Consider the following 55,454-nt stretch of genomic DNA (forward strand, 5'->3'; position numbering starts at 1 on the left):
ACCTCAAGAAGGGGATGCGGGTCGCGGGCATGCGCCACGACATCGGGCAGGTCCTGGACGGCGAGGCCTCGGTCATCGGCTTCCAGGAGCGGCTCTTCAGCCGCCCGGCACTGCGGGCGGCCCTGCCGAAGTCGTGGACCCTGCTGATGCCGAAGGGCCCGACCGGCACCGACGACAACCCGATCGCCTTCGACAAGGACGTCTGGGAGCTCGAGCGGACCTGGGCCCCCCTCCTGACCGCCACCACGTGGCGGCGCTACTCCGGCCGGATCGCCCACGACCAGTACGGCGTCGCGGCGGTGCTCAGGCACCGGAGGAGCGGGCACGTCATCCGGGCCGTCAGCTTCCACCTGCCCAACCACCTCCACAACCGGCGCACGGGCGGGCCCAACTACGCCAACCGCCGCGGCGTGGAGGCCATGTGGCGGATGGCGAGCAGGATCCGCTCGATCGGGCAGCGCGCGCCGGAGGGTCACCAGCTCGTCGCGATGTGCGACTGCAACGTCACGGCCAACCGCGACACGACCGACCACCTCGTGCGGGGACGGATCACCAGGCCGCTCCGGCTGGAGACCAACTACTCCGCCGACCGGCACCGCCGGGGCTCGGGGATCGACTACGTGATGGGCGAGCGCGACTCGGACTTCCGGATCCACTCCTTCCACTCCTACCGGAACCTGGTCACCGACCACCCGGGCATCGTCGCCACCTTCAGGCGAGCGCGCTGACGCGTCTGCTGTTGCGGTCATCACACTCGGGCTAGGTTGGCGGCGACCGACCGGGAGCCGCCATGAGCATCGATGACCTGCACGCCCGCCGCGTGGACGCCGTGCGCGCCTGGACGCGCTTCGTCTCGGCCAGCGACGACGACTCCGACGCGGTGCGGCCAGAGATCCTCCGGAGCTGGCAGCTGTCGGGAGTCGTCTCGCCCGACGTCACCCAGGCCCCGCTGGCCGACGAGGACGACACCACCGACTTCTGGAACGACTCGCCGCTGCAGACCGCGGTCGAGCGGGTGCAGGACGAGCTGCGCCGCACGGCCGAGGACGGCGACCTCGTCATCGCGATCACCGACGAGCAGACGCGGATCCTCTGGACCTACGGCGGCCGGGTGATGCGGCGCAAGGCCGAGACGGTCAACTTCGTGCCCGGCGGACGCTGGGACGAGAAGAGCGTGGGCACCAACGCCCTCGCCATCGCCGGCCGCACCGGCGCGCCGTCGATGGTCTTCAGCGCCGAGCACTACGCCCAGGTCGTGCACAACTGGGTCTGCTGGGCCGCGCCGGTCTTCGACCCCGCCACCGGTCGCTCGCTCGGCGTCATCGACCTGTCGACCACCTGGGACCGCACGCACCCGATCGGCCTGGCCACCGCCCGGGTGATGGCGCGGCTCATCGAGGGCGCGCTGCCCACCGAGCGGCGTACGTCGGCGGCGGGCGACACCGGGCCCGAGGCCCCGGGCCTGACCCTCACCCTGCTCGGCACGGCCGAGGTGTGGCTCGATGGGCAGCGCCTGCTGCTCAACCGGAGGCAGACCGAGATCCTGGCCCTGCTCGCGCTCCACCCCGGCGGCCTCTCGGTCGAGCACCTGCACTCCCTGCTCTACGGCGACTCGGCCGTCACCACCTCGACCCTCAAGGCGGAGGTCTCGCACCTCCGGGCGGCGCTGGCCGGACAGCTGTCCTCGCGGCCCTACCGCCTCACCATGCCCGTCTCGAGCGACGTCGAGCAGGTGCAGCGGCTCCTGCGGCGCGGCGACGTCCGGGCCGCCGTGCGCGCCTACGGCGGGGACCTGCTCCCCGGCACCGACTCGCCGGCGCTGGTGCAGATGGCCGACTACCTCGCCGTCAGCGTCCGCGAGGCGCTGCTCGCCGACCCCGATCCCGACGCGGTCCTGCGCTACAGCGACCTCGCGCCGTACGACACCGCGGTCGTCGAGGCCTGCCTCGCCGCGCTGCCGGTGCACCACCCCGTCGCCCCGCTGCTGAAGGGCAAGCTCGCCAGCGCGCGGTGACCTCCGAATTGGGGATATCCCTTCACCACACGGCCGGGCCGGGACGTCGTGGCGATCCTGAAATGACGTGCCGCGCCGGGAGGACGTGGCCATGTCCGAGGGAGAACGCATGACCAGAACACGAAGCGGAGCGGCTGCAGCAGCGGTGACCATCCTGGTGGGGAGCGTGCTCGCCACGCCCGCAGCGGGTGCCGTGGCGGCCCCCGAACCCACCACGGTGGCGAAGAAGCTCGTCACACCGCTCAGCATGGTGGTCGCCGGCGACGGCACCGCCTACGTCAGCCAGAACTTCGCCGGACTGCTCACCGCGGTCGTGCCCGGCAAGAAGCCGCAGGTCGTCTTCGCGGCCGAGAAGGGCACCGAGGTCGGCGCCCTGTCCGAGGCGGGCGGCACCGTCCGCTTCGCCACCACCAAGGGCAAGGCGACCAAGCTGTGGTCGATGCGTCCGGGGAGCCGGCCGAGCAAGATCGCCGACCTGTGGAAGCACGAGCGCACGAAGAACCCCGACGGTGACCAGGCCTACGGCTTCGTCGGCCTCGACCCCGCCTGCGCTGCGCAGGTCCCGCCCGACGTGCCCGCCACCTACACGGGCATCCTCGAGTCACACCCCTACGGCTCCACGGTGCACCGCGGCACGACGTACGTCGCCGACGCCGCCGGCAACACCATCGTCGGCGTCAAGGACAACGGCAAGGTCTCGACCGTCGCGGTGCTGCCCCCGGTCCCCGTGGTCGTCACCGCCGAAGCGGCCGCCGCCAACGCGCTGCCGGCGTGCACCGTCGGCAAGACCTACAACTTCGAGCCGGTCCCGACCGACGTCGAGGTCGGCAAGGGCGGCTGGCTCTACGTCACGCTGCTGCCCGGTGGCCCCGAGGACGGCAGCACCGGTGCGCAGGGCCGGCTGGTCAAGGTGAAGGCGAAGAGCGGCAAGGTCCGCGAGGTCGCCTCCGGTTTCGCCGGCGCCACCGGGGTGGCCGTCGCCGACAACGGTGACGTCTACGTCGCCCAGCTCTTCGCCGGCCAGGTCTCGCGCGTCCGCAGCGGAAGCAGCACGGCCAAGCCGTACGCCAGCACGATGATGCCCGCCGCGGTCGAGTGGGCCGACGGGGACCTCTACGTCAGCGCCAACGTGCTGTCGGAGAAGCCGAGGGGCGTGGTGCTGCGCTACTGAGCGCTCCGGCTCCAGCCCGGCTGCTGCCGGGCGTGCGAGGTGGTCTCGACGCGCCACCACTGCCTCGCGCGCTCGGCAGCGCCGCTTGCTCGACCGGGACAGCCTCGACCGCGAGCTCGTGCCTCGCTCGCGGTCGGCCTGCCCCCAACCATCGACCAACCAGGGCGGCCTAGCGTCCGGGGCGAGTGACCCACCTCACACGCCCGGAGGCACGAATGACCAAGATCGAACTCACCGTCGACGGGGCCGCGGTCTCCGACGACGTCGAGCCGCGGATGCTGCTGGTGCAGTACCTGCGGGAGAAGCTCGGCAAGACCGGCACCGTGATCGGGTGCGACACCTCCAACTGCGGGGCGTGCACCGTCCACCTCGACGGCACGAGCGTGAAGTCGTGCAACGTGCTGGCCGTCCAGGCCGCCGGGCGCACCGTCACCACCATCGAGGGCCTCGCCGGCACGGCCGAGGGCGACCTGCACCCGGTGCAGGCGGCCTTCCGCGAGTGCCACGGCCTCCAGTGCGGCTTCTGCACGCCGGGCATGATCATGCAGGCGGTCGACCTCCTCGCGGAGAACCCCGACCCCACCGAGGAGGAGGTCCGGCTCGGCATGGAGGGCAACCTCTGCCGCTGCACGGGCTACCACAACATCGTCCGGAGCGTGCTCCACGCCGCCGACGGAGCGAAGGCATGACCGCCACCCAGGCCCGCCCTGCCGCCGCCGAGATCGGCCGCGACCGCCGGCGCAAGGAGGACCAGCGCCTGATCACCGGACGTACGCGCTGGACCGACAACATCACGCTGCCCGGGATGCTCCACCTGGCGATGGTGCGCAGCCCCTTCGCGCACGCCACCATCACCTCCATCGACACCGAGGCGGCGAGGGCCTCGACCAACGTCGTCGCGGTGCTCACGGGCAAGGACTTCGGCGACGAGCTCGGCGTCTGCATCAACGCCTGGCCGATCACGCCCGACCAGAAGACACCGACCCACTCGCCCATGCCGGCCGACCGGGTCGCCTTCGCCGGTGAGGTCGTCGCCGTCGTGGTCGCGCGCACCGCCGCAGAGGCCCGCGACGCCGCCGAGCTGGTGGACGTCGAGTACGACGAGCTGCCCGCCGTGGTCGGCATCAAGAACGCCCTCCAGGACGTGGTCCTCGCCCACCCGGACCTCGGCACCAACAAGTCCGCGCTGTGGGTGCTCGACTCCGCCGATGCCGGGACGGGGGCGGACGTGGAGGCCGCCATCGAGGCGGCCCGCGCCGACGGCATCCTCATCGAGCGGGAGTACCGCCAGCAGCGCCTCATCCCCGCCTTCATGGAGCCCCGCAGCGTGGTGGTGGACCCCACCGGCGAGCAGCTCACCATGTGGTCGGCCACGCAGATCCCGCACATCCTCCGGTTCGCCCTGGCGGCCACCACCGGCGTGCCCGAGTCCAAGATCCGGGTCATCGCCCCCGACGTCGGTGGTGGCTTCGGCGGCAAGCTGCAGACCACGCCCGAGGAGTGGATCGCCTGGGCGGTCGCCCGGCGGCTGTCGAAGCCGGTGAAGTACACCGAGACCCGCAGCGAGAGCCTGATGGCCGCGCACCACGGTCGCGACCAGGTGCAGACGCTCACGCTGGCGGCGGACCGGGACGGCAAGGTCACCGGCCTCAAGGTGCACCTCGACGCCGACCTCGGCGCCTACATCGCCGTCGTGGGTGGCGGCGTGCCCGTGCTCGGCGCCTTCATGTTCAACGCGATCTACAAGTTCCCGGCCTACCGCTTCGAGTGCCAGACCGTGCTGACCAACACCACGTTCACCGACGCCTACCGCGGCGCCGGCCGGCCCGAGGCGACGTACGCCATCGAGCGGCTGATGGACGAGCTCGCCGCCGAGGTCGGCGTCGACCCCCTGGAGATCCGCGAGCGCAACTGGATCACGCACGAGGAGTTCCCCTTCACGACCGTGGCGGGCCTGGAGTACGACTCGGGCAACTACGAGGCGGCGACGGCGAAGGCCAAGGAGTCGTTCGGCTACGACGAGCTGCGCCGCGAGCAGGCCGAGCGCCGCGAGCGCGGTGACCGGGTGCAGCTGGGGATCGGCGTCTCGACGTTCACCGAGATGTGCGGACTGGCGCCGAGCCGGGTGCTCGGCAGCCTCGACTACGGCGCCGGCGGCTGGGAGAGCGCGAGCGTGCGGATGCTGGCCACCGGCAAGGTGGAGATCGTCACCGGCGCCAGCGCGCACGGCCAGGGCCACGAGACGGCGTTCAGCCAGATCGTCGCCGACCGGCTCGGTGTGCCCTTCGAGGACGTGGAGGTGCTGCACGGCGACACCCAGGTCGCTCCCAAGGGCCTCGACACCTACGGCTCCCGGTCCCTCGTCGTCGGTGGTGAGGCGCTGGTCAAGGCGGTCGACAAGGTCGTCGACAAGGCCAAGCACCTCGCTGCCCACCTGCTCGAGGCCAGCGAGGACGACCTCGACTACGCCGACGGGCGCTTCACCGTCCGCGGCACCGACCAGGGCATCGCCATCCAGGAGCTGGCGACCGCGGCCTTCGCGGCGCACGACTACCCGGAGGACATGGAGCCCAGCCTCGACGCCGACGCGACGTACGACCCGGTGAACTTCAACTACCCCCACGGCACGCACCTGTGCGCGATGGAGGTCGACACCGAGACCGGCGCCGTGACGATGCGCAAGTACACCTGCTGCGACGACATCGGCGTCATCATCAACCCCCTCATCGTCGCCGGACAGGTGCACGGCGGGCTGGTGCAGGGCATCGCGCAGGCCCTGTGGGAGGAGGCGGTGCACGACGAGTCGGGGACGCTGGTCAGCGGCTCGTTCGTCGACTACCTGCTGCCGACGTCGGCCGACACGATCTCCTTCGACGTGGTCCACGTCGACGACCCCAGCGTCTGCACGACCAACACCCTGGGCACGAAGGGAGTCGGCGAGGCCGGCACGATCGCGTCCACGCCGGCGGTGGTCAACGCGGTCGTCGACGCCGTCCGGCACCTCGGCGTGCGCGACATCCAGATGCCCTGCACGCCCGAGCGGGTCTGGCGGGCGATCCAGGGCTCGAAGGCCGGGGGAGCGACCGAGACGCCGCCCGACGCCATGCCGCACTTCGTCGACGGCGAGCCCAACCAGCAGAGCCACGACGGAGCCATCGACCAGGACGGAGCAGGCCAGTGATCCCGGTGAAGTTCGACTACCTCGCGCCCACGTCGGTCGAGGAGGCGCTCGCCGCGCTCGGCCAGCACGGCGACGAGGCGAAGATCCTGGCCGGCGGCCAGAGCCTGCTGCCCGTGCTGCGGATGCGGCTCAACGCGCCCGAGGTGGTGATCGACCTCGGCGGCATCTCCTCGCTCCGCGGTATCCGGGACGACGGGGACGCCATCGTGATCGGAGCGATGACCACCCACCACGACGTCCGCGACCACGACCTGGTCAAGGAGCACGCGCTGCTGATCTCCAAGGCGGCCGCCGAGGTCGCGGACTCCCAGATCCGCCACCGCGGCACCTTCGGCGGCGCCCTGGCGCACGCCGACCCTGCCGGCGACCTCGGGGCCCCCGTGCTCGCGCTCGGCGCCCAGTTCGTCATCGCCGGACCGGGCGGCACGCGGACGGTGGAGGCCACGGACTTCTTCGTGGACCTGTTCGAGACCGCCATCGGCGAGGACGAGATCCTCACCGAGGTGCGCGTGCCCAAGCACACCGGCTGGGGCGCGCACTACGAGAAGTTCGTCCGGGTCGCGCACCAGTGGCCGATCGTCGCGGTCGCCGCCACCGTCAGGGGCTCGATCGACGAGGCGCGGGTGGGCCTGACCAACATGGGCTCGACACCGCTGCGGGCGAGCGCGACCGAGGCGGCGCTCGCCGGCGCGACCGCCACCGAGGACGGCGTGCGGGAGGCCGCGCAGCTGGCGGTCGAGGGCACGAACCCGCCGTCGGACCTCAACGGTGCCGCCGACTACCGCCGCCACCTCGCGCAGGTGCTGACGGCGCGAGCCGTCCTCAGGGCCGCGGGGGCCTGAGGTGGAGCTGTCCCACCGGTTCACCGTCCCGATCGGCGTCGAGGAGACCTGGGCGCACTTCAACGACATCGCCTCGGTCGCGGAGTGCTTCCCGGGGGCGGTGGTGACCGAGGCCGACGAGTCCTCGTTCGCCGGCTCGGTCAAGGTGAAGCTCGGCCCGATCGCCCTGCTCTACACCGGCTCCGGCACGTTCGTCGAGAAGGACCCCGACGCGCACCGCTTCGTCGTGGACGCCAAGGGCAAGGACAAGCGCGGCAACGGCACGGCGGGGGCGAAGGTCACCGTCTCGATGACCGACGCCGCCGGGGCGACCGACGTCTCGGTGGAGACCGACCTGGCCGTCACCGGCAAGCCGGCGCAGTTCGGCCGCGGCGTGATGCAGGACGTTTCCGACAAGCTGCTCGGCCAGTTCGTGGCGTGCCTCGAGCAGCGGCTCGCCGCTCCCGAGCCCGCGTCCGCCCCGGCGCCCGCCGCGCCCGCTGACGCCACGACCGCCGAGCCGCCGCCGGAGCCGGACGCGACGACGGTCGCGCTGGCCACCGGACCGGCCGTCGCCGCCCCGCCGGTCGCCCCGCCGGCGCCACCGCCCCCGGCCGCGGTCAGGTCGCAGCCCGAGGCGCTCGACCTGGGGAGCGCGGTCGTCCCGGTCCTGGCCAAGTCGTACTGGAGGCAGGCGTTCGCCGTCGTGGTCGGTGTCGCCCTCATGCGCCGGTGGCGCCGGAGGCGCCGGCGGTGAGCCTCCGGGCTGCCGGACGCCTGCTCAGAAGACGTTGAGCGGACGGAACTGCACGGAGATGCGGGGGCCCGCGTGGGCCACCTTGGGCACCGCGTGCTCCCAGGTGCGCTGGCACGAGCCACCCATCACGACGAGGTCGCCGTGACCCATCGTCAGCGCGATCGAGGCACCGCCGCCGCGTGGCCGCAGCAGCAGCCGGCGAGGGTCGCCCACGCTCACGATGGCCACCATGGTGTCGGCCGTGCGGCCGCGGCCGATCGTGTCGCCGTGCCAGGCCACCGAGTCGCGCCCGTCGCGGTAGTAGCAGCATCCGGCCGTCACGAACGGCTCCCGCAGCTCGGGCAGGTAGTGCGCGGTGAGGTCGGCGCGGGCCTGCGTGAGGGCGGTGTGGGGGAGCGGGTCGTCGGCGAGGTAGGTGTGGACCAGCCGCGGCACCTCGACCACGCTGTCGTACATCTCGCGGCGCTCGGAGCGCCACGGGACGCGGTCCACCAGGGCGGCGAAGACGGCGTCGGGCTCGGCGAGCCAGTTGCGCTGGACGTCGACCCAGGCTCCGCGGGAGAGCCGGCGGCGCTCGGGCGCCAGCGCCGTGGCACCGGTCGCCGCGTTGGCGAAGAGGGACGTCTGGAAGTCCACGACCATGATCGTAGCCCATCATCGAACATCCGTTCGAGTCAAGAAACGATCAAGGGTTTACCACAGACTTCGTCAATTAGGTGACTCTGGTCCAGCCCAGTCCTAGCCTGACTGCATGGACAACGCGGACCTCGTCGTGCCTCGACAGCGGGCACTCAAGCATGTCCAGGTCCGTGAGCACGTCCGCAGCCTCATCGAGGCCCAGCCCCCGGGCTCGGCCGCCCCGTCCGAGCGCGAGCTGGTCGCTCGCTTCGGCGTGGCACGGATGACCGTACGACAGGCGCTCGACGCGCTCGTCGCCGAGGGTCTCCTGGAGCGCATCCCCGGACGTGGCACGTTCGTCGCTCAGCCGCCCAAGACCGCCGGCCGACTGACCTCCTTCACCGAGGAGATCCGCCGCCGGGGCATGCTGCCGGAGTCCCAGACCCTCCTCGCCCGCGTCGAGCAGGCCGGCCCCGGGGTCGCGCGTGCGCTCGACATCTCCCCGGGCGACCCGGTGCTCCACTGGCGCCGCCTGCGCCGGGCCGACCAGGCCGTCGTCTGCGTGGAGGACGCCTACCTCAACGAGGTGCTGCTGCCGGGCTTCCTGCAGCACGGCACCCCGACGAGCCTCTACGACGCGCTGGCCACCCGCGGCCTGCGCCCCACCGAGGTCGAGGACTCGATCAGCGCCGACCGCGCCAGCGCGGAGGAGGCGTCGGTCCTCGAGATCGCCGAGGGCGACCCGGTGCTGCGCCACGCCCGCCGGGCGGTCTCGCAGGGTCGCATCGTCGAGGTCTCGCGCACCTGCTACCGCCACGACCGGTTCACCGTCTACCTCCAGCTCGCCGACCGCTGAGCCCTCGCCCGACCGGTCGGCCCTCAGCGCAGCTGGGACAGCTCGCGCTCGAGGTTGGCGCGCGCCGGCGACTCCCACAGCTCGCGGGCCTGCGGCGTGTGGAAGAGGTGCGGATTGGCGGCGAGGTCGCCGAGCACCGCCGCCCGCCCGGCCCTGAACTCGTCGTCCGGCAGGTGGGCGAAGTCGGCGCGGACGCCGGCGACGTAGGCGTCGTAGCGCTCGCGCGGCGCGGCGAGGATGGCCAGGTCGGCGTCGCTCAGCGCGCAGCCCGCCGGGTCGTCGTCGGCCGGGCGGTGGTGGACCGTCATCCGCACCAGCCGCGCGACCTCGTCGGCGGAGGCTGCTGGCAGCGCGGACTCGGCCCACTGCGCCGAGCGCTCCTCGTCGTCGTCGGCTCCGTCGTAGACGGCGTCGTGGAACCACGCCGCGAGGCCGACGACGACCTCGTCGAAGGCGGCGCCGGCCGCGGACAGCTCCTCGAGCCGGTCGAGCACCTCGGTGAGGTGGAGCAGGTCGTGGTAGCCGTCGCGGTCCCAGGCGGCCAGCAGCTCGTCGCGCAGGTCGTGCCGGTCGCCGAGCGGCCAGCGGTCGGCCAGGCTCATGCGCCGGCCGTCTGCTGCTGGAGCGTCCGGGCGTGCTCGTGCCCGGACGACATGGCCCAGCGGATGGTGCGGGTCGCGGCGGCGCCGAGCACGCGGTTGGTCACCGGCGGGACCGGCGGCAGCCGCAGCTCGCGGCGCGCGTCGGTGGGCAGCAGGCCGATCGCGGCGGTGGCCAGCGACAGGTAGCCGGGACGCGCTGCCAGCGGGAGGTCCGGGTGCAGCAGCAGGAACCGGATCGCGTCGTGGGCGGCCGGCGTGCCGCGCAGCTCCGAGCCGTAGGCCGCCAGCATCCGGCGCAGCTCGTCCTCGGTCTGCGGCGGGTCGATGACGCCGAGGTGACCGGCCGCGACGCCGGTCTGGGCGACGTACTCGTCGCGCTCGGGCCCCACGAGCCGACGCTGTCCGTAGCGGTCGTGGGCGGCGAGGAAGCTGTCGATCTCCGCGACGTGGACCCAGCCGAGCAGGTGCGGGTCGTTGGCGGCGTACGGCGTCCCGTCGGGCATCGTGCCGGTGACCGACTCGTGGGCGCGCTGCACGGCGCGGATGACCTGCAGCGCGTCGCGCTCGGTGCCGAAGGTCGTCATCGCGAGGTAGGTGGAGACCTGCGCGAGCCGCCCCCACATGTCGCCCTTGTAGCCGGAGTGGTCGGCCACCCCCTGCATCGCGGCGGGGTGCAGCGACTGCAGCATGAGGGCGCGGAGGCCGCCGACGAACATGGAGGCGTCGCCGTGGACCCGGGCGATGGGGGAGTCGGGAGCGAACCACCGCGGTCCGGGCGTCCCGTGCACGCGCTCGCGCGCCCGGTCGCCATCGGGTCCGGCCACCTTGCGGAAGAGCTCTGCGCCGATGCGCTCGCGGAGGGTCACACGATCGAATCTAGCCAAGGCTCCACAAACCTTGGCCGACGAGGCGCCGCCCGTCGACCCCCTGCGCCGGTGTGACCGAGGCGACCTTTGACTTCGAGTACTCGAAGTTCCTACGGTCGATGACATGACCACGAGCGCTGCACCCCGCAGCTGTTCCATCAAGGAGGCGGCCGCCCTCACCGGGCTGCCGGCGAGCACGCTGCGCTACTACGAGCAGATCGGCGTCATCGCGCCGGTCAGCCGGGGCGCCACCAGCGGACACCGCGTCTACGACGAGGACGACCTCGACCAGCTGATGTCCGTCGCCTGCCTGGCCGCCACCGGCATGTCGGTGGGGGACATGCGGGCCTACGTCGCCAACGGCCGGCGCGGGTCCTCCGCGGCGGCCGACCAGCGCGAGCTGCTCGAGCAGCAGCAGCGCCACCTCGCCGTCGAGGCGGAGCGGCTGGTCCTGCGCCGTCGCTACGTCGACCTCAAGATCGCCTACTGGCGCTCGGTGGAGGACGGCGACGTGTCCCGGACCCGGCAGCTCTCGGCCGAGGCGCTCGCGCTCGCCGAGGAGCTGCGCTCGGTCACGCACGACTAGGTCCGGTCCCGGACCACATCCACACATCCCCCGAGGAAACGGAAGACTTCAGCATGCGCGTCAACGCCTACGCAGCACCCTCCGCCGGCGAGCCCCTCGCCGCGACCACCATCGAGCGCCGCGACGTCGGCGCCCGGGACGTGCTCATCGAGATCGAGTACGCCGGCATCTGCCACTCCGACATCCACACCGTCAACGGCGACTGGGGACCGCAGCCCTTCCCCGTCGTGCCGGGCCACGAGATCGTGGGCCGCGTCACCGAGGTCGGCGCCGAGGTGACCCGGCACCGCGTCGGCGACCGCGTCGGCGTCGGCTGCATGGTCGGCTCGTGCGGCGAGTGCGACAGCTGCCGGCGCGGCGACGAGCAGTACTGCGCCCGCGGCATGGTCGGGACGTACGCCGCCACCGACCGCGACGGCACGACCACCCAGGGCGGCTACTCCACCCACGTCGTCGTCGACGCCGACTTCGTGCTGTCGGTCCCCGAGGGGATGGACCCGGCCGCGACGGCACCCCTGCTGTGCGCCGGCATCACGATGTACGCCCCGCTCCGCCGCTGGGGCGCGGGCGCGGGCAAGAAGGTCGCGATCGTCGGTCTCGGTGGCCTCGGCCACATGGGCGTGAAGATCGCCCACGCCCTCGGCGCGGAGGTCACCGTGCTCTCGCAGTCGCTGAAGAAGCAGGAGGACGGCCTCCGGCTCGGTGCCGACCACTACTTCGCGACGTCCGACCCCGGCACGTTCGACGCGCTCGCCGGGAGCTTCGACCTCATCGTCAACACCGTCAGCGCAGCCGTCGACGTCAACGCCTACCTCGGCCTGCTGGCCGTCGACGGCACCCTCGTCAACGTGGGGGCGCCGCCGGAGCCGCTGCCGGTCAACGCCATGGCGCTCATCAGCGGGCGCCGCTCGTTCGCCGGCTCCATGATCGGCGGCATGGCGCTGACCCAGGAGATGCTCGACTTCTGCGCCGAGCACGGCATCGTCTCCGAGGTCGAGGTGATCCGCGCCGACGAGGTCAACGAGGCCTACGAGCGGGTCCTGGCCTCCGACGTGCGCTACCGCTTCGTCATCGACACCAGCACGCTGGGCTGAGGACGGAGCACCGAGGCCGGTCGCCTCAGCGCTCGAGGTGCACCGTGGCCAGTCCCGTGAGGGCCGACAGGGCCAGGGGACGGGCCACGAGCGAGGTGGCGACCGGCCAGCGTCGGCGGGCCAGCGTCAGGGCGGCTCCGGCGTAGATGGACAGGCACCACGGGCAGTTGAGGAGGTAGGTGATCTTCGACTGCTCCGGGGTGCCGTGCCGGGCCTCGACCGCCTCGCGCGCCGGCTCGGTGATGCGGTCGTCGCGCACCAGCTTCACCAGGCGGTACGTCGCCAGCCCGTCGACGAGGAGCGCCATCGGCACCTCGGTCCGGTCCTTCGTCCTCATCGTGCTACCACCTGTCTCGCGTCGGGAGGCTTCCGTACCCCGTCGGCGGGCGCTCACGCGCGCGATCAGGCGTCGGCCGACAGGTCCCCCGCGTCGATGATCCGGTAGGCGTAGCCCTGCTCGGCCAGGAACCGCTGCCGGTTCTGCGCAAAGTCCGCGTCGACGGTGTCGCGCGAGACGATCGTGTAGAAGTGGGCGCTGCGCCCCTCGGTCTTGGGACGCAGGAGGCGGCCCAGTCGCTGCGCCTCCTCCTGGCGCGACCCGAACGAGCCGCTCACCTGGATGGCCACCTCCGCCGAGGGCAGGTCGATCGAGAAGTTGGCCACCTTGCTGACCACCAGCAGGCCGACCTCGCCGGAGCGGAAGGCGTTGAAGAGGCGCTGGCGCTCCTTGACCGGGGTCTCGCCCTTGATCACCGGGGCGTCGAGGAGCTCGGCGATCTCGTCGAGCTGGTCGATGTACTGCCCGATCACCAGCGTCGGCTGGCCGGCGTGCTGGCGCACGAGGTCGCGCACCACGTCGATCTTGGCGTGCGTGCACGAGGCCAGCCGGTAGCGGGTGTCGGGGTCGCTGGTGGCGTAGGCGAGCCGCTCGCCGTCCGGAAGGGTGACGCGCACCTCCACGCAGTCGGCCGGGGCGATGTAGCCCTGCGCCTCGATGTCCTTCCACGGCGCGTCGTAGCGCTTCGGCCCGATGAGCGAGAAGACCTCGCCCTCGCGGCCGTCCTCGCGGACCAAGGTGGCGGTCAGCCCGAGCCGGCGGCGGGCCTGGAGGTCGGCGGTCATCCGGAAGATCGGCGCCGGCAGCAGGTGCACCTCGTCGTAGACGATGAGGCCCCAGTCGCGGGCGTCGAGGAGCTCGAGGTGCGGGTAGACGCCCTTCCGCTTGGTCGTCAGCACCTGGTAGGTCGCGATCGTGACCGGGCGGATCTCCTTGACGGCGCCGGAGTACTCGCCGATCTCGTCGGCGGTCAGCGACGTGCGCGCGACGAGCTCGTCCTTCCACTGCCGGGCGCTGACGGTGTTGGTGACGAGGATGAGGGTCGTGGCCTGCGCGTGGGCCATCGAGGCGGCGCCCACGAGCGTCTTGCCGGCGCCGCACGGCAGCACGACGACGCCGGAGCCGCCGTCCCAGAACGACTCGGCCGCCTCGCGCTGGTAGGGGCGCAGGGTCCAGCCCTCCTCGGCCAGGTCGATCGCGTGGGCCTCGCCGTCGACGTAGCCGGCGAAGTCCTCGGCCGGCCAGCCGAGCTTGAGCAGGGCCTGCTTGAGGTTGCCGCGCTCGCTGGGGTGCACCGCGACGCTGTCGTCGTCGATGCGGGCGCCGACCATGCCGGCGACCTTCTTGGCGCGCAGCACCTCCTCGAGGACCGGGCGGTCGACCGACGACAGCACGAGCCCGTGCACGGGGTGCTTCTCCAGGCGCAGCCTGCCGTAGCGGCCCATGGTCTCGGCGACGTCGACGAGCAGCGCGTGCGGGACGGCGTAGCGCGACCAGGTCAGGAGGGCGTCGACGACCTGCTCGGCGTCGTGGCCGGCGGCACGGGCGTTCCACAGGCCCAGCGGCGTCAGGCGGTAGGTGTGGATGTGCTCGGGCGAGCGCTCGAGCTCGGCGAAGGGCGCGATCGCCTTGCGAGCCTCGGCCGCCGACGGGTGGTCGACCTCGAGCAGGAGCGTCTTGTCCGACTGGACGATGAGGGGACCGTCGTTCACCCGCCAATCCTACGGACGACCCTGTGGCGACGGGCCGGCGTCCGCGCTCAGCTGGCCGAGGCGGCCTTCTGCCGGGCACGGAACGCGGCCACGTTGGCCCGCGACGAGCACCGGTCGGAGCAGTAGCGACGCGACTGGTTGGGGGAGGTGTCGACGAAGACGTGGTCGCAGCGGACCTCCGAGCAGGTGCCGAGCCGGGTCGCGCCGAGGTCGCAGACCAGGTTGGCCAGCCCCATCAGGGCCTCGCCGACGAGCAGCTCGGACACCGACGCCGCCTTGTTGGCCACGTGCATGTGCAGGTTGGCCGGGTCGTGGTCGGAGATCATCGGGGTGACGGGGTGCGCGGCCAGCAGGTCGTTGAGCAGGCTCACCACGAGGGGGACGTCGTCGGCGTCGGAGGCTTCGAAGACCTGTCGCAGCCGGGACTGGAAGTCCTGGAGCGAGGCCACGTCGGCCGGCACCAGCGAGCGGTGCAGCCAGGACCGGTCCGCGAGGTGCTCACGCAGGGCTGCCTCGTCGGGCAGCTCGGCGTTGACGAGCGCGGCGGAGCGCTCGGCGTAGCGGATGAAGTCCATCCCACCACTCTACGGAGCGGGCGGGAGGCGCCGAACGCTCGACCTAGGCGCGACGGACGCCCGTGATGCGGTGCACCGCGAACTCGCGTACGTCGTCCGCGCGGTGGTCGAAGGCCGAGAGCCGGCCGCCGTCGAGACGGCGCGGGTCCACGACGCGCTCGCCCGTCGCGCCGTGGTTGTCGACGTAGCCGATGACCACCGTGCTGCCGGCCTCGATCGCCTCCCGCAGCGCGGCCAGGGCGCCCGACGGCGTGGTGGTCTCGGTGGTGGCGGGGCGCGAGGCCCCGGCCCGGTCGCCGGCGCGGATCGCGGTGGCCACGGCCTGGGCCTGGGCGACCTGCCGCGCGTGGACCGCACCGGCCGGACGCCGACCCCGACGGGTGCGGGCGCGGTGGAGGTCCGGGCGGCTGACCCGGACGGTCCCGTCGGCCGCCTCGACGACCGGGGCGGCACCGAGCTCGCGCAGCCGCGGCAGCAGCACGTCGAGGGGCGAGGTGGCGATCGCGACCGTGGGCGCCAGCAGGCGCAGGCCCAGCGACCGTGCCCGCGCGTCGTGCACGAGGGCGGCCAGCGCCGCCTCGTCGTCGGCGCGCAGGAACGCCTCGGCGTGGCCGACCCGGACGCTGCCGAAGGTGCGGGCGACGTCGTCGACGAGGAAGTCCAGCGGCTGCGGCACCGGCGTCTGGGACACCGACGCCAGGAAGTCGCGGACCTCGAGGGCGGACCAGCCGGCGTCGAAGCCGCGCCGCAGCGACCCGGAGGTGAATCGGTAGACGGTGGCACCGCCGCGCGACTCGACGTCCGCGAGCAGGTGCAGCCGGCGCGCGACCTCCGTCTCGAGCGGCCCGGGCGCCACCGCGGTGAGGTCGGCCTGCAGCAGGACGTGGTCGACGGGCCGTGGCAGGTGGGGCGCGATCGCGGCGGCGGCTCCGGTCAGGTCCCCCTCCGCGACGAGCCGGCCGCTCGGGGGGAGGGCGCCGGCCCCGCTGACGCCGAGGGCCGCCGACTCGGTCAGCGCCGCGGTCACCAGGTCGGTGAACACCGCGGGTCGGCGCGGCCGCAGCCAGCCGACGCGCTGCACGAGCGAGGCGATCCCGGTGCCGGCCGCCAGCACCTCGCCGTCGGGGACCTCGGCGAGGACCCGCAGGGCCAGCCGCCGCGCCTCCTCCGCGAGCCCGCTCGACAGCTCGGGCGCCAGGGCGTTCCACGACTTGCCGGCGGCGTCGCGGGACCCGACCAGGGAGGGGACGCGGCTGCTGTCGAGCCACCCGCCCACCAGCCGCGCCCACCGCTCCGCGATGGGCAGCGTCGACCACACGTCGAACTCGTCGGTGGGCAGCCACGACGGCGTCCCGTCCGCGACGGCGGCCTCGGCCACCAGGCCGGCCGACAGCGCGACCTCCACGAGGAGCGCCGCGCCGGCCTCGTCGACGTGGAGCTCGCGGGCGACCGACTTGAGGTCGCGGACCGCGAGCCCGCCGCTGCGCAGCACGCTCGGCGGCGCGACCCCCCAGCCGTCGAGCAGCAGCTCCACCCGGCGTACGACGTCGAAGGCCGCGCCGGCCGCGCTGCGGGCGACCAGCGCGGCGTCGCGCGTGGAGGTGGCCAGGGCTGGCACGTCGTCGACGGGATCGGCGGTCGTCCGGCCGCCGCGCAGCGCGAGCCCCACCTCGCCGGGCAGCACGACCGTGTCGCCGTCGCGCGGCACCAGCAGCCGCCGGCTGATCAGCTCCTCGGCGGGCGACCGGGCCTCGTCGGGCGACACGGTGCGCCGGGCCGACCCCGTCGTGCCCTCGCCGCCGTGCGCGTCGACGTGGCGCAGCATCGCCGCGGCCGCCGGGCTCAGCTCGGCCAGGCGGGCCTCCACCTCGGCCGGCGGCGCCGGCTCGGGACTCGCCGGCCGGAGCCCGCTGGTGACCCCCGGCATGCCGCGCATCGCGTCGGCCACGGCGGTCAGGGCCCGCACCCCGCCGGAGCCCTCCCAGGCCAGGGCGAGGTCGAGCAGCCGCTGCAGCGCGGCCCTCGTCCGGGCCGGGTCCGCGTGGACGATCGAGATCAGCTGCTCCGAGGTGGTTTGGCCCGCCACGAGGAGGGCATCAAGCACGGAGAGCTCCAGGCGGTCCAGGCCGTCCAGGGCGCGGTGGATCGACGAACGAGTGGCGGCCCGCGAGGCCAGCTGTGAGGAATCCTGAGGGGCGGGTGTGGCGAGATCCGGACGGGCCCTGAGCAGCGCGAGGAGCCGCTCGTCCGACCAGCTGCGGAGCTGGTCGGCGAACGTGCGCGCGGGTGTCGTCGACGCTGGGCTGGACATCCCTCTTACGCTACTCGCCGGGTCGGCACCACCGCCCCCACATCTCGACACGGGCGAAGAGGGCCGGGCATGAAGAACGTCGATCTGCACCACGGGGCCTCGACCGACGTCGGGCTGGTCCGCAAGGTCAACGAGGACTCGTTCCTCGTGGCGCCTCCGGTGTTCGCCGTCGCCGACGGCATGGGCGGCCACTCCGGCGGCGACGTCGCCAGCCAGATGGCGGTCGAGGAGTTCCAGCGCCTCGCCGAGGACTACGACCCCGCGCGGGGCGCGGAGCAGGTCGCCGCCGCCTTCGCCCGCGCCCAGGCGCGCATCGTCGACTACGGCGAGGCCCACCGGGCCCTCCAGCCCGGCTGGCACGCCGGCACCACCGCCGTCGTGGCCGTGCTGGTCGACGACCACGGCGTGGCCAAGTGGCTCCTGGCCAACCTCGGCGACTCACGGATCTACCGGATCACCGAGGGCCGCCTCGAGCAGGTCAGCGTCGACCACTCCGTGGTGCAGGAGCTCGTCGACTCCGGCCGGATCACCCCCGAGGAGGCCGCCACCCACCCCGAGCGGCACGTCATCACCCGCGCCCTCGGCAGTCCCGAGGGCATCGACCCCGACTTCTTCCTGCTGCCGCTCGGCTCGGTCGAGCGGCTCCTGCTGTGCAGCGACGGCGTGACCGGGATGATCGAGGACGAGGAGATCGAGCAGATCCTCGAGTCCGTCGCCGACCCCCGCGACGCGGCCGACCAGCTGGTGCGGGCCGCGGTGGCGGCCGGAGGTCGTGACAACGCCACGGCGGTCGTCGTCGATGTGGTGGGATTGGTGAAGGACGCGACCTACGACTCGCAGCGCCAGCTGGAGAGTCTCGAATCCAAGCTGGGGGGACGACTGTGAGCACAGAGGCCAGGTTCGCGACGGGGGACTGGTACGCCGTCGTGGGCGAGCGCGTCACGGTGATCCTGCCCGGCAGCCGGCGCGACCGCGTCGCCGGGCTGTGGGACCTCGCCGACTCCGGTGCCGACGCCGACGCCGTCCTCGACGCGCTGCTCGCCGGCGGCCTCTCCTCGCTCGACCACTTCGCGCTCGTCGCCCACAGCGACGACTCCACCCGGCTCATCGTGCGGGGCGCCCCCTCCGCCGCCGTCTCGACCACGGCCGGCGACGACGTCGTCACCGCGGCCGCGGGCACGGCCTGGGCCGAGCGGCTGGTCACCGGCGTGACCAGCCTCCGCGTGACGCTCACCGGCGACGGTCCCACGGACCACGTGCTGACGCCCGGCCTCGCCCGCGTCTCCGTGGTCGAGTTCGGTGAGCCGGCCCACCGCGCGCCCGCCGCTCCCGAGTCCCCGGCCGCCCCCGCCGTGTCCGAGGCTCCGGCCGAGCAGTCCGACACTGCCCCGGCCGCCGAGGACGGACCGGCCACCGAGGCCATGCCCGTCCTCGCGCCGGCGCCCGTCGCCGTCCCCGCGCAGGCTCCCGCCCCGGCGCCCTTCGTCGCCGAGGCCGAGCCCGTCGCGGCACCACCGCTCACCTTCGGCCGGCCCGAGGACGACCCGACGCCCACCGGCGAGACGCCGGCCGTCCCGGCCGAGCAGCCGGAGTGGCCCGACCTCGACGGCCAGACCCAGGCCGGACCACCGGCCGCGGCGTTCGACCGTCCGCCCATCCCCGGGCAGGAGATCGCCCCCGAGGTGGTCGCCGACCCGGTGGCGTCGCTGGTCTTCTCCACCGGCGACGTCGTCGCCGTCGACCGCGCGGTGCTCGTCGGGCGTGCCCCCGAGGCGCGACGCTTCGCCTCGCACGACCAGCCCCACGTCGTGACGGTGCCGAGCCCGCACCAGGAGATCTCCTCCACCCACCTCGAGATCCGCCCGGGCGCGGGCGCCGACCACGGGTCGGCCATCGCGACCGACCTCGGCTCGACCAACGGCACGGTGCTGGCCCAGCCGGGCCTCGACGCCGAGGAGCTCAAGCCCGGCATCGCGGTGAGCCTGATCCCCGGCGCGGTCCTCGACCTCGGCGACGGCGTCACGATCCAGGTCACCAACCCCTGAGCGACACCGCCGTGACCCAGCACCCCCACCCCGCGACCTACCCGGTCGCCCAGCTCGAGCGGCGCTTCACCGCGTTCGCCGTCGACCGGCTACTCGCCTGGTCGCTCCTCGCCCTGGTCGGCGTGGTCACCTACCTCGTCGTGTCCGACGAGGTGTGGACCGTGGTCGGCGCGGTCGCCGCCGCCATGGTGCTGCTCTGGCTGGTGCTCGCCGTCGTCCTGGGCGTCAGCGGCACCTCTCCCGGCAAGGCGATGTCCGGGCTCCGCGTGGTCCATCACGGCACCGGGACGCCCATCGGCGTCGGCCCGGCCCTGCTGCGCTCGCTCGTGCTCGGCATCGCCGGCCTGCCCACCTTCGGCCTCGGTCTCGCCACCCTGGCCTGGACGGCGGTCGAGGACCGCGGCCGCCAGCGTCGCGGCTGGCACGACCACCTGGCGCACACCGTCGTGGTCGACGTACGCCCGGTGCCGGAGGTCGCCGACACCGAGGCCGACGAGGGCCCGCGTCACATCGTCAACCTCACCGCGATGCGGCTCGTGCCCGCCCCGCCGGTCGAGGCGGTCCGCACGCCGGAGAGGTCGGAGCACTCCGTGCGCCGCCAGCCGCTCCCCGCCGAGGTGACGACGCCTCCGGCGGGCGCCGTCCCCCCGGCCGCTCCACCCCGCTCGACCCCGCCGCCGGCGCAGCCGCAGCACCAGCCGGGCCCACGCCACGCGGCCCCGCCGCAGGCAGCACCGCCGCAGCAGCGCCCCCCTCAGCAGGCGCCCCCTCAGCAGGCGCCTCCGCAGCACGCCGCGCCGCCGTCCCCCCAGGGCCCGCCCGGCCGGGTGCCTGCCGGCCCGGCGAGGTGGCGGGTGCACTTCGACAACGGCGAGAGCTTCGTCATCGCCGGCCTCGCGCTCGTCGGCCGTCGTCCCGAGGCCCGCAGCGGCGAGCAGGTCGCCCACCTCATCCCGCTCGCGTCCGCGGACATGTCGGTGTCCAAGACCCACGCCCAGTTCGGTCCGGCCGGCGACGGCACGATCGTCGTGATGGACCGCGGCTCGACCAACGGCACGATCCTGGTGCGCCAGGGCATGTCGCGGCAGCTCGCCCCGGGCAAGCCGGCCGCGCTCGTCGACGGCGACAAGGTCGTCTACGGCGACCGCGAGATGGTCATCACCCGCGAGCGCTGACCAGCGCCCGGCCCGCAGGCCTAGCGGGTCAGCGCGACCGGGACCCGGGTGACCCCGCCCCGAGCGCCGAGCCAGACGAGCTGGCCGTCGTCGAGGCGGCCGGGGGAGCGGGGCCCGCTGACCGTGACGGTGAAGCTCGCCGACTGCCCCGGCGCGAGGCGTACGGCGAGGGGCCGGACGCTCACCCGGTGCGAGGTGAAGCCCCGGGCGGTGACCGAGAAGTACTCGGCGCGGCGGCCGATGTTGGTCACCCGGCGGACCGCCGTGGTCTGCCGGGCCGACAGCAGCAGCGAGCTGGTGTTGAGGTCGGCCAGGGTGTGGGTGCGCAGCGCGCGGCGCCACGCGGCGGGGTCGACGTCGAGCGCGAGGTGGGCGGTGGGGGCGCGACCCGGCAGGGCGCCCGAGCCCTGCTCGAGGGAGGACGAGCCCGGGACGGGCCGGGCGGACGTGACGACGAGGGACCGCACGACCGCCGCGGAGCGGTCCGGGTCCTCGCCGAGCACCAGTGCCGCCAGTCCGCTGGCGTGGGCGGTCGCGGCGGAGCTGCCGCTGAAGACGCCCCACCCGCGACCCAGGGAGTCGGGGACCGCGCCGAGGACGGCGTCACCGTCGGCGACGGCGTCGGGCTTGAGCGCCGCACCGCGCGGGTCGCCCGGCGCGCTCCAGGGAGCGGTGCGCCGGGTGCCGGGCTCGCCCTCGACCCGAGCCATCCGCAGCCGGGCGGCCGGGTGTCGCGCCACCCACCGGCTGAGCCGGCGACCGGCGTCGGCGGCGAGGTGGACCGTCGGGACGGTGTGGAAGTCGGCCGTCACGCCGCCGGGGCGCTGGTTGACGAGCACCATGGCTCGTCCGCCGGCCTGGGCGACGGACTCGGACTTGTCGATGCGGCCGATCCCGCCGCGGCGGCAGATGACGATCCGGTCGGCGACCCGCCGGGAGTCGAGCGCCCCCTGCCGGCACTGGGCGGCGACGCGACGGGGGACACCCGGCGCCGCAGCGTCCTGGGCCCGGACGGCCCGGCCGCGCACGCCGACCGGCCGACCACCGCCGGTCCACGACTGCCCGCCGGGCACCGTGATCCGACCTCGCGACATCCGCCCGACGGCGGCACCGACCGTGGTGACCCACGGGCTCGCGTGGGCGGCGTACGACGCGTCGGCGGCGCTGCCGGCGGCACCCATCACCACGACGTCGGCCTCCGCTGCGCCGAGCAGGGCGCGCTGCAGCGTGTCGACGCCCTCGCCACCGGCGAGGGCCAGGGTGAGCACGTCCACACCGTCGGCGACGGCGGCGTCGACGGCGGAGACCACGTCGGCCGTCGAGCAGCCGTCGTCAGCGGGGTCGGGTGCGCCCCAGCACGCCTTGTAGGCGGCGATGCGCGCCTGCGGCGCGACGCCGCCGAACCGGCCCGCGTCACGGCCGTCGACGCGCACGCTCACGCCGGCGTTGCCGGCGGCGACCGACGAGACCTGGGTGCCGTGGCCGAGGACGTCGAGGGGCGACAGCGCCTCCGACGAGCGGACCCGGTCCGCGCCGAAGCCGTCGACGAACCACCGGGCGCCCACGACCTTGCGCGTGCAGTCCTCGGCCGTCCAGCCCTCACCCTCGGCGCACGTGCCCGCGAACCCCTGCGGATCGGCGCCGAGCCCGGGCACCACCGCGAAGGCGGGGGACTGCGGGGCGATCCCGGAGTCGACGACGCCGATGACCACGCCGGCGCCGCCGCGCAGCCTCGGGCTGGCCGCGGCGCCGTCGACGGCGGCCGAGGCCGGGCGGGCCGCCAGCGGGCGCACCGTGTCGGCCTCGATGGCGGCGATGCCCGGCTGGTCGTCGAGGACGGCGACCTGCTCCTCGGTGAGCGGGGCCGCGAACCCGTTGAGGGCCGTCGTCCAGCGGTAGACGGGCTCGCCGGCCCCGATCGCCGCGAGGGCGGCGTCCTGGCGGGCGAGGAGCTCCGGCGCGTCCGCGCGGCCGGCGGCGGTGCCCGCGCCCTGGAGCGTGACGAGGGTCAACGGCTGCGCGGGGGCGGGGCCCGACGGTGCGCCGTCAGCGCGTGCGGTGGTCGCCGCGGCCAGGGTGGGGACACCGAGCGCGAGCGCGAGCGCACCGGTCCCGAGCATCCGTCCCACCCGTCGTGCCGGCACCGCGCCCGTCCTCTCCGCTGGTCTGCTGGTCATCGGTCGTCCCACGAGTCTTCCATGGTCCCAGCAGCCTCGCCCCCCGATCAAACGCGGGACGGCAGAACCCGTTGGTCGAGCGCTGGGAGCGCCGCCTATTCTGTGCCAGCGCGCGTGGATCCACGCCGCGTCCGGCGGAGCTGAGTGGAGTGGACCGTGCCCAGTGGCAAGGTGAAGTGGTTCGACGCGGAGAAGGGCTTCGGCTTCCTGTCCCAGGACGACGGACCGGACGTCTACGTCCACTCCGACGCGCTTCCCGAGGGGATCGCCACGCTCAAGGCGGGCACGAAGGTCGAGTTCGGCATCGCCCAGGGCCGCCGCGGCGACCAGGCGCTGCAGGTGCGCGTGCTCGACGCGCCCGCCTCGGTCAGCCGCAACCAGCGCAACGCCCAGCGCAAGCAGCCCGAGGCGATGGTCACCATCGTCGAGGACCTCATCAAGATGCTCGAGGGCGTCGAGGAGACCTACCGCCGCGGCCGGCACCCCGAGCGCGCGGCCGCGCGGGGCACCGCCAAGGTGCTGCGCGCCCTCGCAGACGAGCTGGAGATCTAGCCCGGTCCCTGGCCCGCGCCCGTCGGTGGGCGTACGCCGTCGTGCCGCACGGGCGTCGGTGCGCTCCGCTGCGGCCGGCGGACCAGGACGAAGGTCGCCCACAGGCCCAGCACGCCGGCGGCGATGCCGAGCCCGAGCTGGGGCATGAGCGGCATGGCGATGCCGATGAATCCGCCTATCACCCACGCCAGCTGCAGCGTGGTGTCGGAGCGGGCGAAGGCGCTGGCCTGGATGCGGCTCGGCACGTCGCGCTGGATCGTGGAGTCGAGCGACAGCTTGGCCAGCGACTGCGCCAGGCCGGCGGTCAGCCCGAGCAGCACGAGGGTGAGCAGTCCGTAGAACAGCGCGGCCAGCAGGGCGACCGCCGCGTCGGCGACCAGGGCCAGCACGACGGTCACCGACGGGTTGAGCCGTTGTAGCAGCGACCCGATGGCGATCCCGAGCGTGTTGCCGAAGCCGGCCGCGCCGATGACCAGCGCGAGCAGGAGCTCGGGGGCGTAGTCGCCGATGGGGTTGTCGCGCAGGAGGAACGCCATGAACATCGTCAGGAAGCCGGACAGCCACCGCGGTCCGCAGTTGGCGCGCAGGGCGAAGGCGACGGCAGAGGGGATGCGGGTGCGGGGTCGCCGGCCGGTGCCGGCGTCCTCGCTGTCGCCCGTCAGCGTGAGCTCGCCCTCGCCCTGGCTGGCGTCGACCTTCTCGGGCAGGCGGATCGCCCAGATGGTGGCGAGCACGAAGACGACGAACGCGTAGCGCAGCGACCACTCGGGACCGAACGTCGAGGCGACGAAGGCCAGCGGCGCCGAGATGCCCGCCCCCACGATGCCGGCGAGCGAGACCCGGGCGTTGGCCTTGACCAGGGTGAGGTCGGGCGGCAGCAGCCGCGGCACGGCGGCCGCGCGCGTGACGCCGTAGGCCTTCGACGCGACCAGCACGCCCAGCGCCGCGGGGAACAGCCAGCCCGACTCGGTCACGACCGCGGTCGCCAGGACCCAGCAGAGGAAGCCGCGCGTGGCCATCGTCGCGCCGACGGCCCAGCGACGACCGTGGCTGAACCGGTCGAGGAACGGGCCGATGAGGGGCGCCACGATCGCGAACGGCAGCATCGTGAGGCCGAGGAAGAGCGCCACCTGGCCGCGTGCCTCGCCGGTCGGCACCTGGAAGAACAGCGTGCCGGCCAGCGAGATCGCCACCGCGGCGTCGCCGGCCGCGTTGAAGGCGTGCAGCTCGATCAGCCGGGACAGCCCGGAGTCACCGGCTCCCTCGGCCCGTGCGGCCCGACGCGCCTGGGACACCGCGAACTGGCCCGCCGTGCCGGCTCCGCGCCCGGCCACCTTCGCGCCCCGGCCGGCGGCCCGCACCCCGCGTGCGGCGCCCGACAGCGAGCGGCGTACGGCTCCCGAGCGGGGCGGCGAGGACTGCTCCCGACGCGGCCCCGGGGCGGGGTCGGGGCGGTCGGAGGTCACGGGCACCATCTTGGCCTACCGACCCGACAGCGCGGAGGAGGACGCGGAGGAGGACGCGGGGGAGGACGCGGACGAGGACGTGAAGGCGGTGATGGGGGAGGACGTCCGCGACGCTCCGGCGCGCGGCCCGGCAGGACAGGAGTGGTGGGCGTTTGCCACAATGCCCACGTGATCGCTCTCCCCACCCGTGCCGGCAAGCCGGACTCGACCCTCGTCAAGGCCGTCGACCTGGCGCGCAGCGTCGTGCTCGAGCTCGCCGACGCGTCCGAGGTGGGCGACCACCTCGGTGCGCACGCCGAGGGCGAGCGCCTCGTCACCCACCACTTCGCGTGCCTCAGCGCCGGCTACCCGGGCTGGCACTGGTCGGTGACCCTGACCCGCGCCAAGCGCGGCAAGGACCTCACGGTCAACGAGGTCGTGCTGCTGCCCGGCGACGACGCGATCGTCGCTCCCGCGTGGCTGCCCTACAAGGAGCGCCTCCAGCCCGGCGACCTGTCGCCCGGCGACCTGCTCCCCGTCGAGGACGAGGACGCGCGGCTGGTGCCGACCTACCTCGTCGGCGACGACCCGCTGGACACCCCGCTCGACGGCGACGCCCGGGCGCAGGTGCGCCGCGTGGCCGAGGACCTCGGCCTCGGTCGGGTCCGCACGCTGAGCCGCGAGGGCATCGACATGGCCGCCGAGCGCTGGTACGCCGGTCCCGGCGGTCCCGAGTCACCCCTGGCCAAGAGCGCCCCGGACACCTGCTGGTCGTGCGGCTTCCTGGTGCGCCTCAACGGCTCGCTCTCCGAGCGGTTCGGCGTCTGCGCCAACGGCAACGCCAACGACGACGGCCGTGTGGTCACCTTCGACCACGGCTGCGGGGCGCACTCCGAGGTCAAGCTCGCGCGCAAGCAGCAGCCGCTGCCCATGCCGGACCACGTCTTCGACACCCTCACCGACGACGAGATCGAGCAGCTCTGAGGCGCGCGGGCTCAGTCCCGCGCCAGCACCCAGACGGCGTACTCGTCGTTGGGCTCGTGCAGCTCGTAGCTGCCGAACCGGTGCACCACCCGGAGCCCGGCCGCGGCCACGTCGGCGACGAACTCGTCCGGCGGGTAGGTCCGGCTCCCGGTCTTCACCGCGCTGAGGTGGAAGCCGGCGAGCACCCGGCCGCCGGGCGCCAGCAGGTCGCGCAGCCGAGCCAGGACCGCACGCTCGGTGCCCTCGCCGAGGTAGATGAACACGTTGCCGACCACGACCACGAGGTCGAAGCCGCCGACCTGCTCGGGGTCGAGCGCCAGCGCCTCGTGGGGGAGCACCTCGAGACCGGCGTACGTCGCCTGTGACTGCGCGCGCAGCTCCGGGTCGGGCTCCGTCGCGACGACGTCGTGCCCGCGCGCGGCCAGGGCGGCGGCGACCCGTCCCATGCCCGAGCCGACGTCGAGGATCCGCGCTCCCCGCGGCACGAGGGCGTCGGCCAGCCGGGCCTCGCCGTCGACGTCGTCGCCGCGCGCCACCCGCTCGGCGAAGTGCTCGCCGTAGCCGCGGTTGCCCTCGCCGGCCAGCTCCCAGCGGGTGGGCGGCAGGCTCATCGGCCGGCCTGCTGGAGCGCGCGCTCCTTGCGGCGGCGGCGGCAGTACTCCAGGCCGCACAGCCCGAGGCCGAAGCCGGCCAGGCAGGTCCAGAGCCACCACGTCCGGCCGTTGTCCTGCAGCGTGCCCCAGAAGGGGAGCAGGCCGAGGAAGGCCAGCAGCCACAGCGCGGTGCCGACCTCGGTGGTGCGGACCCCGTCGACGTCGAGCGGCTCGACCTGCGCGACGACGTAGGTGCGGTTGCCGATCTCGTGCTGCGTCGGCTGCTCGTCGCCCAGGTCCACGCGGTCACGCTACACGCGCGACACGGGCGGAAACACGGGCGTAGCACGCTTCTGCCACACTGCCGTCCCGTGACCGACGAGACCAAGACGGCAGAGCAGTCCCCCAGGGCCACGGGCCTCGACGGGTTCTTCCAGATCACCGAGCGCGGGTCCACCGTGGGCCGGGAGGTGCGCGGCGGTGTCGTGACCTTCCTGACGATGGCCTACATCGTCGTGCTCAACCCGCTCATCCTGGGCTTCGTGCCGGACTCGACCGGCGCCTTCCTCGGCGGCGGCACCGGCGACGGCTCCAACCTGCCGGTGATCGCCGCCGGCACGGCACTGGTCGCGGGCGTGCTCACGATCCTGATGGGGTCGGTCGCCAACTTCCCGCTCGCGCTGGCCACCGGGCTCGGCCTCAACGCGTTCGTGGCCAACGCGATCGCCACCCGGTCCACGTGGGCCGACGCGATGGGGCTCATCGTGCTCGAGGGCATCATCATCCTGGTCCTCGTGCTGACCGGGTTCCGCAAGGCCGTCTTCCACGCCGTCCCGCAGCAGCTCAAGATCGCCATCTCGGTCGGCATCGGCCTCTTCATCGCGCTCATCGGCTTCGTCGACGCGGGCTTCGTCACCCGGATCCCCGACGCCGCCCTCACGACCGTCCCGGTGCAGCTCGGCAGCGGCGGAACGCTCACCGGCTGGCCTGTCCTCGTCTTCGCCGTCGGCGTCGTCCTCATCATCGCGCTGTGGGTGCGCCACGTGCGCGGCGCGATCCTCATCTCCATCGTCGCGACCGCCGTCCTCGCGTTCGTCATCCAGGCCGTGCTCGACCTCGGCTCGGTGGCCGAGGAGGGCCCGGGCAACTGGTCGCTCAACGTCCCCGAGCTCAACGGCGTCGTCGACGTGCCCGACTTCGGCACCCTCGGCGAGTTCTCCCTCTTCGGGGCGTTCTCCTCCGTCGGCGTGCTCGCCGCGCTGCTGCTCGCGTTCACGCTGCTGCTGGCCGACTTCTTCGACACCATGGGCACGATGACCGCCATCGGCGCCGAGGCCGGGCTCAACGACGAGGAGGGGATCCCGCCCCACGCCCAGCGCATCCTCATCGTCGACTCGGTCGCCGCCATGGCCGGTGGCGCCGCGGGCGTCTCGTCCAACACCTCCTACATCGAGTCCGCCTCCGGCGTCGGCGAAGGCGCCCGTACGGGCCTGGCGTCGGTCGTGACCGGGCTGCTGTTCCTGCTGAGCACCTTCTTCGCGCCGATCGTCGAGGCGATCCCCTCCGAGGCCGCGGTCCCTGCGCTGGTGCTGGTCGGCTTCCTGATGATGCAGCAGGTCAAGGGCATCGCGTGGGACGACCTCGAGATCGCCATCCCGGCGTTCCTCACGATCGTGTTGATGCCCTTCACCTACTCCATCTCGGTCGGCATCGGCGCCGGCTTCCTGGCGTACGTCCTCATCAAGGTCGTGGTCGGCAAGGCCCGCGAGGTGCACCCGCTCATGTGGCTCGTCGCGGCGCTCTTCGTCGTCTACTTCGCGATCGACCCGATCACCTCCTGGCTCACCTGAGGGTCCGGTCTGGCCGTCCTCGTCGTGCAGGAGTCCCCGCCCAGGGAGTCGGCGGGCCGGCCCCCGCCACCCCGTGGTTTCCCCGCATATGCGGGGAAACCGGAACTTCCAGGGGTGTACACACCCCCAGAAGTTCGGAACTGCCTCGAGATGTCCACGGCCGGGTGCGGCGGTGACCCGTCAGGCGGCGCCCAGGGTGGCGGCAGATCGTCCCCGTACGTCGCCCGCGCTGCGATGTGCCGCCACCACGAGGCGCGAGCCGAAGAGCCGACGCACCCCCGAGCGGCAGGCCCCGCCTTGCACCACCGCCGGAATAGTTAGCACAGGTAATGAGTTATGCTAACGACATGCCGACCAGAGACCTCCGCTCCGACGCCGGGCTCGCCTCCGAGCTCCGGGCAGGTGTCATGCGCCTGCGCCGCCGACTGGTCTCCGAGCGCCACCCCGACAACGACCTGAGCATCCCGCAGATGGTCGTGCTCGGGCTGCTGGTCCGCCTCGGCGACCAGAGCATCGGCGAGCTGGCCCGCGCCGAGCGCGTGCAGCCGCCGTCGATGACCCGGACGGTCAACTGCCTGGAGGCCGACGGCTACGTCGTGCGCCGGCCCCACGAGAGCGACGGCCGCCAGGTCGTCGTCACCCTCACCGACGCCGGCCGGGCGGCGGTGCTGGCCGACCGCCAGCGTCGTGACGCCTGGCTCTCCCAGCAGCTCGCGCGGCTCACCCCCGCCGAGCGCGCCACCCTCCGCGAGGCTGCCCCGATCCTGGCCCGCCTCGCGATGACCGACTGACCTGCTGACCGCACCACCGACTGAGGAGTCACCACGAGTCCCACCTTCCGCTCCCTGGCCAACGCCAACTACCGCCGCTACGCCGCCGGCGGTGTCGTCTCCAACACCGGCACCTGGATGCAGCGCGTCGCGCAGGACTGGCTGGTGCTCGAGCTCGCCGTCGGGTCCGGCGCCACCGCGCTGGGCATCACGACCGGGCTCCAGTTCCTGCCGTTCCTGCTGCTGACCCCGATCGCCGGCCTCGTCGCCGACCGCATGCCCAAGCAGCGGCTGCTCCAGCTGACCAACCTCGGCATGGCGCTGCCCGCCGCCGTGCTCGGCGTCCTCGCCGTCACCGGCACCGCCGAGGTCTGGCACGTCTACCTGCTCGCCCTCCTGCTCGGCGCCGCGTCGGCCTTCGACGCCCCGGCCCGCCAGTCGTTCGTCTCCGAGCTCGTCGACCCCGGTGACCTCACCAACGCGGTGGGCCTCAACTCCGCCAGCTTCAACGCCGCCCGCCTCGTCGGCCCCGGCCTCGCCGGCGTGCTCATCGCCGCCTTCGGCGGGGGAGCGGCAGCGACCGGCTGGGTCATCCTCTTCAACGCGGTGTCGTACGCCGCCCCGATCTGGTCGCTGCGCCACCTCGACGTCAGCCGCATCGACGCCGCGGCGCCCGCCGACCGGGGGCCCGGCGCCATCGAGGAGGGCGTCGCCTACGTCCGGGCCCGCCCCGACCTGCTCCTCGTCCTGAGCATGGTGTTCTTCGCCGGCACGTTCGGCCTCAACTTCCAGATCACCTCCGCGCTCATGGCCACCGAGGTCTTCGGCAAGGGGCCCGAGGAGTTCGGCCTGCTCGGCACCTTCCTGGCCGTCGGCTCGCTGACGGGGGCGCTGCTGGCCGCCCGCCGCGCCCAGGTCCGGCACCGGCTGGTCGTCGGCTCCGCCCTGGCCTTCGGCACGACCGTGGTGCTGGCCGGGCTGATGCCGTCCTACCTGACCTTCGCGCTGCTCGCGCCGGTCACCGGCCTCACGGCGCTCACCTTCATCACCGCGGCCAACACCTACATGCAGCTGCACACCGACGCCGGCGTGCGCGGGCGGGTGATGGCGCTCTACCTGATGATCTTCATGGGCGGCACCCCGGTGGGCGCGCCCATCATCGGCTGGATCGGCCAGGAGTACGGCGCGCGCTGGACGCTGATCGGCGGCGGGCTCATGACGATCGCCGGGGTTGCGTTGTCTGCGATCATGTACCTGAGGCTCGAACGGGCGCGTCGGGAGCGGGTCGTCGAGGCCGGCCGACCGGCCGCGGAGAGGGCGTCCGCGGCGTTTTGACCCTGCCGTGGCGCCCGAGTAGCCTCGTTCCTTGTGTGTCTGGCTCGTCCAGACCCATGCGCATGCACGGACGGCGCCCATTCGCAGGGCGCAGGCCCGGGGCGCAGCACCCCCAGCACTCGCAACAGGCACACCGCAGCAACGCACGACCCCGAGTCCGGCACCGCGCCGGGCCGTGACGAGACGACAGAGAGAGGGAACCACCCGGTGCCCACCATCAACCAGCTGGTCCGCAAGGGCCGCCAGGACAAGGTGTCGAAGAACAAGACGCCTGCCCTGAAGGGATCCCCGCAGCGCCGTGGCGTCTGCACCCGCGTCTACACCACCACCCCGAAGAAGCCGAACTCCGCCCTCCGCAAGGTCGCCCGCGTGCGCCTGAGCAGTGGCGTCGAGGTCACCGCCTACATCCCGGGTGTCGGTCACAACCTGCAGGAGCACTCGATCGTGCTCGTCCGCGGCGGCCGTGTGAAGGACCTTCCCGGCGTCCGCTACAAGATCATCCGCGGCTCGCTCGACACCCAGGGTGTCAAGAACCGCAAGCAGGCCCGCAGCCGCTACGGCGCGAAGAAGGAGAAGTAATGCCTCGCAAGGGTCCCGCTCCCAAGCGCCCCCTCGTCGTCGACCCGGTCTACGGCTCGCAGCTGGTCACCCAGCTCGTCAGCAAGGTCCTCCAGGACGGCAAGAAGGCCGTGGCGCAGCGCATCGTCTACACCGCCCTCGAGGGTTGCCGCGACAAGACCGGCACCGACCCCGTCGTCACGCTCAAGCGCGCGATGGACAACGTCAAGCCGGCCATCGAGGTCAAGTCCCGCCGCGTCGGCGGCGCGACCTACCAGGTCCCCGTCGAGGTCAAGGCCAACCGCTCCACCACGCTGGCCCTGCGCTGGCTCGTGGGCTACGCCGCCGACCGCCGCGAGAAGACCATGGCCGAGCGCCTCATGAACGAGATCCTCGACGCGAGCAACGGCCTCGGTGCCGCTGTGAAGAAGCGCGAGGACACCCACAAGATGGCCGAGTCCAACAAGGCCTTCGCCCACTACCGCTGGTGATCGCGGGGGGCCGTACGACCCGCACTGCGCGGCGTACGGCCCTCCACCCCACCACCCCACCAACTCCGAGGGACTGAGACACAGACGTGGCCGTCGACATCACCACCGACCTCAACCAGGTCCGCAACATCGGCATCATGGCGCACATTGACGCCGGCAAGACCACCACCACCGAGCGCATCCTCTTCTACACCGGCATCACCTACAAGATCGGTGAGGTCCACGAGGGCGCGGCCACCATGGACTGGATGGAGCAGGAGCAGGAGCGCGGCATCACGATCACGTCCGCCGCGACGACCTGCTGGTGGAAGAAGCACCAGATCAACATCATCGACACCCCCGGTCACGTCGACTTCACCGTCGAGGTCGAGCGCTCGCTGCGCGTCCTCGACGGGGCCGTCGCGGTGTTCGACGGCGTCGCCGGTGTCGAGCCCCAGTCCCAGACCGTGTGGCGCCAGGCCAACAAGTACGCCGTGCCGCGCATGTGCTTCGTCAACAAGCTCGACCGCACCGGTGCCGACTTCTACAAGGTCGTCGACTCCATCGTCGAGCGCCTGCACGCGACCCCGCTCGTGCTGCAGCTGCCCATCGGTGCCGAGTCCGACTTCATCGGCGTCGTCGACCTCGTCGAGATGCACGCCAAGGTGTGGCGCGGCGAGACCGAGATGGGTGAGGACTACACGGTCGAGGAGATCCCGGCCGACCTCGCCGACAAGGCCGCCGAGTACCGCGAGAAGCTCGTCGAGACCCTCGCCGAGGCCGACGACGACATCATGGAGGTCTACCTCGAGGACGGCGACGTCTTCGACGTGCCGACCCTCAAGGCCGCCATCCGCCGCGCGACGCTGGCCGACAAGCTCAACCCGATCCTCACCGGCACCGCCTTCAAGAACAAGGGCGTGCAGCCCCTGCTCGACGCGGTCGTCGACTACCTCCCCTCGCCGCTGGACGTCGACGCCATCGTCGGCCACAAGCCCAACGACGAGGACACCGAGATCCTGCGCCAGCCGAGCGACGCGGAGCCCTTCTCGGGCCTGGCGTTCAAGATCGCCTCGGACCCGCACCTCGGCAAGCTGATCTACGTCCGCGTCTACTCCGGCAAGCTGGAGGCCGGCTCGACCGTGGTCAACTCGGTCAACGGCCGCAAGGAGCGGATCGGCAAGGTCTACCAGATGCACGCCAACAAGCGTGAGGAGATCGCGTCGGTCGGCGCCGGCCAGATCGTGGCGGTCATGGGCCTCAAGGACACCAAGACCGGCCACACGCTGTCCGACCCGCAGAACCAGGTCGTGCTCGAGTCGATGACGTTCCCGGCCCCGGTGATCGAGGTCGCGATCGAGCCCAAGACCAAGAGCGACCAGGAGAAGCTCGGCACCGCGATCCAGCGGCTCACCGAGGAGGACCCGACCTTCACCGTCAAGACCGACGAGGAGACCGGCCAGACCATCATCGCCGGCATGGGCGAGCTCCACCTCGAGGTCTTCGTCGACCGGATGAAGCGCGAGTTCAAGGTCGAGGCCACCGTCGGCAAGCCGCAGGTCGCCTACCGCGAGACCATCCGCCGCAAGGTGGAGAACCACTCCTACACGCACAAGAAGCAGACCGGTGGTTCGGGTCAGTTCGCGAAGGTCGTCATCACGATCGAGCCCAACATCAACCCCGAGACCGGCACCGGTGCGGGCTACGAGTTCGTCAACGCCGTCACCGGTGGTCGCATCCCGCGGGAGTACATCCCCTCGGTCGACCAGGGCGCCCAGGAGGCGCTGCAGTTCGGTGTGCGCGCCGGCTTCCCGATGGTCGACGTCAAGGTCACCCTCGAGGACGGCGCCTACCACGACGTGGACTCCTCCGAGCTCGCGTTCAAGATCGCCGGCATCCAGGCCTTCAAGGAGGCTGCGCAGCGCGCGCAGGCCGTCCTCCTCGAGCCGATGTTCGCCGTCGAGGTCACCACGCCGGAGAGCTTCCTCGGCACCGTGATCGGCGACATCAACTCCCGCCGGGGCCAGATCCAGGCACAGGAGGAGCGTCACGGCGACCTGGTCGTCAACGCCCTCGTGCCGCTGTCAGAGATGTTCGGGTACGTTGGCGACCTGAGGTCCAAGACCTCTGGTCAGGCGTCGTACTCGATGGAGTTCGACTCGTACGCCGAGGTTCCGACGAACATCGCCGACGAGATCGTGAAGAAGGTCCGCGGCGAGTAGTTCGCCCCGGATCCTCGGCACCAGCACCACCCCACACCCACGAGTCAAGTAACAACAATCAGGAGGAGCCCCAGTGGCTAAGGCGAAGTTCGAGCGGACCAAGCCGCACGTCAACATCGGCACCATCGGTCACATCGACCACGGCAAGACGACGCTGACCGCGGCGATCACCAAGGTGCTGCACGACAAGTACCCGGACCTCAACGAGGCTTCGGCGTTCGACCAGATCGACAAGGCTCCCGAGGAGCGTCAGCGCGGCATCACGATCTCGATCGCGCACGTCGAGTACCAGACCGAGGTGCGCCACTACGCGCACGTCGACTGCCCCGGTCACGCCGACTACATCAAGAACATGATCACCGGCGCGGCGCAGATGGACGGCGCGATCCTCGTGGTCGCCGCCACCGACGGCCCCATGCCGCAGACCCGCGAGCACGTGCTGCTCGCCCGCCAGGTCGGCGTCCCCGCCCTGGTCGTGGCGCTCAACAAGTGCGACATGGTCGACGACGAGGAGCTCATCGAGCTCGTCGAGATGGAGGTGCGCGAGCTCCTCTCCGAGTACGAGTTCCCGGGCGACGACATCCCCGTGGTCCGCGTTGCCGCCTTCCCGGCGCTGCAGGGCGACGCCAAGTGGGGCGACTCGGTCGCCGAGCTCATGCAGGCCGTGGACGACTACATCCCGACCCCGGAGCGCGAGACTGACAAGCCCTTCCTCATGCCCGTCGAGGACGTCTTCACGATCACCGGTCGTGGCACCGTCATCACCGGTCGCATCGAGCGCGGCATCGTCAAGGTCAACGAGGAGGTCGAGATCATCGGCATCCGCGAGGGCTCGCAGAAGAGCACCGTCACCGGTGTCGAGATGTTCCGCAAGCTCCTCGACGAGGGCCAGGCCGGTGAGAACGTCGGTCTGCTCCTCCGTGGCACGAAGCGCGAGGACGTCGAGCGCGGCATGGTCGTGATCAAGCCGGGCACGACCACCCCGCACACGAACTTCGAGGCTTCGGTCTACATCCTCAGCAAGGACGAGGGCGGCCGTCACACGCCGTTCTTCAACAACTACCGCCCGCAGTTCTACTTCCGTACGACTGACGTGACCGGTGTTGTGACCCTGCCCGAGGGCACCGAGATGGTCATGCCGGGTGACAACACCGAGATGTCGGTGGAGCTCATCCAGCCCATCGCGATGGACGAGGGCCTGCGCTTCGCCATCCGCGAGGGTGGCCGCACGGTCGGCGCCGGCCGCGTCGTCAAGATCACCAAGTGATCACCGCCGGTCGCTGACCGGCACCCGCAGCACACCGAGACCCCGTCTCCCGTGAGGGAGGCGGGGTCTCGTGCGTCCGGCACCGTCGGCCACGGCAGGATGGGGCCATGGGGTTCACGAGGGCGGAGCTGGAGTCGTTCCGCGACGTCGAGGTGCCCGACCTGCTCCCCGCCCCCGGTGAGCCGCTGCGACTGCTCTTCGTCGGCATCAACCCGGGACTGTGGACGGCCGCCACGCAGACGCACTTCGCCCACCCGGGCAACCGCTTCTACCCGGCGCTGCTGCGCGCCGGCATCCTCGACGTGGCGGTCGACCAGGCCGCGGGCATGACCGAGGACGACCGTGACGCGCTCCGCCGACGCGGGATCGGGATCACGAACCTCGTCGCGCGCGCCACCGCCCGCGCCGACGAGCTCACCGCCGAGGAGCTGCGCGTCGGCGGCGAGCGGCTGCGGTCCCTCGTGGCGGAGCGGAGCCCACGGGTCGTGGCGGTCGCCGGGGTCACCGCCTACCGCACCGCCTTCGGCGAGCGCCGGGCGCAGGTCGGCGAGCAGCCGCGCTGGGGCACGTCGCAGGTCTTCGTGCTGCCCAACCCGTCGGGCCTCAACGCGCACGAGACGGTCGAGACGCTGGCGACGGCGTACGCCGTGGCGGCGCGCGCCGCCGGCGTGATCGCGACCCCGGCGCCGTGACGCGGCGGACCGATCAGCCCATGTCGACGCCCTCGAAGTCCTCGGGCGTGTAGTCGCGTCGCTCGACCAGCACCATCCAGTTGCCGGAGTTGTCGCGCATCAGCGCCTCGACGCCGTACGGGCGCTCCTCGGGCTCCTGGAGGAACTCCACGCCCTTGGCCCGGAGGTCCTCGTACGTCGCGCGGCAGTCGTCGACGTCCATGCCGATGCCGGGCAGCCCGCCCTCGTCCTGGGCGCGGTTCATCGCCTCGATGAGGTAGTCGGGGAGGGGGCCGCTCGGGGTGGTGAGGTGGAGGTGCACCTCGGGCTGCTTGGGGTGGTGGACGGTGCACCACCGGAAGTCGGGGCCGAGCTGGAGGTCGTCGCCGACCTCGAAGCCGAGGACGTCGGTGTAGAAGGCGAGGGACTCGTCGATGTCCTTCACCCAGACGGACAGGAGGGAGATGTTGGTGATCATGCCCCGAGCCTAGGAAGCGTCGGCGTCGTCCGGCTTCTCCTGCGTTGCGGAGCGCTCGACGAGCCCGGCCATGAACACGTAGCACCCGGGGATGCGGGGGTTGCCGCTGGCGGCGTACCTGCGCTGGAACGCGCTGGGGCTCTCGCCGACGATCTCGCGGAAGGTCGAGCTGAACGACCCGAGGCTGCTGTAGCCGACGGCGTGGCACACCTCGGTCACGGTGAGGTTCGCGGCGCGGAGCAGGTCCTGGGCGCGCTCGACGCGGCGCTGGGCCAGGTAGGCGGCCGGGGTGGTCCGGTAGGTCAGGGCGAACGAGCGCAGGAAGTGGAACCGGCTCATGCCCGCGAGGCTCGCGAGGTGGTCGAGGTCGAACGGCTCCGCGAAGTGCCGGTCGAGGTGGTCCCGCGCGCGGCGCAGGTGGATCAGCACGTCACCGGGGACGCGGCGCACCTCGCTCATCCGAGGAGCGCCTCCACGGCCCCGCGGAACACCGAGGTGTGGACGTCCACGTCGGCCTCGGTGTGGAAGGGGGAGAAGAGCGACATGTTGTGGAAGGGCGCGAGCAGCACCCCGCGGTTGACCGTCCAGAGGTGGAAGAACGCGTCGAGCTCCTCGTCGACCGCGGCGGCCGCCTCGGCGCCGGCCCTCGGCGGCGGGCAGAACCAGTACTCCGCGCGGCACCCGAGGCGCTGGACGTGCCAGGGCAGGTCGTGGGTGTCGATGACCTGCCGGATGCCGTCGGTGAAGCGCTCCGCGAGCGGGATGGCGACGTCGAAGTCCTCCTGGCGCAGCGCCGTGGACAGCGTCGCCCGCACGGCCGCCATGGCCAGCGCCGAGCCCGACAGCGTCCCGCCCACGCCGGCCACGTCGATGTCGTGGCCCAGCATCGGCCCCTCGAGGCGCTCGGCGACCTCGGCGCTCATGCCGTAGGCCGCGACCGGGATCCCGCCGCCGATCGGCTTGCCGATGACGACGAGGTCGGGCTCGAGGTCCCACGCCGCCGTGGCGCCGCCGGGACCGGCGCAGATGGTGTGGGTCTCGTCGTTGACGAGCAGGACGCCGTGCCGGCGGGTCACCTCCCGCACGCCGGCCAGGTAGCCCTCCTCGGGCAGGACGATGCCGATGTTGGTGAGCGCCGGCTCCATCAGCAGGCAGGCGACGTCGCCCTCGGCCAGTCGCGCGTCGAGCGCGTCGAGGTCGTTGAACGGCACCACCGCGGTGGTCACCGCGACGTCGACCTGCGGTCCCAGGGCGCCGGGCCGGGCGACGACCCGGTCGCCCGCGCGGCCGTGCGCCAGGACGGCCAGCGTCTCGTCGACGGTGCCGTGGTAGCACCAGTCCATCACCGCGATGCGCGGCCGGCCGGTGAGGTGCCGCGCGAAGCGTAGGACGAAGCGGTTGGCGTCGGTGGCCGTCATCGCCATCTGCCAGCGGGGCAGCCCGAATCGCCGGCTCAGCTCGGCGGCGACCCAGGCGGCGTCCGCGGAGGGCAGCATCGTGGTGATGCCGCGCTCGGTGCGCTCACGCACGGCCTCGGCGACGGCGGGCAGGCAGTGCCCGGTCATCGACCCGGTGTCACCGAGGCAGAGGTCGACGTGGTCGATGCCGTCCACGTCGGTGAAGCGGCCGCCGCCGGCCGACTCGACGAACAGCGGGAACGACCCGGGCCACCGGGTCATCCACGGCATCGGCACCCCGGCGAGCAGGTGCTCGCCCGCCTCGGCGGCCAGTCGCGCCGAGGTGGGGTGGAGCTCGACGAACCGCTCCTTCTCCTCGGCGTGCAGGGCGGCGAGCCGGGTCCGGTCGATGCCGGTCACAGGGCGCTGCCGACGTACTTGGTCTCGAGGTACTCCTCGATCCCCTCGAAGCCGCCCTCGCGCCCGAAGCCGGAGTGCTTCACGCCGCCGAACGGCGCGGCGGGGTTGGAGACGATGCCGGTGTTGACGCCGACCATGCCGAACTCCAGCGCCTCGCTGACCCGCAGCACCCGCGCGTGGTCGCGGGTGAAGACGTAGGCCACGAGGCCGTACTCGGTGTCGTTGGCGCGGCGCAGGGCCTCCTCCTCGTCGCGGAACGTCGACACGGGCGCCACGGGACCGAAGATCTCCTCGCGGAAGACGCGCGCCGAGGCGGGGACGTCGACCAGCACCGTGGGCGGGTAGAACCAGCCGGGACCCTCGGGGACGGCGCCGCCGACCAGCGCCCGGGCGCCGGTGGTCACCGCCTCGTCGACGAGCTCGTGGACGCCGGCGCGGGCCTTCTCGGTGATGAGCGGCCCGACGTCGACCCCGGCCTCGGTGCCGTCGCCGACCGTGAGGGCGCCCATCCGCTCGGCCAGCCGGCGGGAGAACTCCTCTGCCACCGACTCGTGCACCAGGAATCGGTTGGCCGACGTGCACGCCTCGCCGATGTTGCGCATCTTCGCGAGCATGGCGCCGTCGACGGCGGCGTCGAGGTCGGCGTCCTCGAAGACCACGAACGGGGCGTTGCCGCCCAGCTCCATGGAGACGCGGAGCAGCTGCTCGGAGGCCTGGCCGACGAGCACCTTGCCGACACCGGTCGAGCCGGTGAAGGTGAGCTTGCGCAGCCGCGGGTCGCGGATGATCGGCTCGCACACGCCGCCGGAGTCGGTGGTGGTGACGACGTTGAGGACGCCGGCCGGCAGGCCGACCTCCTCCAGCAGCGCCGCCAGGGCGAGCATCGTCAGTGGCGTCTCACCGGCCGGCTTGACGACCATCGTGCAGCCGGCGGCGATGGCGGGGCCGATCTTGCGGGTGCCCATCGCCAGCGGGAAGTTCCACGGCGTGATCATCAGCGTGGGACCGACCGGTGCCTTCATGGTGATGAGGCGGGTGCCGCCCGACGGCGCCTCGGAGTAGCGCCCGTGGATGCGCACCGCCTCCTCCGAGAACCACCGGAAGAACTCGGCGCCGTAGGTCACCTCGCCGCGCGCCTCGGCGAGGGTCTTGCCCATCTCGAGCGTCATCAACCGGGCGAAGTCGTCGGCGCGCTCGGTGAGCAGCTCGAAGGCGCTGCGCAGGACCTCGCCCCGGGCGCGGGGCTCGGTGGCCCGCCACTCCCGCTGGGCGTCGGCCGCTGCTGCGAGCGCCCGCCCGCCGTCGGCCGGCGTGGCGTCCGCGACGCGCGCCAGCACCCGCTCGTCGGCGGGGTTGGTCACCTCGAAGGTGCCACCTCCGGTGGCGTCGACCCACGCGCCGCCGATGAGCAGCTGGGTGGGCACCTTCTCGACCACGGTCTCGTCGTGGTCAGGGCGGTCAGTCACGGAAGCCATCCCTCCACCCTGCCACCGTCCGTCCCACCGCGCCCCGGCCCCTCACCGTGCGTCCTGCTCGAGGGACGCCTCGAAGGCGGCCTCGAAGATGTCGAGGCCCTCGGCGAGCAGGTCGTCGCCGATCGCGAGGGGCGGCAGGAAGCGGAAGACGTTGCCGAAGGTGCCGCAGGTCAGAGTGACCAGGCCCTCGGCGGAGCAGGCCCGGTGCACGGCGCCGGCCAGCGCCGCGTCGGGCGTACGACCGGGGCCGTCGGCGACCAGCTCGACCGCCAGCATGGCGCCGCGACCGCGGATGTCGCCGACCCGGTCGGGGTGCCGCTCGGCCAGCGCGCGCAGGCGCGGCAGGAAGGCCGCCTCGACCTCGCGTGCCCGACCGGGCAGGTCGGAGGCCTCCATCGTCTCGATGGCCGCGAGGGCGGCGGCGCACGCCACCGGGTTGCCGCCGTAGGTCCCGCCGAGGCCGCCGACGTGGACGGAGTCCATCACCTCGGCCCGGCCGGTGACGGCGGCGAGGGGGAGCCCGCCGGCCATGCCCTTGGCCGTCGTGAGGAGGTCCGGCACGACGTCCTCGTGGTCGCAGGCGAACCAGTCGCCGGTGCGCGCGAAGCCGGTCTGGATCTCGTCGGCGATGAGCAGGACGTCGTGCTCGCGGCACCAGTCGGCGACCCGGCGCAGCCAGCCCGGCGGCGGGACGATGAACCCGCCCTCGCCCTGGATCGGCTCGATGAGGACGGCCGCGCAGTTGTCCTCGCCCACCTGCGCGTGCACGGTCGACACGAAGGCGTCGAACGCCTCGTCGGCGCACGCCTCGGCGCCGCCCGGCCAGCGGTAGGGGTAGGCCATGGGGGCGCGGTAGATCTCGCCGGCGAACGGCCCGAAGCCGTGCTTGTAGGGCATGTTCTTCGCCGTCAGCGCCATCGTGAGGTTCGTCCGGCCGTGGTAGGCGTGGTCGAAGACGACGATCGCGTCGCGACCGGTGTGGTGGCGCGCGACCTTCACCGCGTTCTCCACCGCCTCGGCGCCGGAGTTGAACAGGGCGGAGCGCTTCTCGTACCCGCCGGGGGTGAGCTCGGCGAGCTTCTCGCAGACCGCGACGTACTCCTCGTAGGGAGTCACCATGAAGCAGGTGTGCGTGAAGTCGGCGACCTGGCGCTGGACGGCCTCGACCACCCGCGGGGCGGCGTTGCCGACCGTGGTGACCGCGATGCCGGAGCCGAAGTCGATCAGCTGGTTGCCGTCGACGTCGCGGAGGATGCCGCCGCCCGCCTGCTCGACGTAGACCGGGAGCGTGGTGCCGACGCCGGCGGAGACGCTCGCCAGCTTGCGGGCCTGCAGCGCCTGCGAGCGGGGGCCGGGGATCTCGGTGGCGAGGATGCGTTCCTGCGAGAGCGTCATGCCCGCTCCTCCATCGCCCACGCGGACCCGTAGCCCTCGGGCTTCGGGGCGGACAGCAGGTCGAGGAAGGGCTGGGGTGCCAGCGCCTCGGGACCGAGGACCCCGGTGCCCTTCCACGTGCCGTCGGACAGCAGCTCGAGGGCGACCACCGGGTTGATCGCGGTCTGCCAGACCACGCACTGGGCGCCGTAGTCGCGCATCGAGTCGGCGTTGTCGACCACGTGGTAGAGGTAGGTCGAGCGCGGCGCGCCGTCCTTGCCGGTGCCGGTGACGAGCACCCCGGCGCAGGTCTTGCCCTCCATGCGGGGACCGATCGTCGCCGGGTCGGGCAGGCACGCGGCGACCACGTCGCGCGGCGAGACCTGGACGCCCTTGACCGTCACCGGCTCGGTGGAGTCGAGGCCCAGCGTGTGGAGCGTGCGCAGGATGGCGATCATCTCCTCGCCCAGGCCGTACTTGAACGTCACGCGGTCGGCCTCGAGCCACCGCGGCATGAGGAGCACCTCCTCGTGCTCGACGTGCACGCACTCCACGGGGCCGATCCCCTCGGGGAAGTCGAAGACCTCCGGCTCGGAGAAGGGCGGCAGCACCGAGAATCCGGCCTCGAGGTCGCCGCCGCCCCGGGCCCGCTCCCACACCACGGGAGGGTTGAGGCACTCCTCGATGATCGTCCACATCGAGAAGCCCGGGGCGAAGACCTCGTTGCCGTCGTCGTCGCGGATCACCAGGTTGGCGCCGTCGCGCGTGCCGAGCTCGTCGATGTGGTCGAACAGCTCGTCGGCGGCGTAGCGGGCCAGCACGTCGGACAGGCCGGGCTCGACCCCGATCCCGAGCAGGGCCAGCCTCCCGGCCGACTCCCACTCGCCCGCGCGCGCGAACTGCTCGTCGCCGAGCTTGACCCCGACCTTCTCGAAGGGCGCGTCGGGGTCGCGCACGGACAGGCTCATCGCCATGTCGAGGTAGTCGGCGTCCGCGGCGAGGGCGCCGGTGAAGATCGGCATCACGAAGCGCGGGTCGACGGCGTTGAGGACGTGCGTGGCACCGACCTCCCGGGCCAGCGCGGTGACCGCCCCGGCGTCGGAGGCGTCCACCTGCGCCGCGGTGAAGCGCTGCTCGCCCTTACGCCGCTCGCGGGCCGCCGCGACCGTGCGCTCGGCGCGCGACGGGTCGTGGTCGGCGACCACCCACGCCTCGAAGAAGTCGCGCTCGACCGCGATCCGGGCGGCGGCGTCACCGACACCACCCGCTCCGATCATCAGCACCCGCATCGGCTCCGGCATCTCACTCCTCGACTCGGTTCTTGTACCTGGACGCCCGCACGGATCCCACGGCCTGCGCGCCAACGACGAGCAGGACGGCGAGCACGAACATGGAGAAGCCGATGACGTTGGCCTCGGCCGGGATGCCGCGACGGGAGGCGACGTAGACGAACTTGGGGAAGGTGTTCTCGTTGCCCGAGACGAAGTTCGTGATGATGAAGTCGTCGAACGACAGGGAGAACGCGAGCATGGCCGCGCCCAGGATCCCGGGCAGGATCAGCGGGAAGGTGATCTTCCAGAAGGTCTGCATCGGGCTGGCGTAGAGGTCCTGGGCGGCCTCCTCGATGCGCGGGTCCAGCGACTGGATCCGGGCCTTCACCGTGACCACCACGAAGCTCAGGCAGAACATGATGTGGGCGAACACGATCGTGCCGAAGCCCAGGTCGACGCCGATGTTGGCGAAGCCCTGCACGAAGATCGTCAGCAGGGCGGCGCCCATCACGATCTCGGGGGTGGCCATCGGCACGAAGATCAGCACGTTGCTGGCCGCCTTGCCGCGGAACCGGTAGCGGACCATCGCCAGCGCCATCAGCGTCCCGAGGACCGTGGCCACGAACGTGGAGATCGCACCGACCTGCAGCGAGGTCACCAGCGACTCGCAGGCCCCGGGCACCCCGCACGGGTCCTTCCAGTGCTCGAGCGTGAAGCCCTGCCACACGATGTTGGTCTTTCCGTGGTCGTTGAAGGAGAACGCGAACGTGTAGGCCACCGGCAGGAACAGGTAGAGCAGCACCAGGACCGCCGCGATGACCGCGAAGTGGTTGGCCAGCCACAGCTGCGCGCGCTTCGCCGCCGACGGGCGGTAGGCGGGGGAGTCCGCCGGAGGTGTGGGGGTCGTCCGGGACGTCGTCATCGTCGCCACCTCACACCAGCTCCTCGGTGCCGAAGCGGCGGACGTAGAGGAAGACCATGACGAGGATCGCCGCCATCAACGTGAACGACAGCGCCGCCGCGACGGGATAGCCGCCCGGGATGGCGAGGAACTGGTCGTTGATGACGTTGCCCACCATCTTCCCGCGCTGGGGGCCGAGGAGCTCCATGTTGACGAAGTCGCCGGCCGCCGGGATGAAGGTCAGCAGCGTCCCGGCCAGCACGCCCGGCATCGACATCGGCAGCGTCACGGTGCGGAAGGTCGTGAAGCCGTTGGCGTAGAGGTCCCCGCCGGCCTCGATGACGCGCGGGTCCGCGCGCTCCAGGGAGGCGTAGATCGGCAGCACCATGAACGGGAGGAAGTTGTAGGTCAGGCCGGCCACCACCGCGAACGGGGTGTTGATGATGTTGCCGCCGGGCAGCAGGTGCAGGAAGTTGAGGATCCCGGCCACCCAGCCCTCGTCGGCGAGGATCTGCGACCACGCGAAGGTGCGCAGGATGAACGAGGTGAAGAACGGCGCGATGACGCAGATCATCATCAGGTTGCGCCAGCGGCCGGCCTTGAACGCCATGGCGTAGGCGAGCGGGTAGGCGACCACGAACGCGAGCAGGGTCGCCAGCCCGGCGTAGAGGAACGACCGGGCGAAGTGCGGGGCGTAGTCGGTCAGCGCCCTGAGGTAGTTCTCGAAGTTCAGGTCGCGGTAGTAGTAGCCCGGGAAGCCGGGGTAGCGGCTCTGCAGGCTCACGGAGGCCAGCTGCACCAGCGGCAGCACGAAGAAGACGCCGAGCCACAGCGCCCCCGGCAGCAGGAGGAGGTACGCCGTCCAGCTGCGCCGGGTCGTCTCCGGCGCCGGCGCGGCCGGGTCCGGCGACCGGTCGACCGACGGGTCGCCCGCGACGTGGGCCAGCGCGCTCACGCGAGCTCCCGGGCGGTGCTCATGCGTCCTCCACCGGGACGCCGAACGCGTGGCCCGGGTTCCAGGTCAGCCAGACCTCGTCGCCCGGCCGGAGGTCGATCGGGTCGACGTCGAGGTTCTGCTCGTAGCAGCTCCAGGTGGTGCCGCTGGGCATGTCGACGAGGTAGCTGGTCGCCACGCCGAGGAAGGACACGTCGCGCACGACGCCCTTGACGTCGTTGCCGACGCCCTCGGGCTGCTTGCGTGAGACGGTCACCTTCTCCGGACGCACCCCGAAGAGCACGTCGCCGCCCTGCACCTGCGAGCGCGACGCGAGGATCTTGACCTTGGTGCCGAGGACGTCGGCGACGAGGTGGTCGCCGTCGGTGTCCTCCACGGTCCCCACCCCGGTGTTGGCCTGGCCGAGGAAGTTGGCGACGAAGCGGGTGCGCGGCAGGTCGTACAGCTGCTCCGGCGGGCCGAGCTGCTCGATGTGGCCCCGGTTCATCACCGCGACCGTGTCGGCCATGGTCATGGCCTCCTCCTGGTCGTGGGTGACGTGGATGAAGGTGAGCCCGACCTCGGTCTGGATGCGCTTGAGCTCCACCTGCATCTCGCGGCGCAGCTTGAGGTCGAGCGCGCCGAGGGGCTCGTCGAGCAGCAGCACCTCGGGGTGGTTCACCAGCGCCCGGGCCAGCGCGACCCGCTGCTGCTGGCCGCCGGACAGCTGCGCCGGCTTGCGCCCGGCGAACTGCGTCATCTGCACGAGCTCGAGCGCCTCGGCCGCGCGCGTGGTGGCGTCCTTGTCCTTGCGCCGCTTGGGGCCGAAGGCGACGTTGTCGCGGATGGTCAGGTGCGGGAAGAGCGCGTAGGACTGGAACACCGTGTTGACCGGACGCTCGTAGGGTCGCGAGCCGGTGAGGTCCGTGTCGCCGATCAGCACCCGGCCGGCGGTGGGCTGCTCGAGCCCGGCGACCATCCGCAGGGTGGTCGTCTTGCCGCAGCCCGAGGGGCCGAGCAACGCGAAGAAGGACCCCCGGGGGACCTGTAGGTCGATGTCGTCGACGGCGGTGAAGTCGCCGAAGCTCTTGGTGACGCTCTCGAGGCGGAGGTCGCCGCGCGCCTCCCGGAATCCGGCCATGTCAGTTCCCCATCACCTTCGTGGACCACAGGTCGGCGAACTCGATGTCCTCGTCGGCGTCGAGCACCCGGAACGACTGGACGTTGTTGTCGGCGATGAACTCGGCCGTGGGGAAGATCCACGGGCTCTCGGCGAGCTCGGGGTCGATCTTCTCCATCTCGGCCTGCGCGCCGTCGACGGGACAGACGTAGTTGACCCAGGCGGCGACCTGGGCCGCGACGGCCGGGTCGTAGTAGTAGTCCATCAGCCGCTGGGCGTTGCGCCGGTGCGTGGACGTGATCGGCACCATCATGTTGTCCGACCACAGCGTCCCGCCCGACTCGGGGATGGTGAAGGTCCAGCTCGGGTCGCCGGTGTCGAACGCGAGCACGAAGATGTCGCCGCTCCAGGTGATGCCTGCGACGGCGTTGCCGCTGGTGAGGTCCTCCATGTAGGAGTTGCCCTTCACCTTGCGGATGTAGCCCTCCTCGATCTTCTGCTCGATGAAGTCCAGCGCGCTCTCGAACTCGGCGCGGCCCCAGTCGCTCTCGATGTCGACGCCCTGCGACTGCATCACCAGCCCGGCGGTGTCGCGGAACTCCGAGAGCACGACGATGCGGCCCTTGAGGTCGTCGGTCCAGAGGTCGTCGAGCGTCTTGAGCTCGCGCCCGATCTTGTCGCGGTTGTAGCCGATGCCGGCGAAGCCGCTCTGCCAGGTGATGGAGTGCTGGCGGCCCGGGTCGAAGGACACGTCCTTCAAGGGCTGCAGCAGGTTGTTGACCACGTTGGGCATCTGGATGAGCTCCAGCGGCTGGCACAGCTGGTCACGGATGATGCGGGCCGCCATCCAGTCGGTCATCGTGATGATGTCGCGGTCGATGCTCTGGTCGGCGCGCAGCTGCGGGCCGATCTTGGCGTAGTAGGAGTCGTTGTCGTCGATGTCCTCGCTGTAGCTGACCTCGATGCCGGTCTTCTCGATGAAGGCCTCGAGCGTCGGCGACCGGGTCTCCTTGCCGTTCATGTCCAGGTAGGCCGTCCAGTTGGCCCACTTGAGGATCTTCTCCTCGTCGGAGACGTCCTGGGGGAGGTCGAGGCTGGCCGGGCCGCCGGACGGCGGGGCGGGCGGCGCGCAGGCGGTGAGAGCCAGCCCGCTACCGGCGGCCAGGCCGGTGCCGAGCAGCGCCCGGCGGCTCAGGCCCCCGCCGGTCGCCCGGGTGAGGGCGGCCGCAGGGGGTGACAGCTGGCGCCGTGCCCGGCGCGGGATGGGTGTCATGGTCTCAAGTCCTCCGCTCGGCCCCGAGTGGCTGTGGTCTGCGATGGTGCGGCGCGCTCAGCTCTCGATGTTGGCCATCACGTGCTTGATCCGGGTGTAGTCCTCGAAGCCGTACATCGACAGGTCCTTGCCGTAGCCGGACTTCTTGTAGCCGCCGTGCGGCATCTCGGCGACGAGCGGGATGTGGGTGTTGATCCACACGCAGCCGAAGTCGAGGGCCTTCGACATCCGCATCGCCCGGCCGAAGTCCCTGGTCCACACCGACGACGCCAGGCCGTAGTCGACGCCGTTGGCCCAGCGGACCGCCTCGTCCTCGTCGCTGAACCGCTGGACGGTGATGACGGGTCCGAAGATCTCGTGCTGGATCGCGTCGTCGTCCTGCCGCAGCCCGGAGAGCACGGTGGGCTCGAGGAAGTAGCCGTCGCCGAGGTCCGTACGCCGGTTGCCGCCGGCCGACACGGTCGCGTGCGAGGGGAGGTTCTCGATGAACCCGCTGACGCGCGCCAGCTGCGTGGCGTTGTTGACCGGCCCGAACAGCGCGTCCGCGTCGTCGGGGAGGCCGACCGGCGCGGAGGCGCGTGCGTAGTCGGACAGCGCGGCGACGAAGTCGTCGTGGATCCCCGGCGCCACCAGCACGCGGGTGGCGGCGGTGCAGTCCTGGCCGGCGTTGAAGTAGCCGGCGATCGCGATGCCCTCGACGGCGGCCTCGATGTCGGCGTCGTCGAAGACCACGACCGGTGCCTTGCCGCCCAGCTCGAGGTGGACGCGCGTGAGGTTGGGGGCGGCGCTGGCCGCGACCTCCGCACCCGCGCGCACCGAGCCCGTGATCGCCACCATGCCCGGGGTGGGGTGCTCGACGAGGAGGCGGCCGGTCTCGCGGTCGCCGGTGACCACGTTGAGCGTGCCGGCGGGGAGGAACTCCGAGGCGAGCTCGGCGAGGCGCAGCGTGCTCTCCGGCGTGGTGTCGCTCGGCTTGAGCACGACGGTGTTGCCGGCTGCCAGTGCGGGACCGATCTTCCACACCGCCATGAGCAGGGGGTAGTTCCACGGCGTGACCTGGCCGACGACGCCGATGGGCTCGCGCCGGATCCACGACGTGTGGCCGGCCATGTACTCGCCGGCGGCCTTGCCCTCGAGGACGCGCGCGGCGCCGGCGAAGAACCGCAGCTGGTCCACCATCGGCGGGATCTCCTCGCTCGCGGTGAGCGCCTTGATCTTGCCGGTGTTGGCCGACTCGAGGTCGATGAGCTCCTCGGCGTGCGACTCGACCGCGTCGGCGAGCTGGAGGAGCGCCTGCTGCCGCTCGCCGGGCGTCGTACGCCCCCACTCGCCGAAGGCCTTCCCGGCCGCCTCGTAGGCGGCGTCGACCTCCTCCGTCCCGCTGATCGGCGCCTGCGCCACGACCTGTCCCGTGGTGGGGTCCACGACGTCGCTCGTGGCTCCGGCCGTGCTGTCGACGAAGGTGCCGCCGATGAAGTTGCGCAACGTGCGTGGGCTGGTCACAGGATCCTCCCGGTCGGGTGCGGTGAGGGGAGACTAGGACGGGTGACGGGCCAATCTCCATAGCTGCGGGCAAAGAAACTGTCGGAAGCGCAGAATCAACGGCCACGAAATGCGGATTCCGCGTCGGTCGGCTTGCATCTCGGTCCCGCGGCACAGCACGATGTGGGCATGAGTGAGGGTCCTGTGCGGCTGGATGCGACGGCGAAGCGCATCATCGAGCTCCTCCAGGAGGACGGCCGGATCTCCTACGCGGCGATCGCGAAGGCCGTCGGCCTCTCCGAGGCCGCCGCCCGGGCCCGCGTGCAGAAGCTCCTCGACTCCGAGGTGATGCAGGTCGTCGCCGTCACCGACCCGACCCAGGTGGGGTTCACCCGCCAGGCGATGATCGGCGTCCGCACCGAGGGCGACCCGATGAAGGTGGGCGACCGTCTCGCGGAGGTCCGCGAGGTCGACTACGTCGTCACCACCGCCGGCAGCTTCGACCTCCTCGTCGAGGTGGTGTGCGAGGACGACCCGCACCTGCTCGAGGTCATCCGAACCGTCCGCGAGCTCGAGGGAGTCGTCTCCTCGGAGACCTTCGTCTACCTCAAGCTCAACAAGCAGCACTACAACTGGGGAACGCGATGAGCCAGCCGTCCAGCGACCACGAGTCCTTCGACTACCAGGCCGCCGGCCGCGACCACCTGTGGTTGCACTTCACCCGGCACTCGACCTACGAGAAGGGCGGCGAGATGCCGCTCATCGTCAAGGGCGAGGGGCACAAGATCTGGGACAGCCACGGCCGCGAGTACATCGACGGCCTGGCCGGCCTCTTCGTCGTGCAGGTCGGCCACGGCCGCGACGAGCTGGCCGAGGCGGCGGCGAAGCAGGCCAAGGAGCTTGCGTTCTTCCCGCTCTGGTCCTTCGCCCACCCCCGCGCCGTCGAGCTCGCCGACCGGATCGCCGCGATGGCGCCGGGCGACCTCAACCGCGTCTTCTTCACCACCGGCGGCGGCGAGGCCGTCGAGTCCGCCTGGAAGCTCGCCAAGCAGTACTACAAGCTCACCGGCAAGCCCAACAAGCACAAGGTCATCTCCCGCGCGGTGGCCTACCACGGCACCCCGCAGGGCGCGCTCTCCATCACCGGCATCCCGCCGCTGAAGGAGATGTTCGAGCCGCTCGTCCCCGGTGCCCACAAGGTGCCCAACACCAACTTCTACCGTCGGCCCGAGTTCGTGGGCGACGACGAGAAGGCGTTCGGCCGGTGGGCCGCCGACCGCATCGCGGAGGCCATCGAGTTCGAGGGCCCCGACACCGTCGCCGCCGTCTTCCTCGAGCCGGTGCAGAACGCCGGCGGCTGCTTCCCGCCGCCGCCCGGCTACTTCGAGCGGGTGCGCGAGATCTGCGACCAGTACGACGTCCTGCTCGTCTCCGACGAGGTCATCTGCGCGTTCGGCCGGGTCGGGGAGATGTTCGGCGCGTCCGAGTTCGGCTACCAGCCCGACATCATCACGTGCGCGAAGGGCATGACGTCCGGCTACTCGCCGATCGGCGCCATGATCGCCAGCGACCGGCTCTTCGAGCCGTTCCGCACCGGCACCACCGCCTACGCCCACGGCTACACCTTCGGCGGCCACCCCGTGTCGTCCGCGGTCGCCATGGCCAACCTCGACATCTTCGAGCGCGAGGGCCTCACCGAGCACGTCCAGCGCAACGCCCCGGCGTTCCGCTCCACGCTGGAGAAGCTGCTCGACATCCCCATCGTCGGCGACGTCCGCGGCCACGGCTACTTCTACGGCATCGAGCTGGTCAAGGACCGCGAGACCAAGGAGACCTTCGACGACGCCGAGTCCGAGCGGCTGCTGCGCGGCTACCTCTCCGGGGCGCTGTGGGAGGCCGGCCTCTACTGCCGCGCCGACGACCGGGGCGACCCGGTCATCCAGCTCGCGCCGCCCCTCATCATCGGCCAGCCGGAGTTCGACGACATCGAGCAGCGGCTGCGCTCGGTGCTGACGGGGGCGCTGGCGCACCTCTAGATGGCGCTCGCTTCGCTCGCGCGTGCTGTGCTGGATGGCTCGCTCCGCTCGCGTGCTCGGCGCCCCTGGGGGCGCTGTCTTCCCTCCTCGGCTTGCTCGCTGCGCTCGCGTCGCTCGTCAGTCCAGACATCGCCGGGCGCCGAGCCTCCAGATCGTCTGACCTCGGGGCTCGCCACGCTCGCTGCGCCACGGGTGAGGTCGTGCGCGATCGCCTCAGCCCACGCGCTCGGCGCCCGACGTCGTCTGGACTGACGAGCGAGCAAGCGTGACGAGCGCAGCGAGGCAGCGCCGCCGAGCGAGGAGGGAAGACGACGTCTTCCAGGGCGCCGAGCACGACGAGCGAAGCGAGCCAATCAGCACCGTCCCCCGCACGAGGCGGCCGGGTCGCGAGCCGGACGAGCAACCCGTCTCCCGATGTGCGCAGCGCCGAGCGTGCGGCGACAATGGTCCCGTGACCGACGTACGCCCCGCCCGACCGCACCTCAAGCTCACCGAGGACGGGCGGCGGATGCGGGAGGTGCTGACCTACTCGCGCCGCGGCAACCGGTTCACCCCGCGGCAGGCCGAGGCGTGGGCGGCGCACCAGGCGGACTGGGTGATCCCCGACGAGGCCGTCGACCGGCCGGACTTCTCGCTGGTGGAGTACTTCGGCCGCGAGGCGCCCCTGATCGTGGAGATCGGCCCGGGAGTCGGGGAGGCGACCGCCGTGCTGGCCGCGGCGCGCCCCGACCACAACGTCCTGGCGCTGGAGGTGTGGCGTCCCGGCGTAGCCGACTCGCTGTGGCGGGTCGCGGAGGCGGGCGCCGACAACGTGCGGTTCTGCTCGGTGGATGCCGTGTGGACCCTGGAGCAGCTGATCCCGCCCGCCGGCCTCGCCGAGCTGTGGACGTTCTTCCCCGACCCGTGGCGCAAGACCAAGCACCGCAAGCGGCGCCTGGTCAACCCGGCCAACGCGGCCCTCGCCTCCTCGCGGCTCGTGCCGGGCGGTGCCTGGCGGCTGGCCACCGACTGGGGGGACTACGCCGAGCAGATGCAGGACGTCCTCGACGCCGAGCCGACCCTCGAGGGCGGCCGGGTCGAGCGCTGGGCCGAGCGGCCGGTGACCCGGTTCGAGCGCAAGGGGGTCGAGGTGGGACGCGAGATCAGCGACTTCCTCTACCGGCGCACCACCGACGGATCAGTCGAGGGACAGCCCGGCCTCGCGGAGCAGGTGCTCGAGGCGTAGCCGCTCCGCCTCCCGGTCGGTGCCCTCCGGCACCTCGCTGAGGGTGTCGGGCACGCCGAGGCACGCGGCCGCCTGCAGGAGCAGGTCCTCGTACGCCGCCCGGGTGCCGCGCCGGCGCGCCATCGTCGTGCCGGGGGCGGGCGCGAGGACCTCGGCGCGGACCCGGCGCAGCGACCGGGCCAGGTCCTCGATCGCGGGACCGGCCGGGGTCGGCGGGGGAGGGGACACCCGGTCCTGCACGCGTCGCCAGGCGCTGCGGACGCGGTCGCACCAGACCACGGCCGCCCCGGCGCCCAGCAGCACGGCGAGGAGGAGGGCGTCGACCGGCCCGGTCATCCCTCGACGGTAGGTCGGCCCCGACACCGGCACAAGAGGTCCCGCCCGGACGTGTCGACGAGGTCCCGAGGAGGTGCGGCGGGAGTCGCGACGTACGCTTTCCACAGGCGCCCGCCACCGCGGGGAGGGTGCGGGTCGGCCTCCCGCCACTGCGATTTGGCGTGGGCAGGCGGAGTCTGTCAAGATGTTCCGGTTGCTCCGGCGGGTCGCCGGGGTGCGGCACACCTTGACTTCTGAATCGCGTCTCCTTTGATCGAGCCAGTCGTCTGTGTGCGCCGCACCGGATCGAGAACTCTTGATCGGAGACCCGACCAGATCCGACGACCGTCGGGTGCCACCCAGAGCAGTACCGCTTCCCCACGGGGTCGTGTCACGAGTAACCAGCGCGACACGCCCGACCGCGGGGGTCGGAGGGTGGAGGAGAGACAGGCGGTGCTCGCCCAACGGGGGCTGAGCGCCGAGAGACCAGGCGTACGAGATCGAAGAGGACGAGAGAGACCTATGGCGGGACAGAAGATCCGCATCAGGCTCAAGGCCTATGACCACGAGGTGATCGACACCTCGGCGCGGAAGATCGTGGACACCGTCACCCGTACGGGTGCCAAGGTCGCCGGCCCTGTGCCGCTGCCGACCGAGAAGAACGTGTACTGCGTGATCCGCTCGCCCCACAAGTACAAGGACTCCCGCGAGCACTTCGAGATGCGCACCCACAAGCGCCTGATCGACATCATCGACCCGACGCCGAAGACCGTCGACTCGCTGATGCGTCTCGACCTGCCTGCCGGTGTCGACATCGAGATCAAGCTCTGAGGCGCGACATGGCAAAGACTTTCGAACGCAACGTCAAGGGACTGCTGGGCACCAAGCTCGGCATGACCCAGCTCTGGGACGAGAACAACCGCGTCGTCCCCGTGACCGTCATCGCGGCGAGCACCAACGTGGTGACCCAGGTCCGCCAGCCCGAGGTGGACGGCTACAACGCCATCCAGGTCGGCTACGGCGAGATCGAGGCCCGCAAGGTCAACTCGCCCGAGGCCGGTCACTTCACCAAGGCCGGTGTCACCCCGCGTCGTCACGTGGCGGAGATCCGCACCGCTGACGCCTCCGCCTACACCGTGGGCCAGGAGATCGGCGTCGACACCTTCGCCGCCGGCGAGGAGATCGACGTCACCGCCACCAGCAAGGGCAAGGGCTTCGCCGGTGTCATGAAGCGTCACGGCTTCCACGGCGTCTCCGCCTCGCACGGTGCCCACCGCAACCACCGCAAGCCCGGCTCGATCGGCGCCTGCGCCACCCCGGGTCGCGTGTTTAAGGGAACCCGCATGGCGGGCCGCATGGGCAACGACACGGTCACCACCCAGAACCTGACGGTGCACGCCGTCGACGCCGACAAGGGCCTCATCCTGCTCAAGGGCGCCGTTCCCGGCCCCAAGGGTGGCCTCGTGGTCCTCCGCTCGGCCGCCAAGAGCTCCGCTGTCACTGGCAAGGAGGCCTGAGCATGGCTGTCCAGACCGTCCAGGTCGACCTCCCCGCCGAGATCTTCGACGTCGAGGTCAACATCCCCCTGATCCACCAGGTCGTCGTGGCCCAGCAGGCCGCCGCGCGCCAGGGCACGCACGCCACCAAGACCCGCGGCGAGGTCCGCGGCGGTGGCCGCAAGCCCTACAAGCAGAAGGGCACCGGCCGTGCCCGTCAGGGCTCGACCCGCGCTCCGCAGTTCGCCGGCGGTGGCACCGTCCACGGCCCGCAGCCGCGCAGCTACGACCAGCGCACCCCCAAGAAGATGAAGGCCGCCGCCCTGCGCGGTGCCCTCTCCGACCGGGCCCGCAACGGCCGTGTGCACGTGGTCGACGGTCTCGTGCAGGGCGAGAAGCCCTCCACCAAGGCCGCGCTCGCCTCGCTGGTCTCGCTGACCGACCGCGTGGGCTACCTCGTGGTGCTCGAGCGCTCGGACGCGATCACCTGGCTCTCGCTGCGCAACGCGCCCGAGGTCCACATCGTCGCGGTCGACCAGCTCAACACCTACGACGTGCTCAACTCCGACGACGTGGTGTTCACCAAGGGCGCCTACGACGTCTTCGTGGGTGGCGCCTCCGCCGCCACGGCCACCACGGCCGAGGTCACCGAGGAGACCGCCGCTGCCGAGCAGGCCACCGACGAGCCGGCCGTGCCGGCCGGCGCCAAGGCCCCGCTCAAGAGCGGCAAGAACCCCAAGGGCTACGACGTGCTCGGCCAGGAGTCGGGCGTCTACCTCCTCGAGGGCGACGCCGGCTACGACACCGGGGCCGGTGACTTCTGGTTCAAGTCCGCCGAGGACGCCGAGGCCGCCGGGCTGACCCGCTCCGACGAGAAGGAGACCGACCAGTGAGCACCCTGCACAAGGACCACCGCGACGTCCTGATCGCACCGGTCGTGTCCGAGAAGAGCTACGGCCTGCTCGACGCCAACAAGTACACCTTCATCGTCCGCCCGGACGCCAACAAGACCGAGATCAAGATCGCGGTGGAGAAGGTCTTCGACGTCAAGGTCACCTCCGTCAACACGATCAACCGCCAGGGCAAGACGCGTCGTACCCGCTACGGGATGGGCAAGCGTCCCAACACCAAGCGGGCGATCGTCAGCCTCGCCGAGGGTCACCGCATCGACATCTTCGGAGGTCCGGTCTCCTGACCGGGCTGGTGAATAGGAACTGATATGGCTATCCGCAAGTACAAGCCGACCACCCCGGGCCGTCGTGGCTCGTCCGTGGCCGACTTCGTCGAGATCACCCGCACCACGCCGGAGAAGTCGCTGACGCGTCCGCTGCCCAAGAAGGGCGGTCGCAACAACCAGGGGCGCATCACCACGCGTCACCAGGGTGGCGGCCACAAGCGCGCCTACCGCGTCATCGACTTCCGTCGCTACGACAAGGACGGCGTGCCGGCCAAGGTCGCTCACATCGAGTACGACCCCAACCGCACCGCCCGCATCGCGCTGCTGCACTACGCCGACGGCGAGAAGCGCTACATCGTCGCGCCGAAGGACCTGACCCAGGGCACCGCCGTGGAGTCCGGCCCCAACGCCGACATCAAGCCCGGCAACAACCTGCCGCTGCGCAACATCCCGGTCGGCACGACCATCCACTGCGTGGAGCTGCGTCCCGGCGGCGGTGCGAAGATCGCCCGCTCCGCCGGCAACTCCGCCCAGCTGGTCGCCCGCGAGGGCTCGCGCGCCACGCTGCGCATGCCGTCGGGCGAGATGCGCTTCGTCGACGTGCGCTGCCGCGCCACCGTCGGCGAGGTCGGCAACGCCGAGCAGTCGAACATCAACTGGGGCAAGGCCGGCCGCATGCGCTGGAAGGGCAAGCGCCCGACCGTCCGTGGTGTCGTCATGAACCCGGTCGACCACCCGCACGGTGGTGGCGAGGGCAAGACCTCCGGTGGTCGCCACCCGGTCTCCCCGTGGGGCAAGCCCGAGGGCCGGACGCGCAAGCGCAAGGCCAGCGACTCCCAGATCATCCGTCGTCGCAAGTCCGGCAAGGGTAGGAAGTAACCGACATGCCTCGTAGCCTCAAGAAGGGCCCCTTCGTGGACGGCCACCTGCAGAAGAAGGTGGACGCCGAGAACGAGAAGGGCTCGCACAACGTCATCAAGACCTGGTCGCGCCGGTCGATGATCGTGCCCGACATGATCGGTCACACCATCGCCGTCCACGACGGCCGCAAGCACGTCCCCGTCTTCGTGACCGACTCGATGGTCGGCCACAAGCTCGGGGAGTTCGCCCCCACCCGCACCTACCGCGGGCACGTCAAGGAAGACCGGAAGGGACGCCGTCGATGAGCACCACCGAGCGCAGCCGCACCAGTGCGCGCCGCGAGTCGCTGCTCGGCGACCAGCCGGGCGCGTTCGCCAGCGCACGCTACGTACGGATCACTCCGATGAAGGCCCGCCGTGTCGTCGACATGGTCCGCGGCCTCCAGGTCGACGAGGCCCTGACCCTGCTGCAGTTCGCGCCGCAGGCCGCCTCCGAGACCGTCTACAAGGTGCTGGAGAGCGCCGTCGCCAACGCCGAGACGACCGAGGGCCTCAACCGGGCCGACCTGGTCCTCTCCGTCGCGATGGTCGACGAGGGCCCGACG

General features: G+C 72.1%; 57 protein-coding genes (2 of these 57 only partly in view). 34 read left to right on the forward strand and 23 right to left on the reverse strand.

The window, feature by feature from the left end:
• The 7 genes from SHK17_RS03675 to SHK17_RS03705 form a co-directional block, all read left to right on the forward strand.
• Positions 1-728: the 3' portion of an exonuclease/endonuclease/phosphatase family protein gene (locus tag SHK17_RS03675; protein ID WP_322921113.1), read on the forward strand. The gene continues 181 nt to the left of window position 1, outside the view; the window shows 728 of its 909 coding nt (coding positions 182-909); its start codon lies beyond the left edge, outside the window; its stop codon occupies positions 726-728.
• A 62-nt stretch (positions 729-790) separates the two neighbouring features.
• Positions 791-2,014, forward strand: a complete 1,224-nt coding sequence (locus tag SHK17_RS03680; RefSeq protein WP_322424924.1) for a transcriptional regulator — start codon at positions 791-793, stop codon at positions 2,012-2,014.
• A gap of 109 nt (positions 2,015-2,123) precedes the next feature.
• The gene (locus tag SHK17_RS03685) at positions 2,124-3,185 is read left to right on the forward strand and encodes a ScyD/ScyE family protein (protein WP_322921114.1); all 1,062 of its coding nucleotides are present in this window, start codon (positions 2,124-2,126) and stop codon (positions 3,183-3,185) included.
• A 215-nt stretch (positions 3,186-3,400) separates the two neighbouring features.
• Positions 3,401-3,874 carry a (2Fe-2S)-binding protein gene (locus SHK17_RS03690; protein WP_322921115.1) on the forward strand — a complete coding sequence of 158 codons (474 nt, stop codon included), beginning with the start codon at positions 3,401-3,403 and terminating at the stop codon, positions 3,872-3,874.
• Positions 3,871-6,366 (forward strand): xanthine dehydrogenase family protein molybdopterin-binding subunit, encoded by a 2,496-nt coding sequence (locus SHK17_RS03695; protein ID WP_322921116.1) that lies wholly within the window; start codon positions 3,871-3,873, stop codon positions 6,364-6,366. Before SHK17_RS03690 ends, SHK17_RS03695 begins: the two co-directional genes overlap by 4 nt.
• Before the next feature lie 5 nt (positions 6,367-6,371).
• Entirely contained in the window at positions 6,372-7,208 is an 837-nt protein-coding gene (locus tag SHK17_RS03700; protein WP_216652485.1) for an FAD binding domain-containing protein, read from the forward strand.
• 1 nt (position 7,209) lies between these two features.
• Positions 7,210-7,944: an SRPBCC domain-containing protein gene (locus tag SHK17_RS03705; protein WP_172269799.1), complete on the forward strand. Its 735-nt coding sequence runs from the start codon at positions 7,210-7,212 to the stop codon at positions 7,942-7,944.
• Positions 7,945-7,968: 24 nt separating this feature from the next.
• Here SHK17_RS03705 and SHK17_RS03710 read toward each other — a convergent pair whose 3' ends face one another.
• Positions 7,969-8,586 carry an alpha-ketoglutarate-dependent dioxygenase AlkB gene (locus SHK17_RS03710; protein WP_405030395.1) on the reverse strand — a complete coding sequence of 206 codons (618 nt, stop codon included), beginning with the start codon at positions 8,584-8,586 and terminating at the stop codon, positions 7,969-7,971.
• Between the two features lie 109 nt (positions 8,587-8,695).
• On the opposite strand from SHK17_RS03710, the gene SHK17_RS03715 reads away from it, so the two are divergent.
• Complete coding sequence (locus SHK17_RS03715; RefSeq protein WP_172269803.1) at positions 8,696-9,418, forward strand: GntR family transcriptional regulator; 723 nt, start codon at positions 8,696-8,698, stop codon at positions 9,416-9,418.
• A gap of 23 nt (positions 9,419-9,441) precedes the next feature.
• Here SHK17_RS03715 and SHK17_RS03720 read toward each other — a convergent pair whose 3' ends face one another.
• Both SHK17_RS03720 and SHK17_RS03725 read right to left on the reverse strand, forming a co-directional pair.
• Positions 9,442-10,020, reverse strand: a complete 579-nt coding sequence (locus SHK17_RS03720) for an HD domain-containing protein (RefSeq protein ID WP_172269805.1) — start codon at positions 10,018-10,020, stop codon at positions 9,442-9,444.
• On the reverse strand, positions 10,017-10,886 hold the full coding sequence (locus tag SHK17_RS03725) for an oxygenase MpaB family protein (RefSeq protein ID WP_322921118.1): 870 nt from the start codon (positions 10,884-10,886) through the stop codon (positions 10,017-10,019). The genes SHK17_RS03720 and SHK17_RS03725 overlap by 4 nt, the downstream gene beginning before the upstream one ends.
• 124 nt (positions 10,887-11,010) lie before the next feature.
• On the opposite strand from SHK17_RS03725, the gene SHK17_RS03730 reads away from it, so the two are divergent.
• Together SHK17_RS03730 and SHK17_RS03735 are read left to right on the forward strand one after the other, a co-directional pair.
• Complete coding sequence (locus SHK17_RS03730; protein WP_172269809.1) at positions 11,011-11,472, forward strand: MerR family transcriptional regulator; 462 nt, start codon at positions 11,011-11,013, stop codon at positions 11,470-11,472.
• Positions 11,473-11,525: 53 nt separating this feature from the next.
• Positions 11,526-12,566 carry an NAD(P)-dependent alcohol dehydrogenase gene (locus SHK17_RS03735; RefSeq protein WP_322921119.1) on the forward strand — a complete coding sequence of 347 codons (1,041 nt, stop codon included), beginning with the start codon at positions 11,526-11,528 and terminating at the stop codon, positions 12,564-12,566.
• A 25-nt stretch (positions 12,567-12,591) separates the two neighbouring features.
• Here the strand turns inward: SHK17_RS03735 and SHK17_RS03740 are convergent, their stop codons facing one another.
• From SHK17_RS03740 to SHK17_RS03755, 4 genes are all read right to left on the reverse strand, one after another.
• Positions 12,592-12,903 (reverse strand): DUF1360 domain-containing protein, encoded by a 312-nt coding sequence (locus tag SHK17_RS03740; RefSeq protein WP_322424913.1) that lies wholly within the window; start codon positions 12,901-12,903, stop codon positions 12,592-12,594.
• A gap of 65 nt (positions 12,904-12,968) precedes the next feature.
• Positions 12,969-14,615, reverse strand: coding sequence for a DNA repair helicase XPB (locus SHK17_RS03745; RefSeq protein ID WP_172269814.1), 1,647 nt, complete (start codon positions 14,613-14,615; stop codon positions 12,969-12,971).
• A 47-nt stretch (positions 14,616-14,662) separates the two neighbouring features.
• A complete protein-coding gene (locus SHK17_RS03750; RefSeq protein ID WP_172269816.1) occupies positions 14,663-15,190 on the reverse strand; it encodes a CGNR zinc finger domain-containing protein in 528 nt (175 codons plus the stop codon).
• Positions 15,191-15,233: 43 nt separating this feature from the next.
• Positions 15,234-17,501 (reverse strand): helicase C-terminal domain-containing protein, encoded by a 2,268-nt coding sequence (locus tag SHK17_RS03755; protein ID WP_322921120.1) that lies wholly within the window; start codon positions 17,499-17,501, stop codon positions 15,234-15,236.
• Between the two features lie 69 nt (positions 17,502-17,570).
• Here SHK17_RS03755 and SHK17_RS03760 point away from each other — a divergent pair, with 69 nt between their 5' ends.
• From SHK17_RS03760 to SHK17_RS03770, 3 genes are read left to right on the forward strand one after another with little or no spacing between them, the layout of a single operon-like run.
• Positions 17,571-18,386: a protein phosphatase 2C domain-containing protein gene (locus tag SHK17_RS03760; RefSeq protein ID WP_172269821.1), complete on the forward strand. Its 816-nt coding sequence runs from the start codon at positions 17,571-17,573 to the stop codon at positions 18,384-18,386.
• Entirely contained in the window at positions 18,383-19,546 is a 1,164-nt protein-coding gene (locus SHK17_RS03765; RefSeq protein ID WP_322921121.1) for an FHA domain-containing protein, read from the forward strand. Before SHK17_RS03760 ends, SHK17_RS03765 begins: the two co-directional genes overlap by 4 nt.
• Positions 19,547-19,557: 11 nt before the next feature.
• The gene (locus SHK17_RS03770; protein ID WP_322921122.1) at positions 19,558-20,721 is read left to right on the forward strand and encodes an RDD family protein; all 1,164 of its coding nucleotides are present in this window, start codon (positions 19,558-19,560) and stop codon (positions 20,719-20,721) included.
• 20 nt (positions 20,722-20,741) lie between these two features.
• Here SHK17_RS03770 and SHK17_RS03775 read toward each other — a convergent pair whose 3' ends face one another.
• Positions 20,742-22,898, reverse strand: a complete 2,157-nt coding sequence (locus SHK17_RS03775; RefSeq protein WP_322921123.1) for a S8 family serine peptidase — start codon at positions 22,896-22,898, stop codon at positions 20,742-20,744.
• A gap of 156 nt (positions 22,899-23,054) precedes the next feature.
• Here SHK17_RS03775 and SHK17_RS03780 point away from each other — a divergent pair, with 156 nt between their 5' ends.
• Positions 23,055-23,450: a cold-shock protein gene (locus tag SHK17_RS03780; RefSeq protein ID WP_322921124.1), complete on the forward strand. Its 396-nt coding sequence runs from the start codon at positions 23,055-23,057 to the stop codon at positions 23,448-23,450.
• Here the strand turns inward: SHK17_RS03780 and SHK17_RS03785 are convergent.
• Positions 23,447-24,916 carry an MFS transporter gene (locus SHK17_RS03785; protein WP_322921125.1) on the reverse strand — a complete coding sequence of 490 codons (1,470 nt, stop codon included), beginning with the start codon at positions 24,914-24,916 and terminating at the stop codon, positions 23,447-23,449. The genes SHK17_RS03780 and SHK17_RS03785 overlap by 4 nt on opposite strands.
• A gap of 10 nt (positions 24,917-24,926) precedes the next feature.
• On the opposite strand from SHK17_RS03785, the gene SHK17_RS03790 reads away from it, so the two are divergent.
• A complete protein-coding gene (locus SHK17_RS03790; protein WP_322921126.1) occupies positions 24,927-25,088 on the forward strand; it encodes a hypothetical protein in 162 nt (53 codons plus the stop codon).
• On the forward strand, positions 25,085-25,879 hold the full coding sequence (locus SHK17_RS03795) for a DUF3027 domain-containing protein (RefSeq protein ID WP_322921127.1): 795 nt from the start codon (positions 25,085-25,087) through the stop codon (positions 25,877-25,879). The genes SHK17_RS03790 and SHK17_RS03795 overlap by 4 nt, the downstream gene beginning before the upstream one ends.
• An 11-nt stretch (positions 25,880-25,890) precedes the next feature.
• Here SHK17_RS03795 and SHK17_RS03800 read toward each other — a convergent pair whose 3' ends face one another.
• Entirely contained in the window at positions 25,891-26,490 is a 600-nt protein-coding gene (locus SHK17_RS03800; RefSeq protein ID WP_322424905.1) for a class I SAM-dependent methyltransferase, read from the reverse strand.
• Positions 26,487-26,774 (reverse strand): DUF2530 domain-containing protein, encoded by a 288-nt coding sequence (locus SHK17_RS03805; RefSeq protein WP_322424904.1) that lies wholly within the window; start codon positions 26,772-26,774, stop codon positions 26,487-26,489. Before SHK17_RS03805 ends, SHK17_RS03800 begins: the two co-directional genes overlap by 4 nt.
• Positions 26,775-26,843: 69 nt before the next feature.
• On the opposite strand from SHK17_RS03805, the gene SHK17_RS03810 reads away from it, so the two are divergent.
• The 8 genes from SHK17_RS03810 to SHK17_RS03845 all read left to right on the forward strand — a co-directional run bounded on the left by SHK17_RS03810 (position 26,844) and on the right by SHK17_RS03845 (position 35,636).
• Positions 26,844-28,322: an NCS2 family permease gene (locus SHK17_RS03810; RefSeq protein ID WP_322424903.1), complete on the forward strand. Its 1,479-nt coding sequence runs from the start codon at positions 26,844-26,846 to the stop codon at positions 28,320-28,322.
• Between the two features lie 347 nt (positions 28,323-28,669).
• The gene (locus SHK17_RS03815; RefSeq protein WP_253943052.1) at positions 28,670-29,113 is read left to right on the forward strand and encodes a MarR family winged helix-turn-helix transcriptional regulator; all 444 of its coding nucleotides are present in this window, start codon (positions 28,670-28,672) and stop codon (positions 29,111-29,113) included.
• 54 nt (positions 29,114-29,167) lie between these two features.
• Positions 29,168-30,427, forward strand: a complete 1,260-nt coding sequence (locus tag SHK17_RS03820) for an MFS transporter (RefSeq protein ID WP_322922009.1) — start codon at positions 29,168-29,170, stop codon at positions 30,425-30,427.
• 207 nt (positions 30,428-30,634) lie between these two features.
• Positions 30,635-31,006 carry a 30S ribosomal protein S12 gene (gene rpsL, locus SHK17_RS03825; RefSeq protein ID WP_056906817.1) on the forward strand — a complete coding sequence of 124 codons (372 nt, stop codon included), beginning with the start codon at positions 30,635-30,637 and terminating at the stop codon, positions 31,004-31,006.
• Positions 31,006-31,476, forward strand: a complete 471-nt coding sequence (rpsG, locus tag SHK17_RS03830; RefSeq protein ID WP_172269837.1) for a 30S ribosomal protein S7 — start codon at positions 31,006-31,008, stop codon at positions 31,474-31,476. The genes rpsL and rpsG overlap by 1 nt, the downstream gene beginning before the upstream one ends.
• Positions 31,477-31,613: 137 nt before the next feature.
• On the forward strand, positions 31,614-33,677 hold the full coding sequence (fusA, locus tag SHK17_RS03835) for an elongation factor G (protein WP_216652377.1): 2,064 nt from the start codon (positions 31,614-31,616) through the stop codon (positions 33,675-33,677).
• Positions 33,678-33,750: 73 nt separating this feature from the next.
• Positions 33,751-34,944 carry an elongation factor Tu gene (tuf, locus tag SHK17_RS03840; protein ID WP_172269841.1) on the forward strand — a complete coding sequence of 398 codons (1,194 nt, stop codon included), beginning with the start codon at positions 33,751-33,753 and terminating at the stop codon, positions 34,942-34,944.
• Between the two features lie 107 nt (positions 34,945-35,051).
• Positions 35,052-35,636, forward strand: a complete 585-nt coding sequence (locus SHK17_RS03845; protein WP_322921129.1) for a mismatch-specific DNA-glycosylase — start codon at positions 35,052-35,054, stop codon at positions 35,634-35,636.
• 13 nt (positions 35,637-35,649) lie between these two features.
• Here SHK17_RS03845 and SHK17_RS03850 read toward each other — a convergent pair whose 3' ends face one another.
• The 11 genes from SHK17_RS03850 to SHK17_RS03900 are packed head-to-tail and all read right to left on the reverse strand — an operon-like array spanning position 35,650 to position 47,761.
• Positions 35,650-36,093 (reverse strand): VOC family protein, encoded by a 444-nt coding sequence (locus SHK17_RS03850; protein WP_172269845.1) that lies wholly within the window; start codon positions 36,091-36,093, stop codon positions 35,650-35,652.
• Between the two features lie 9 nt (positions 36,094-36,102).
• Positions 36,103-36,552, reverse strand: a complete 450-nt coding sequence (locus tag SHK17_RS03855; protein ID WP_322921130.1) for an AraC family transcriptional regulator — start codon at positions 36,550-36,552, stop codon at positions 36,103-36,105.
• Positions 36,549-37,910, reverse strand: coding sequence for a transaminase (locus tag SHK17_RS03860; RefSeq protein WP_322921131.1), 1,362 nt, complete (start codon positions 37,908-37,910; stop codon positions 36,549-36,551). Before SHK17_RS03860 ends, SHK17_RS03855 begins: the two co-directional genes overlap by 4 nt.
• Entirely contained in the window at positions 37,907-39,376 is a 1,470-nt protein-coding gene (locus SHK17_RS03865) for an NAD-dependent succinate-semialdehyde dehydrogenase (RefSeq protein WP_405030396.1), read from the reverse strand. The genes SHK17_RS03860 and SHK17_RS03865 overlap by 4 nt, the downstream gene beginning before the upstream one ends.
• A 51-nt stretch (positions 39,377-39,427) precedes the next feature.
• A complete protein-coding gene (gabT, locus tag SHK17_RS03870) occupies positions 39,428-40,780 on the reverse strand; it encodes a 4-aminobutyrate--2-oxoglutarate transaminase (protein ID WP_322921133.1) in 1,353 nt (450 codons plus the stop codon).
• The gene (locus tag SHK17_RS03875) at positions 40,777-42,060 is read right to left on the reverse strand and encodes a saccharopine dehydrogenase family protein (protein WP_322921134.1); all 1,284 of its coding nucleotides are present in this window, start codon (positions 42,058-42,060) and stop codon (positions 40,777-40,779) included. The genes gabT and SHK17_RS03875 overlap by 4 nt, the downstream gene beginning before the upstream one ends.
• A gap of 1 nt (position 42,061) precedes the next feature.
• A complete protein-coding gene (locus SHK17_RS03880; protein WP_172269855.1) occupies positions 42,062-42,952 on the reverse strand; it encodes an ABC transporter permease in 891 nt (296 codons plus the stop codon).
• A gap of 10 nt (positions 42,953-42,962) precedes the next feature.
• Positions 42,963-43,886: an ABC transporter permease gene (locus SHK17_RS03885; protein ID WP_322424896.1), complete on the reverse strand. Its 924-nt coding sequence runs from the start codon at positions 43,884-43,886 to the stop codon at positions 42,963-42,965.
• Between the two features lie 19 nt (positions 43,887-43,905).
• The gene (locus SHK17_RS03890) at positions 43,906-45,006 is read right to left on the reverse strand and encodes an ABC transporter ATP-binding protein (RefSeq protein ID WP_172269857.1); all 1,101 of its coding nucleotides are present in this window, start codon (positions 45,004-45,006) and stop codon (positions 43,906-43,908) included.
• Position 45,007: 1 nt separating this feature from the next.
• Positions 45,008-46,258, reverse strand: a complete 1,251-nt coding sequence (locus SHK17_RS03895) for an ABC transporter substrate-binding protein (RefSeq protein WP_322424895.1) — start codon at positions 46,256-46,258, stop codon at positions 45,008-45,010.
• A gap of 57 nt (positions 46,259-46,315) precedes the next feature.
• Complete coding sequence (locus SHK17_RS03900; protein ID WP_172269861.1) at positions 46,316-47,761, reverse strand: aminobutyraldehyde dehydrogenase; 1,446 nt, start codon at positions 47,759-47,761, stop codon at positions 46,316-46,318.
• A gap of 168 nt (positions 47,762-47,929) precedes the next feature.
• Between SHK17_RS03900 and SHK17_RS03905 the strand changes: the two genes are divergently transcribed.
• From SHK17_RS03905 to trmB, 3 genes are all read left to right on the forward strand, one after another.
• Positions 47,930-48,388 carry an Lrp/AsnC family transcriptional regulator gene (locus SHK17_RS03905; RefSeq protein ID WP_172269863.1) on the forward strand — a complete coding sequence of 153 codons (459 nt, stop codon included), beginning with the start codon at positions 47,930-47,932 and terminating at the stop codon, positions 48,386-48,388.
• Positions 48,385-49,776 carry an aspartate aminotransferase family protein gene (locus SHK17_RS03910; RefSeq protein WP_322921135.1) on the forward strand — a complete coding sequence of 464 codons (1,392 nt, stop codon included), beginning with the start codon at positions 48,385-48,387 and terminating at the stop codon, positions 49,774-49,776. The genes SHK17_RS03905 and SHK17_RS03910 overlap by 4 nt, the downstream gene beginning before the upstream one ends.
• A gap of 451 nt (positions 49,777-50,227) precedes the next feature.
• Positions 50,228-51,001: a tRNA (guanine(46)-N(7))-methyltransferase TrmB gene (gene trmB / locus SHK17_RS03915; protein WP_322921136.1), complete on the forward strand. Its 774-nt coding sequence runs from the start codon at positions 50,228-50,230 to the stop codon at positions 50,999-51,001.
• Here trmB and SHK17_RS03920 read toward each other — a convergent pair.
• The gene (locus SHK17_RS03920) at positions 50,954-51,337 is read right to left on the reverse strand and encodes a hypothetical protein (protein ID WP_322921137.1); all 384 of its coding nucleotides are present in this window, start codon (positions 51,335-51,337) and stop codon (positions 50,954-50,956) included. The two genes, trmB and SHK17_RS03920, sit on opposite strands and share 48 nt — an antisense overlap.
• Positions 51,338-51,838: 501 nt before the next feature.
• On the opposite strand from SHK17_RS03920, the gene rpsJ reads away from it, so the two are divergent.
• The 7 genes in view from rpsJ to rplV are tightly spaced (at most 24 nt apart) and all read left to right on the forward strand, a layout consistent with a single transcriptional unit that may run on beyond the window.
• On the forward strand, positions 51,839-52,147 hold the full coding sequence (rpsJ, locus tag SHK17_RS03925) for a 30S ribosomal protein S10 (protein ID WP_008360994.1): 309 nt from the start codon (positions 51,839-51,841) through the stop codon (positions 52,145-52,147).
• 8 nt (positions 52,148-52,155) lie between these two features.
• Entirely contained in the window at positions 52,156-52,833 is a 678-nt protein-coding gene (gene rplC / locus SHK17_RS03930) for a 50S ribosomal protein L3 (protein WP_172269869.1), read from the forward strand.
• A gap of 2 nt (positions 52,834-52,835) precedes the next feature.
• The gene (gene rplD / locus SHK17_RS03935) at positions 52,836-53,705 is read left to right on the forward strand and encodes a 50S ribosomal protein L4, sunset domain variant (RefSeq protein WP_322921138.1); all 870 of its coding nucleotides are present in this window, start codon (positions 52,836-52,838) and stop codon (positions 53,703-53,705) included.
• On the forward strand, positions 53,702-54,007 hold the full coding sequence (rplW, locus tag SHK17_RS03940) for a 50S ribosomal protein L23 (protein WP_172269873.1): 306 nt from the start codon (positions 53,702-53,704) through the stop codon (positions 54,005-54,007). Before rplD ends, rplW begins: the two co-directional genes overlap by 4 nt.
• 24 nt (positions 54,008-54,031) lie before the next feature.
• The gene (rplB, locus tag SHK17_RS03945; RefSeq protein ID WP_172269875.1) at positions 54,032-54,868 is read left to right on the forward strand and encodes a 50S ribosomal protein L2; all 837 of its coding nucleotides are present in this window, start codon (positions 54,032-54,034) and stop codon (positions 54,866-54,868) included.
• Between the two features lie 5 nt (positions 54,869-54,873).
• Entirely contained in the window at positions 54,874-55,155 is a 282-nt protein-coding gene (rpsS, locus tag SHK17_RS03950; RefSeq protein WP_056906592.1) for a 30S ribosomal protein S19, read from the forward strand.
• Positions 55,152-55,454, forward strand: the 5' portion of a protein-coding gene (rplV, locus tag SHK17_RS03955) for a 50S ribosomal protein L22 (RefSeq protein WP_172269877.1). Its footprint extends 141 nt past the window's final position; only the first 303 of its 444 coding nucleotides appear in the window; it begins with the start codon at positions 55,152-55,154; its stop codon lies beyond the right edge, outside the window. Before rpsS ends, rplV begins: the two co-directional genes overlap by 4 nt.

This window comes from Nocardioides renjunii (assembly GCF_034661175.1).
Taxonomy (GTDB): domain Bacteria; phylum Actinomycetota; class Actinomycetes; order Propionibacteriales; family Nocardioidaceae; genus Nocardioides; species Nocardioides renjunii.

Coding starts and splice junctions, on each gene's coding strand:
- SHK17_RS03680 (WP_322424924.1), top strand. CDS start 791: ATGAGCATCGATGACCTGCACGCCCGCCGCGTGGACGCCGTGCGCGCC.
- SHK17_RS03685 (WP_322921114.1), top strand. CDS start 2,124: ATGACCAGAACACGAAGCGGAGCGGCTGCAGCAGCGGTGACCATCCTG.
- SHK17_RS03690 (WP_322921115.1), top strand. CDS start 3,401: ATGACCAAGATCGAACTCACCGTCGACGGGGCCGCGGTCTCCGACGAC.
- SHK17_RS03695 (WP_322921116.1), top strand. CDS start 3,871: ATGACCGCCACCCAGGCCCGCCCTGCCGCCGCCGAGATCGGCCGCGAC.
- SHK17_RS03710 (WP_405030395.1), bottom strand. CDS start 8,586: ATGGTCGTGGACTTCCAGACGTCCCTCTTCGCCAACGCGGCGACCGGT.
- SHK17_RS03715 (WP_172269803.1), top strand. CDS start 8,696: ATGGACAACGCGGACCTCGTCGTGCCTCGACAGCGGGCACTCAAGCAT.
- SHK17_RS03720 (WP_172269805.1), bottom strand. CDS start 10,020: ATGAGCCTGGCCGACCGCTGGCCGCTCGGCGACCGGCACGACCTGCGC.
- SHK17_RS03730 (WP_172269809.1), top strand. CDS start 11,011: ATGACCACGAGCGCTGCACCCCGCAGCTGTTCCATCAAGGAGGCGGCC.
- SHK17_RS03735 (WP_322921119.1), top strand. CDS start 11,526: ATGCGCGTCAACGCCTACGCAGCACCCTCCGCCGGCGAGCCCCTCGCC.
- SHK17_RS03740 (WP_322424913.1), bottom strand. CDS start 12,903: ATGAGGACGAAGGACCGGACCGAGGTGCCGATGGCGCTCCTCGTCGAC.
- SHK17_RS03750 (WP_172269816.1), bottom strand. CDS start 15,190: ATGGACTTCATCCGCTACGCCGAGCGCTCCGCCGCGCTCGTCAACGCC.
- SHK17_RS03755 (WP_322921120.1), bottom strand. CDS start 17,501: ATGTCCAGCCCAGCGTCGACGACACCCGCGCGCACGTTCGCCGACCAG.
- SHK17_RS03760 (WP_172269821.1), top strand. CDS start 17,571: ATGAAGAACGTCGATCTGCACCACGGGGCCTCGACCGACGTCGGGCTG.
- SHK17_RS03775 (WP_322921123.1), bottom strand. CDS start 22,898: ATGACCAGCAGACCAGCGGAGAGGACGGGCGCGGTGCCGGCACGACGG.
- SHK17_RS03800 (WP_322424905.1), bottom strand. CDS start 26,490: ATGAGCCTGCCGCCCACCCGCTGGGAGCTGGCCGGCGAGGGCAACCGC.
- SHK17_RS03815 (WP_253943052.1), top strand. CDS start 28,670: ATGCCGACCAGAGACCTCCGCTCCGACGCCGGGCTCGCCTCCGAGCTC.
- rpsG (WP_172269837.1), top strand. CDS start 31,006: ATGCCTCGCAAGGGTCCCGCTCCCAAGCGCCCCCTCGTCGTCGACCCG.
- fusA (WP_216652377.1), top strand. CDS start 31,614: ATGGCGCACATTGACGCCGGCAAGACCACCACCACCGAGCGCATCCTC.
- SHK17_RS03845 (WP_322921129.1), top strand. CDS start 35,052: ATGGGGTTCACGAGGGCGGAGCTGGAGTCGTTCCGCGACGTCGAGGTG.
- SHK17_RS03850 (WP_172269845.1), bottom strand. CDS start 36,093: ATGATCACCAACATCTCCCTCCTGTCCGTCTGGGTGAAGGACATCGAC.
- SHK17_RS03855 (WP_322921130.1), bottom strand. CDS start 36,552: ATGAGCGAGGTGCGCCGCGTCCCCGGTGACGTGCTGATCCACCTGCGC.
- gabT (WP_322921133.1), bottom strand. CDS start 40,780: ATGACGCTCTCGCAGGAACGCATCCTCGCCACCGAGATCCCCGGCCCC.
- SHK17_RS03875 (WP_322921134.1), bottom strand. CDS start 42,060: ATGCCGGAGCCGATGCGGGTGCTGATGATCGGAGCGGGTGGTGTCGGT.
- SHK17_RS03880 (WP_172269855.1), bottom strand. CDS start 42,952: ATGACGACGTCCCGGACGACCCCCACACCTCCGGCGGACTCCCCCGCC.
- SHK17_RS03890 (WP_172269857.1), bottom strand. CDS start 45,006: ATGGCCGGATTCCGGGAGGCGCGCGGCGACCTCCGCCTCGAGAGCGTC.
- SHK17_RS03895 (WP_322424895.1), bottom strand. CDS start 46,258: ATGACACCCATCCCGCGCCGGGCACGGCGCCAGCTGTCACCCCCTGCG.
- SHK17_RS03905 (WP_172269863.1), top strand. CDS start 47,930: ATGAGTGAGGGTCCTGTGCGGCTGGATGCGACGGCGAAGCGCATCATC.
- SHK17_RS03910 (WP_322921135.1), top strand. CDS start 48,385: ATGAGCCAGCCGTCCAGCGACCACGAGTCCTTCGACTACCAGGCCGCC.
- SHK17_RS03920 (WP_322921137.1), bottom strand. CDS start 51,337: ATGACCGGGCCGGTCGACGCCCTCCTCCTCGCCGTGCTGCTGGGCGCC.
- rpsJ (WP_008360994.1), top strand. CDS start 51,839: ATGGCGGGACAGAAGATCCGCATCAGGCTCAAGGCCTATGACCACGAG.
- rplC (WP_172269869.1), top strand. CDS start 52,156: ATGGCAAAGACTTTCGAACGCAACGTCAAGGGACTGCTGGGCACCAAG.
- rplD (WP_322921138.1), top strand. CDS start 52,836: ATGGCTGTCCAGACCGTCCAGGTCGACCTCCCCGCCGAGATCTTCGAC.
- rplB (WP_172269875.1), top strand. CDS start 54,032: ATGGCTATCCGCAAGTACAAGCCGACCACCCCGGGCCGTCGTGGCTCG.
- rpsS (WP_056906592.1), top strand. CDS start 54,874: ATGCCTCGTAGCCTCAAGAAGGGCCCCTTCGTGGACGGCCACCTGCAG.